Genomic DNA, 57,671 nt, shown 5'->3' with positions numbered 1-57,671 from the left:
AAACTCAGGCAATAAATGATGAAACTGGAAAACAAATCCAATATTTGAATTGCGAAATGCAGACAAATCCTTTTCGTTTAATGTAGCCACATTGGTACCGTCGTAAACAATGGCTCCACTATCAGGTCGATCAAGAGTACCCAGAATTTGAAGCAGAGTGGTTTTTCCAGCACCACTGGCTCCCACAACTGATACAATCTCTCCTTTTCCAATGGTAAGGTCAACTCCCTTAAGAACATTTACTTCGCCAAAACTCTTTTTGATTTGTTCTGCACTAATCATACTCATCAATTATTTCATAAAAACCAAATATACATAAAATAGGTAAGATGAAAGCAATAAAACACCCTTCCATCTGTGCAGTTTTCCTTTTTTCAAAGGCAAAATCAACAAGAACAATAGCACCGATACTGCGAGCATAAACAATGCATCAAAAGAAATAATTTCAGCACTTACTCGTATATTCTTAATGATAGATGTTACTCCAAGTACGCCAAGAACATTAAAGATATTTGATCCAATAATATTCCCTATGGAAATGTCCATTTCTTTTTTATAAGCAGCAACAGCCGAGGTCGCCAATTCGGGAACCGATGTTCCAAAGGCAACTATGGTCAATCCAATTACACGTTCGCTCACACCAAAATCAAAGGCAATATTTTTTGCGCTTCCTACCAACAGGCTGGCTCCAAAATACAATCCAAGCGATGATGCTGCAATTAATAATACTGCAACCGGAATAGATTGTTTAGCTGTTTTTGCTTCCTCCGAAAGGTTTCTGTTTTCTCTTCTCGAATTCCAAATGGTCCATACCATAAAGAAAATCAACAATACAACAAATGCAATTCCTTCTATGGTTTGAAGTTTACCATTTAGAGCAAAAATATAGAACAAAAGCGATGCTCCCATCATAACCGGCCAATCGTATTTAATGGAATTACTACGAACCGGCAAGGGCAATAAAATAGCTGTAAAACCAAGTACTAAGGCAATGTTGGAGATATTCGACCCCACCACATTTCCAATAGAAATATCCGGACTACCGCTAAGAGCTGCATCTAAACTAACAAAGAGTTCGGGAGCCGAAGTACCAAAAGATACAACGGTAACTCCAACCACCAAGGTTGAAATTTTAAAATGCGATGCAAGGGCAACTCCTCCTTTTACAAGCAGATCGCCACTATACAATAGGATTATAAATCCCAATAGTAAATAAATATAGTCCATTGATATGATAAAATTTATCCGGGAAGGATAAGAAAGGCATTTTCCTGTTTAAAGAAACTGATTAAAATTTATCCTTCATTCTTTTTATATGAACAAATGAAGCCTAACTTCCTTAAATTCCATTTAATAGAAGCACTATTCGTATGAAATTTGCCTTATTACTCTTCATTTGTTCATTGATAAAAAACTCTAAAAACAAATCTACTCGTTTCTATAGCTTCTTATTGATATCATCCTTAAAATCCTTGATATTATCAATAATATCGGTTTCATCTTTTATTTCCTTTTTGATATCGTCGGCCGCTCGTTTGAATTCTTTCATTCCTTTGCCAAGACCTTGGGCCAATTCTGGAATTTTTTTCGATCCAAAAAGTAGGAGAATTACAACCAGAACAATAACAATTTCCGCTCCACTAATAAATAAAAGTATGCTTTCCATCTGATGAATATTTTTCACAAATATACCTAAGAAATTTCAAATTAATACGATAGTTGTTCATACTTGTATGCGAACGAACCAGAAAATTTTAAATGCCATATTTGGTGAGGATGTGAACCTTGCAAAAATCGCACAAACATGCGATGTACCGTAATATTTACAGTGGAATTCAATCGCAAACAACCAAATCCTCCAAATCACCAATCTCTGTGTAATTTGTGGTTTAAAAAAAAATGCATATGAAAAATATTGAACCACAGAATGCGAAGAGGAGCATAGGGCAAATTTAACCAAAGCAGAAACAGAGCACCGCGGCAATAGTTGATATTGGTTTCCTTACGGAATTAAAATTTGCAGTTTGGAATTCCGACTGGCCTTCGGATTCCCAATTGCAGGAAAACAGGTTATCATTATGGGCTCGTACTTACAGCCCTAATTGGTACAGCTGGAGATTTACTGCCTTTTGCGTTAGGGATTGGAGTGGATACCCCACAGCGAGGAACGAGCGAGGAGTAGCAACGAAAAGCCCGACCGACGAAGGAGGGAACGCCCTAAAATAAAAATCCCCCGAACCAATAGGCCGGGGGATGAAATTTATTGAAAGTTCAATTATTTCTTTCTTTTGTCTACTACTTTTTGAACACGTAAGCTTGTGTCGTAAGCAATAGGAGATGCAATGAATAGTGATGAGTATGTACCTACCATAACACCAACTAGCAATGCAAATGTAAATCCTTGAATTGAAGTACCACCGAACAAGAAGATTGCCAATAATACTACCATTGTAGAAAGCGATGTACTAAATGTACGACGCATTGTACTGTTCAAGGCTTTGTTTACAACCTCTTCGCGATCGCGCTTAGGATATAATCCCAAGTACTCACGAATACGGTCGAATACTACCACGGTATCGTTAATAGAGTAACCAACTACTGTAAGGATGGCTGCAATAAATGCCTGATCGATCTCTAATGAGAATGGCAATAATCCATATCCAACAGAGAAGATACCCAATACGATGATCGAGTCGTGAGCCAATGCAGCAACCGCACCTAAACCATACTGCCAGTTCGAGAAACGAACCATGATGTATAGGAAGATCACAATTAATGCACCCAAGATAGACCACAATGCAGAAGTACGAATATCATCAGCAATGGTAGGACCTACTTTCTGAGACATTTTTCGGTTGTCTTCCAAGAAATCAGCTTTGCTTGTTCCATCAGCAAGATATGGTTTTAATCCTTGGTAAAGCAGATTTTCTACTTCATCATCTACTTCTGTTCCTGATTCTTCAATCTTGTATTTGGTAGAAATTTTAACCTGGTTAGCACCACCAAAAGTTTTTACTTCCGGAGCGTGACCATATACAGTTTCCAATGATTTAGCAACATCTTCAACACCTACTGCCTTATCGAAAGCTACAACGTAAGTTCTACCTCCAGTAAAATCGATACCTTGGTTCAAACCTTTTGTAGAAAGTGATACAACACTTAATACAATAGCAGCACCAGAAATTACGTAGAATACTTTTCTTTTCTGTAAGAAAGTAACAGCAGAGTTTCTCAACCAGTTATCGGTAAATTTAGTTGCGAAAGTAACGTTACGATTACGTGCAGTTTGTGCTTCAAAAATTAATCTTGTAATAAAGATTGCAGCAAACAATGATGAGAAAATACCGATTACCAATGTAGTTGCAAAACCTTTAATTGGACCTTCACCGAATAAGTAAAGAATGATACCAGTTAATAAGGTAGTGATGTTACCATCGATAATTGCAGAGTAAGCATTCTTATAACCATCAGAGATTGCAAGACCTAATCCTTTGCCTGATTTCAACTCTTCCTGAATACGCTCATAAATCAGTACGTTCGCATCAACCGACATACCGATTGTTAATACAATACCCGCAATACCTGGTAAAGTAAGAACAGCTCCCAATGAAGCCAACACCCCAAAGATGAATAACAAGTTTGTAATCAATGCAATGTTAGCTGCTAAACCTGCACCTTTACTGTAGAAGAAGAACATGTAAACCAATACCAACACGAAAGCAATGATAAATGAGTACATACCTTTTTGGATTGACTCTTTACCTAGAGATGGACCAACAACTTCGTCGGCAATAATATGAGCCGGAGCAGGAAGTTTACCTGACTTCAAGATGTTTGCCAAGTCTTTTGCTTCAGCAACAGTAAAGTCACCACTAATGCTTGACTGACCACCTTTAATTTCTCCTAATACATTTGGTGCAGAATATACATATCCGTCCAATACAATTGCAATTGCACGGTTTACATTGTCTTTGGTTAAACGGGCCCAAGTTTTAGCACCTTCACCACTCATACTCATCGAAACTTCGTATTTCGCAGTTTGTTGGTCAACTTGCTCGCGTGCTGAAGTAACGGCATCACCATCCAATGGAGCTTTACCATCGCGGCTTGTTACTTTAATAGCAAATAATTCGAATACATTACCTGCTTCGTCAATAGGCTTAACACCCCAGAAGAATTTCAAGTTACGAGGTAGTACTGATTTAATGGCAGGCATTGCCATTACACCATTCACCTCAGCAGTATCCTTAACGTGAGCCATACCCACAACTGCTTTTGAAGATCCACCTTGTTGAGTTGGGTTCAGGATTGAGAACAATGGATACATTTTAGCCATTGCTTTTGCATCTTGCGATGTAGCCAATGAATCCTGAGCACCTTCTTCTTCAATTTTATCTAAAAGAGCAACATCTTCATCTTTTGCTTCTTTTTTTACCTCTTCGGTAGCAGCTTCTTCTTCAACATCGCCTGCATTGTTAATTTCGGCAAGTTTTGTATTTGCTGCATTTAAGTACTGCATTACTTCAGGAGCACTGTAAGTTTCCCAGAACTCAAGACTTGCAGTTCCTTGAAGAAGCTTACGTACACGAGCAGCATCTTTAATACCTGGAAGTTCGATGATGATACGACCCGACACATCCGCTTTTTGGATGTTTGGCTGAGCAACACCGAAACGGTCGATACGAGAGCGAAGAATATTGTAAGTATTATCAATCGCGCCGTCAGTTTCTTCCTTGATCACCTTTAACACCTCTGCGTTTGAAGCTCCAAAAGGAATCTTGTCTTTCATCTCAAGGGTACCGAAGATATCAGGAGATGATAACTGAGCGTTAGGATCGATTTGCTCGAATGCTTGTCCGAACAACTCAACGAATCCTTTACCACTGTTTGCCTGCATTTGTTTTGCTTTGGCAATGGCAGCATTAAAAGTTTCATCCTTGCTGTTGTTAGCCATCGCTCTGATGATATCAACAACAGAAACTTCCATTGTAACGTTCATACCTCCCTTAAGGTCTAGCCCTAAGTTCATTTCCAACTCCTTACACTCTTTGTAAGTGTAATTCTTCAACCATAAGAAATTGTAAACCCCTTCTCCTCTAATAGAGTCAAGGTAGTTTTGTTCTTTCTTAATGTCGCCAGCTCCAAACTCTCGAGCTTCCTTTTCAACTTTTTTCGTTACGTAAGTAAAAGTCAATTGATACAAACTCACTAACGCAAAGACAATAGCGAGTAGACGAATCGCTCCTTTATTTCGCATGTGTTTAGGTTTATTAAATTCTTATTTTATGTGGTATTTTATACTTTCAACCGCAAATTAACGCACAAATATATTAATTTTTTTCTAATTCCTTTGTTCAATAATTACTAGCATTTTATGGATTTTCAGTCCTTTGTAAATCCTGCATGCTTACTCTTTGTTTAATTGCAAAACTCTCCTTCTGTAATCAATAATTCCATTGTACTTTAAAAGGAAGTCGCTACCCAGCAATCCACAAATCTCTCGATTGCAATATTGGCGGTACATTTCATTAATTCCCGATAGGTCAATCAAGGCACAAGAAAAGTGGTTTATGCATAGAGTTCCAATCTGAAAACGATCGATTTTAGCCATCTCTGTTTCTATGCTACCCTCGCCTAATCCTCTTGATTTTACTTCAGATTCTTCTTGAGTTGCTTTTTGATAATCGTCAACAAAATTTTTGTCAAGAACCGTTTTAGAGGCACCGGTATCGATCACCATTTCACCTTTCTGACCAGAGTTAATTTCACACTCAATCATCAGATGAAAACTATTCTCTTCTAATTCTACAATCTCTATCGGTATCTCTATCATGTTCTTCAATTTCAACAAAGGATAGCAAATATACCAAAAGGAAAGCTATTTTACCACATGAATACTGAACAAAAGTGATTGAGAGTTAATCTACAAACAGATTCTTGAGTAAATGAGTATCCATTTGATTAAAGAGGGTTTGAGAATTGGAAAAAAAAAGGTCATCTCAAATGAGATGACCTCTTCCCTTTAATAAAATGAACCGATTAGGCCATAATGTTCATTTCATCTAAAACTTTCATTACAGACTTAACAGCTTCTGCTGAATCTTTCAACAATGCCATTTCGTCTTCATTCAATTTAACTTCAATAATTTCTTCGATACCGTTTTTACCCAATTTAACAGGTACACCCAGGTAAATATCTTTCATTCCGTATTCGCCATTCAACAATGCACAAACAGGGAAAATTCTTTTTTGGTCACGAACGATAGCTTCAACCATTTGAGCAGCAGCAGCACCTGGAGCATACCAAGCAGAAGTACCCATTAGGTTTACAAGCTCACCACCACCGAATTTAGTTCTTTCGATAATAGCGTTCAATTTTTCTTCTTCGATCAACTCAGTAACAGGAATACCTGCTACAGTTGTGTAACGTGGAAGTGGTACCATAGTATCACCGTGTCCACCCATCAACAATGCTTGAATATCTTTTGGATTAACATCTAATTCTTCAGCAAGGAAAGCACGGTAACGAGCTGTATCCAATACACCTGCCATACCAAATACTTTGTTTGATGCCTTTTTAGCAGTTAAGAAAGCTGCATAAGTCATTACATCAAGTGGATTTGATACGATAATGATGATTGCATCAGGAGAATGAGCAATTACATTTTCAGTAACTGATTTTACAATACCGGCGTTAGTAGCGATTAAGTCATCACGACTCATACCCGGTTTACGAGGAAGACCAGAAGTAATCACAACAACTTCAGATCCTGCTGTTGCAGTATAATCATTAGTTACACCTTTAACTCTTGTGTCGTAGTAGTTAATAGGAGCAGTTTGCCACATATCTAATGCTTTACCTTCTGCCAATCCTTCTTTAATATCAACAACAATAACTTCGTTTGCCAACTCTTTCTGAGCGATACAATTTGCACAGGTTGCCCCCACGTTACCTGCACCAACTACGGTAATTTTCATATCAGTAAGTTTTTAGTAAGGCGCTTTACAATTTACTTTAGATAACATTAGTCTTGCAGTAAATTGCGTAAGCAATATTCATTGATTTATTAATTATTTCTCTATCTTAATGTAGAATTTTTTCTCTATTCTGAGAACAAATATAAGTACATTGCCATATTTGCAAGTATAAAAACAACTGCTTTCCAACAGCTATTTCTAAATATATAAAAAATCCTCAACAAATATCGAACTTATCACATATTTAGAGATTTTAAAATTGGGTAAAAACACCCATACAGCAGGTTTCAAGAATAAACGATAATCGGGTCTTCTAGTATTATCAGTAATTTCAGCATAAAATGCGGAGCCTTTTTTTTTATTTTTGGTTCATTGATATTAATGAAAATTGTAAGTCTACAGTCAGAATTCACAATACGCAAACGATTACGGATTTTTTTCTGTTATAAATAAAAAAAGTGCATTGATTAACACCAATGCACTTTACTTAAAAAATATGAGATTTTATTATTTAATGATCTCTTTAATCTCTGAAATGATTTTTTCCGCTAATTGATTTGCAGTTTCCTCATTCTCACTTTCCGAATAAATTCGAATAATTGGTTCGGTATTAGATTTTCTTAAATGAACCCATTCGTTTGCAAAATCAATCTTCACACCATCAATATCATTCACCTGCTCGTGTTGATATTTCTCTTTCATCGCTATAAGAACCGCATCAACATCAATTTCCGGAGTCAATTCAATCTTGTTTTTAGAAATAAAATAGTTTGGATAAGAAGCTCTCATTTCAGAAGCTTTCATTCCTGTTTTTGCAAGGTGGCTCAAAAATAAACCTACACCAACCAAAGCATCGCGACCATAATGACTGGCAGGGTAAATAATTCCACCGTTTCCTTCACCACCAATTACAGCATTTTTTGCTTTCATTTTAGTTACAACGTTTACTTCACCTACAGCTGAAGCTTCGTAGGTTCCATTGTGCTTTTCGGTAACATCACGAAGAGCGCGTGTAGAAGATAGGTTTGAAACCGTATTTCCTGGAGTATTTGCCAAAACATAGTCAGCACAAGCTACAAGAGTATACTCTTCACCAAACATGCTTCCGTCCTCGTTCACAATCGCAAGTCTGTCAACATCTGGATCGACAACAAAACCCAAATCAGCTTTGCCATCTTTCATTACATCAGCAATAGCAGTTAAGTTTTCAGGAAGTGGTTCCGGATTGTGTGGGAAGTGACCATTTGGTTCGCAGTACAATTCTACTACATTTTTAACTCCCAATGCACGAAGCATACCTGGAATTGCAATACCACCAACCGAATTAACAGCATCAACAGCTACTGAGAAATTTGCTTTTTTGATGGCTTCCACATCTACCAAATCCAAAGACAGAACATGGTCAATATGCTTTTGAGTATAATCATCTACATTAGTAATACTTCCTAAATCATCAACATCTGCGAAAAGAAAATCTTCTTGCTCTGCAATGCTTAGCACTAACTTTCCATCCTCATCATTAAGGAATTCACCTTTTTCATTTAATAATTTAAGAGCGTTCCATTGTTTTGGATTGTGACTTGCAGTTAAAATGATACCCCCATCAGCTTTTTCTTCTGTTACTGCAAATTCGGTTGTTGGCGTAGAAGCCAAACCGATTTCCACAACATCAATCCCTAAGCCAATTAATGTACCAACTACAAGCTTATCAACCATTTCACCTGAAATTCGAGCGTCGCGACCTACAACCACTTTAATTTTTTTGCCATCATGTCTTCTGATTGCCCAAGTTCCATATGCAGCTGAAAACTTTACCACATCTAAAGGACTAAGACCTTCGCCTACTTTTCCTCCAATTGTTCCGCGTATCCCGGAAATTGATTTAATTAATGCCATTTTTTAATTTTTGTTAAATGTTTACAGTCACACACACAAATTTAGTGTCGAAAAAAAACAATGAATTAATTTTCGAATGTACAAATGTAAAAAATCTATCAGGTATATTTTACAATCAAAATGAACTTTTTGAAATCTTACTCAAATATATTCTTTGATAATTAATACCTTTGCAAGTTCAAAACATTGATCATACTGTCAGAAAATGGAAGAAAAGACTTACGGTAAGCCTAGAAGAGGAAAGACAAACTACCGATCAAAAAAATATAGTGGAAACAGATCAGAAGAATCAAAATCCGATTTTAGAAAAGATTCTAAAAGCAGAGAAGAAAAAAAAGATTTTTCTGAAAATCCAGAGAAAAAGAAGCGATTTTCCAAGCAATCGGATCAAAAAAGACCTTTTAAATCAAAAAAACGATTTAACGAAAATGGTCCTGACAAGGAATCGTTGCGCAAAAGACACTACAGCAAGAAAAAGCAGCTTGAACATGCTCGAATGGTAGGCCCAAAAGATGGTATCCTGAGATTGAATAAATTCATTGCCAATTCTGGCGAATGTTCCAGACGCGAAGCTGATTCAAGGATAGCAGAAGGTCGTGTTACTGTAAACGGTGAGGTTGTAACAGAAGTTGGAACCAAAGTGAATCTGAAAGATAAAGTTTGTATGGATGGAGTTTTACTTCAGCCAGAATCGAAAGTTTATCTTGTTTTGAACAAACCAAAGGATTTTGTAACCACTTTGGATGACCCAATGGGGCGAAAAACTGTAATCGACTTGATTAAAAACGCTTGCAATGAAAGAGTTTATCCTGTTGGAAGATTAGATAGAATGACAACAGGAGTTTTGTTGTTTACCAATGATGGCGATCTTACCAAACGCTTAACACACCCAAGCTACAACAAGAAGAAAATCTATCATGTATTCTTGGATCGTGAAATTTCACAGGAAGAACTTGACATGATTGACAAAGGCCTGGAGTTGGAAGATGGTTTCATCAAATCGGATGCCATTAGCTTTGCCGATCCTAAAGACAAAAAGCAAGTTGGAATTGAAATCCACTCTGGAAAAAACAGAATTGTTCGTAGAATTTTCGAACATTTAGGATATACGGTAGAGAAACTTGATCGTGTTTTCTTTGCAGGAATTACCAAGAAAAATATCCCAAGAGGAAAATGGAGATTCTTAACTGCTGAAGAAGTTAGAATGCTAAAGTTATTCTAAGAGAATATACCAATAAAAAAACGGCTCCCAAATTAAGAGCCGTTTTTTTTATATGAATATGTGTAATAACTTTTACAAAGTTCTTCCTGGATAAACCTTTAATGCTTCGGCTAAAGTTTCCATTGCATTTGCAAGATCTTCTTTCTTCAATACGTATGCAATACGAACCTCGTTTTTACCTAAACCTGGAGTTGCATAGAATCCGGTAGCAGGAGCAACCATAACTGTTTGGTTTTTGTGCTCGAACTCTTCCAAAATCCACTGAGCAAATTTATCAGCATCATCAATCGGAAGTTTTACTACTGTGTAAAACGCACCTTTAGGTATTGGGCAATAAACACCTTCCATTTCATTTAGGGCAGCAACCATGAAATCGCGACGAGCAATATACTCATCGTAAACTTCAGTAAAATATTCCTGTGGAGTATCCAAAGAAGCTTCCGCTGCAATCTGACCAAATGCAGGTGGGCATAAACGAGCTTGAGCGAATTTTAATGCAGTAGTAATTACCTCTTTGTTTTTGGTAATCATAGCACCAATACGAACACCACATTCCGAATAACGCTTCGATACCGAATCCATCATTACTACGTTTTGCTCTAATCCTTCAAGGTTCATAGCTGAGAAGTGCTCTTCGCCACCATAACAGAATTCACGGTACACTTCATCAGAGAATAAGAACAAATCGTGCTTCAAAATCAATTCACGCAATTGGTTCAATTCCTCTTTAGAATACAAGTAACCCGTTGGGTTGTTTGGATTACAAATCACAATCGCCTTGGTTTTTGGAGTCATCAATTTTTCAAACTCTTCGATTGAAGGCAAAGCAAAATCATTCTCGATACTTGAAGTAATAGGTACAACCTTAACACCAGCTGAAATCGCAAAACCATTGTAGTTAGCATAGAATGGCTCTGGAATCAAAACTTCATCACCAGGATTTAAACATGTCATCAATGCAAAAGTAATTGCCTCTGATCCACCAGTTGTAATCAACATCTCTTCTTCGTTAACATCAATACCAATATTTTGGTACATTTTAGCCAACTTCTTACGGTAAGATACATTACCTGCAGAGTGAGAATACTCAATAACTTTCTCCGTACAATTTCTAATTGCATCCATTGCAACTTCCGGAGTTTTAATATCAGGCTGACCAATGTTCAAGTGATAAACTGTTCTGCCTTTAGCTTTTGCGCCTTCTGCATAAGGAACCAATTTACGAATTGGTGATTCAGGCATCAATCTTCCTTTATCTGATATCTGTGGCATTTGTTATAAATATGTTTAAGTGTTTGATTTAATTTGTTAACAAGTGCCTAAAATACTTAAAATGCCTAAAGTACTTAAAGTTGTATAATCCAATATAAAGGTGGATTCCTTTTCGATCATTTTTAACTTTAAGTACTCATAAATACTCTAAGTACTTAGAAACTTAGTTTGCCAAAAGTATATAAAAAAGCAGGTAAAAAAAATGATTTTTAATGCTTTTCAGCATCGATTTAAAAAACTGACCATTAGGAAGTAGCAGACGATTGGTTTCAATGATAAAACGATTGCGGACTCTTATTTACTATTTCCCTCATTTTATTGTCATTCAGTGAAGTAATATCCCATAGAATTTCTTAATTTTGACCCAAATTTTTTTGAAAATATAGAATTATTAAATTATAGTTAAACAAATGGAAATCCCAACTAAGTACAATCCTGCAGAATCGGAGGACAAGTGGTATAAGTATTGGATGGATAAAGGATTCTTCCACTCAGTACCAGACGAGAGAGAGGCGTATACAATTGTAATTCCGCCACCAAACGTCACCGGTGTGTTACACATGGGGCATATGCTAAACAATACAATTCAAGATGTATTGGTCCGCAGAGCCAGATTGCAGGGTAAAAATGTCTGTTGGGTACCAGGAACCGACCACGCGTCGATTGCTACCGAAGCTAAAGTTGTAAATAAACTAAAGCAAGAAGGCATTGCCAAGGCAGATATCACTCGCGACGAGTTCATGAAACACGCTTGGGAGTGGAAAGAAAAGCATGGTGGAATCATTTTGGAGCAGTTGAAAAAATTAGGTGCTTCATGTGATTGGGAACGTACTGCTTTTACCATGGATGAATCTTTGTACGAATCAGTAATTGATGTATTCATCGATTTGTATAAGAAGGATAAGATTTACCGTGGTGTTCGTATGGTAAACTGGGATCCTGCAGCACAAACTGCTGTATCCGACGAAGAGGTAATCTACAAAGAGCTACAATCAAAGCTTTACTATTTAAGATATCAGATTGAAGGAACAGAAGATGAGTATGTAACTATTGCTACTACTCGTCCGGAAACCATTTTAGGTGATACCGCTGTTTGTGTGAATCCAAACGATGAACGTTTTACTCACCTAAAAGGCAAGCGTGTAATTGTTCCTTTGGTAAACCGTTCTGTACCTATTATTCAGGATGAATATGTAGATATGGAATTTGGTACTGGTGCATTGAAAATTACACCAGCTCACGATTTGAATGACTACGAAATTGGTGATCGCCATAATTTGGAGTCTATCGATATCTTTAACGACAATGGTACCATGAGCGAAGCTGCTCAAATGTACATTGGCAAAGATCGTTTCGAAGTTCGTGATTTGATTATTCCTGATTTGGAAGCTGCCGGTAACCTGGTAAAAATGGAAGATTACGTGAACAAAGTTGGTTTCTCAGAGAGAACTGATGCCGTAATCGAGCCTAAGCTAAGTATGCAGTGGTTCTTGAAAATGAAAGAACTTTCGGCACCAGCATTGGAGCATGTAATGAATGATGACATTCAATTACACCCTGCTAAATTCAAGAACACATACCGTCACTGGATGGAGAATGTGAAAGACTGGTGTATTTCTCGTCAGTTGTGGTGGGGACAACGTATTCCTGTATACTATTTGCCTGAAGGCGGATATGTAGTTGCCAAAACGATTGAGGAAGCTATTGAAGAAGCAAAAGCGAAAACAGGTAAAGAATACAAAGCTGAAGACTTGCGTCAGGATGAAGATGTATTGGATACCTGGTTCTCTTCTTGGTTGTGGCCAATTTCGGTTTTCGATGGAATTCGCAAGCCTGGTAACGAAGAAATTAAATACTATTACCCAACCAATGACCTTGTGTCTGGTCCGGATATTCTATTCTTCTGGATTGCACGTATGGTGATTGCGGGTTATGAATATATCGGCGAAAAGCCATTTAGCAATGTTTACCTAACAGGTATCGTTCGCGATAGCCAGCGTCGTAAGATGTCTAAATCATTAGGTAACTCACCAGATCCATTGGATTTAATTGCCAAGTATGGTGCTGATGGTGTTCGTGTAGGCATGTTGCTTTGTTCTCCTGCAGGTGGTGACTTGTTGTTCGACGAAAACTTGCCAGAGCAGGGACGTAACTTTACTACCAAGATCTGGAACGCATTCCGTTTGGTTAAAGGTTGGGAAGTTGCAGACATAGACCAACCTGAATCAGCAAGAATTGCAACAGAAGTATTCCATGCACGTTTGAACAAAACCATGGAAACACTGGATGAGCAGTTCAAGCAATACCGTATCAGCGAAGCATTGATGACTGTTTATACCTTGTTCCGCGATGAATTCTCATCATGGTATTTGGAAATGGTAAAACCAGGATATCAGCAGCCAATCGACAAGAAAACTTACGAAGCTACAGTTGGCTTGTTCGAGAAATTGATGCAGTTGCTGCACCCATTCATGCCATTCCTAACTGAAGAAATTTACCAGTTATTGGCTGATAGAAATGAAGAGGATAGCATCATGATTTCTGTTATGCCTAAGCCTGAAGCTTACAATGCTGCATTGTTGGAGAAATTCGAACAAGTGAAGGAAGTGATTGTTGCGGTTCGTAACATCCGTAAGCAGAAAAACATTGCATTTAAAGATGCTTTGGCAATGAACTACATGGTGAAAGAAGGCAACTACGATACAGCTTTCGACACTGTAATTGCTAAAATGTGTAACCTTAACGAGATTTCTGCTGCCAATGGCGAAATGGCTGGAGCAATGTCTTTCATTGTAAAAGCTGTTGAGTATTTCATTCCTCTTGGTGACTTGGTTGACGTTGAAGAAGAGTTGAAGAAAATGGAAGAAGAGTTGAAATACACTCAAGGATTCCTTGCTTCTGTTCAGAAGAAAATGAGCAACGAACGCTTCGTAAACAACGCACCTGCCAAAGTGGTTGAAATGGAGAAAAAGAAAATGGCAGATGCCGAAGCCAAAATCAAAGTTTTGGAAGAGCGTATTGCAAGCATGAAGTAATAGACGCAGATGATCATGATTTATTTATGATCCTCGCAGATTAAATATTTAGATGCCGTTTCATTCATTTGAAACGGCATTTTTTGATTACTTTCTTAAAAAGATTATTTTGACTGAAACAGTTATCTCTGATTCAGAGCTAATGTTCTCATTAAATAATTTTTCAAATTCAGAAAAACTCATCATTCCTTCTTCTGGATATTCATCGGAATTATCTATATCAAAATCATTGTCTACAAATATCATTTCATTACCTGATAGTGTAAATGGCAAAACTTGCGTGTCAACATCGGGTTTACCTTCTTCTTTGTCTTCCTCTTCGATAGGAAAATACAATTCGATTGCAGTTTCGTTGTTGGTATACTTCCAATCAACAACATCGCCATATATTAATTTACAGGTACCGTTCTCATAGAATTCCATACTGCCATTTATATCTATCAAATCAGTAATGTCGTAGTTTACAGACTTATTATTGATTTTTGTGACAATGGTTTTGGTATACTCCCAATTTCCAATAACACTTGTGTCAGAATCGTCATCACTGCAGGAAATGAATGTAAATATTGACAATACTGCCACAAGGAAAAGTTTGATTAATTTGTTCATTTGATAAAATTTAAAAATTAGAACTCAAGTGTGGGAATGGAATATAAAAATGAATGCATTTGTGTGCAAATATATCTATTATGCTAATTTGGATGAATTAATTCATTGTAAAAAGCATTAAGTATCCTGTTTTTTTTATTTTCGCTCTCAAAATAACTTAAACATTTACCAAAAATGACAATCAAAAGAATCGATTCAACTCCAAGAATGAGCCGTATTGTAGAGCACGGCAACACCATTTATTTGTGTGGACAAACTGCAAAAGATGCGAATGCAGATATTAAAGAACAAACAGTAACTACACTTGAAAAAGTAGAAGAGTTATTGGAAAAAGCTGGTTCTGATAAGAAGCACATTCTATCTGTAACCATTTACGTTCGCGATATGAAAGATTTCGCTGCTATGAACGAAGTGTGGGATGCATGGGTAGTTGATGGATATCAACCAGCACGAGCTTGCGTTGAAGCACGCATGGCTCGTCCTGAACTATTGGTTGAAATGTCTGTTGTTGCAGCTAAGAAAGAAGCTTAATCACAGTAAAATCATAATACAAATCCGAAATACCATATTGGTGTTTCGGATTTTTTTTACGCTTGCAACTTCTCTCTCTTTTTGTTTCCAATTAGTTCATAAATGTACCTTCCCAGAAAAAAGATTAGCAACACAAGTAAGAATTGGTCAAGTAAAGACCAATACTCCATTTGAGATGGAGAAAAATACGCTTCCATCTGCAAATCTTCTGATCCACTAATTGCTTGCAGAATAAATCCCATTCCAAAAAGAACTGAGAATACCATACGAGGCCAGCTAATGCGTTTCTGATACAACTTGTAAATGGTATTAGCCATTAAGAAGAGACCGATAATTAATCTTCCAAAATCCATATACTTTATTTTACTGTAGAGATTGACAAATATATCTACCCTGGCCGGTGTAAACGAATAATATGCTATATTCTTTGGCAATATACATGTCCGGACTGAACAATGAACCAAAGTTAAAATGAAGAATCTGTCGGGAAACAATTGGCAGCAACCACTCTAAAATGAGGTTGATCTTAAATGCTTTAAAAATAAATTTTCTCATGCAATCGGTTGAATAATAATATCGATTAGAATATTAAAGAATAATTTCTTTAATTTGTAAAAGACAAAAGAGTCTTTAATCCGAATAATGAAAAACAGACGGATAATATGGCAAATTTTCTTAATACAAATTCTAATATGGATACCATAAAACACATACCCGAAAACGGGAAAACCAGAGTAGTAATTATTGGCGGTGGATTTGCAGGACTAAAACTGGCAAGACAATTGGCCAACACAAAATACCAGGTAGTACTAATCGATCGAAACAACTTTCACCAGTTTCAACCCCTATTTTATCAAGTAGCAACTTCGGGACTCGAGCCAAGTTCTATATCATTTCCTTTGCGCAAGATATTCCAAAAGAAAAGCAATGTACATTTCCAAATGGCTGATTTATTGGAGGTTAATTCAAAAGATAATGAAATCTACACCTCTTTGGGAAAATTGAAATATGATTACCTGGTTTTGGCAACCGGAGTAGGTACGAATTACTTTGGAAATAAAAATATCGAAGAATTTTCCATACCGATGAAATCTGTTTCGGAAGCCATTTTTCTTCGAAACTCCATTTTAAGGAATTATGAGAAGGCTTTGAACGAATCGGATCCGGAAAAAGCAGCCAACTACATGAACATTGTGCTTGTAGGAGGTGGGCCAACTGGTGTAGAGTTGGCAGGGGCTTTGGCCGAAATGAAATCTGAAATTCTTCCGAAAGATTATCCTGAGCTTGATTTTAGTCTGATGAATGTCTACCTATTCGAAGCGTCGGATAAATTATTGAATGGCATGTCGGAAAAAGCATCAGCCAAAGCTCAGAAATTCCTTGAAAAACTTGGCGTGATTGTTAGAACCAATGCAAGGGTTGCCGATTATGATGGCTTAACCATTCGTTTGGATGATGATGAAGAATTTAAATCATACACCATGGTTTGGGCAGCTGGTGTTGCAGCACGTCCTATTAAAGGAATCAGTGAAAATGCGAGCGTGCGTGCAGGAAGGCTTCAGGTAGATCAATACAATAAAATAGCAGGCCTAGATAATGTGTTTGCAATTGGAGATCTTGCCTACCAAACCGAAGGTAAATTTGAAAATGGACATCCACAAGTTGCTCAAGTTGGATTACAGCAAGCTGGAAACCTGGCAAGCAATTTTAAAAGGTTGCTACAAAATAAAGAAATCAAAGCATTTCATTATACAGACAGAGGATCGATGGCTACTATTGGAAAGAACTTGGCAGTGGCTGATATTCCTGGAATTAAAATGCAGGGATTTTTTGCCTGGCTATTATGGTTGTTTGTGCACCTGATGGCAATTGTTGGTGTAAAGAATCGCTTTTTTATTCTTATCAATTGGGTATGGAATTATTTTACTTCCGATCAATCCTTAAGAGTTTTAATTCGACCTAAAAAAAGAAGTTTTACAGATAAGGCCAGTCTAAAAGTGAAAGCTGATAATATGATAGCTTAAAAAATTGAATATATCACATCCACAAAAGTGCCGAATGCAGAGCGATTCGGCACTTTTTTATTTTTTGGCACAAGCTTTGCAAAGATCTAGTTAAAGTATACCGGTTATTTACTTTACGGATTCATCCCTACCAAAGGATGACGATATTTTGCCAGAAACATTTGCAAACTGTTACAGTTTGCTACTGCCACTCAACGGAGAGCAGAATGGCTTTCACCTTTAAATACCAAAACTATGAAAACGACAAAATATTACAAGTTGCTTGCCAGTATAGTATTGGTTTCAACACTTGCTACATATACCACTAGTTTATTTGCTCAAAGAAGATCATACAATGAAGAGGCTACCCGTTACGATGAAAGAAAAAGAAACAAGTCTTTTCAAGAGAACCAAAACAGAGACAGGTCTAAACGAAGCAGTTATAACTATAAAGATGATCGCAGATCGCAAAGACATGATCACAAATACAAAAAAAATCACTCACATAACCAAAATCATTATTCACATAAAAAACACAAGGGACATAAATATCACAAAAACCATAAACATGGGCATATAGAACACAGATATTATCATGGAGATCATTATAGAGCTCATCATGGATATCACCATAAACATCATGGGCAATATCATAGACACAAGTACTACAATAATAAACATGGACACAGTTGTTACAATCACTCAAAATATGGTCAAGTAATTTGGAGATTTTCTTGTGCCCCCAGAGTAATTCATCACCACAGTGGTGATTATTACTATACCAATGGACATTATTACAAATACTATCCTGAATATGGTTATATTCATGTAGAGGCACCTAGAACAGTTTACTTCTCACACCTACCCAATGATTGTCACAGGGTTAAAGTTCATGGAGGAGTTTATTATACCGATGGAGATTTGTGTTTTGTAAGACATAGAAAAGGATTTAGATTGGTCACCAGACCTGAAGGCATTCACTTTTCTATACGATTTTAACACATACTTAACAGTATTGTTTTGCGATAAAAAGCATAAAAGCAAAAATAAGGGGGTTTACTTTTTAAATGCATCTATTTTTCAGATTTTTTTTACAAAAACACCACCCTCGTGTGATAAAAATGACGTTTTGAAGATAGGTTGACTAAAAATAGGGCATTTTAAAAATCAAAATATCATCTTTCAAATGCTACCTCAACAAAAAAGAGGATTCATCGAATAAAAAATGATGATTTTGAATTAGGATCACCTTTGAAAAGGGGGTAGTGGAAAAAAATAAAAATTTGACCGTCGAAAACGGTTTCGAAAAGCTGTTGCAAAACAGCTTTTTTTAGGCTTTGCAAAAACAACAAATCACCTCTAAACACCTGATTTCATTGATGGTTTGATGGATTTTTAATCATTATTCTAAAAACGCAAAACTTTTTGGAAAATAAATGGGTTCAGATCTATTTTTATCACAAGAATTAAAACACAACAACAAATATTTATAAAACGCGGTATTATGACTAGGGAAGATTATAGATTAGATCCTAACAAACTGGTTCAGTTTCTTAAAAAACCAAGTGCAGAGTTTACAAAGGAAGATTTGATTGAATATGTAGTGGAGAATGATATTAAAATGATCAACTTCCGCTATGTTGCTGAGGATGGAAAATTAAAAACACTAAACTTTATTATAACTGGTTTAGATCATCTGGACAGTATCCTATCAACAGGTGAACGTGTTGATGGATCAAGTTTGTTCTCATACATTGGAGCAGGATCAAGTGATTTATATGTAATTCCAAGATTTAAAACTGCATTCGTTAACCCTTTCTCTGAAATTCCAAGTTTGGATATTCTTTGTTCTTTCTACACTGCAGAAGGAAAACCTCTTGAAAGTGCTCCTGAGTACATTCTTAAAAAGGCGAACAGAGAATTTGAGAAAACCACAGGTCTTAAATTTAAGGCAATGGGTGAATTGGAGTACTATATTAAAAGTGCAAACCATACACTTTACCCTGATGTTGATCAAAAAGGGTATCATAGCTCACAACCATTTACAAAATGGGAAAACTTACGTCGCGAAGCAATGATATTAATTGCTCAGTGCGGTGGTAAAATTAAATATGGTCACTCTGAGGTAGGTAGCTTTACCTCTGGTGAAGATGGATATGAGCAACACGAAATTGAATTCTTGCCTGTAGAAGCTGAAGATGCAGTAGAACAATTACTAATTGCGAAATGGATTGTTAGAATGCTTGCTGCAAGAGAAGGTGCTTTGGTAAGCTGGGCTCCAAAAATTACAGTAGGTAAAGCAGGTAGCGGTCTTCACATTCACATGTTGGTTGAAAAAGATGGCAAAAACATCTGTATTGAAAATGGCCAATTAAGTGATACTGCTAAGAAAATGATTGCTGGTATCATGGATCTTTCGGGTGCATTAACTGCATTTGGTAACACCATTCCAACATCTTATTTAAGATTGGTTCCTCATCAAGAAGCTCCTACTTATGTATGTTGGGGAGATAGAAACAGATCGGTATTGGTACGTGTTCCTCTTGGCTGGGTTGGCGCAACTGATATGATTAAGGATGTGAATCCACAACAGGATGCTGATCCAAGAGATTTCTCAAACAAACAAACATTCGAGTTTAGAGTTCCTGATGGATCTGCAGATATGTATCAATTAATGGCAGGTTTGATTGTTGCAGGACAGCATGGATTGCAAATGGAAAACAGCTTGGAAAAAGCTGAAGAATTGTATGCTGATGTTGATATTTTCGCTCCGCATTACAAAGAAAAATTAGAGAAATTGGAACAATTACCAACTTGCTGTTGGGAAAGTGCTGATTGCCTATTGGAGAAGAGAGAAGTTTTCGAGAAGAATGGAGTTTTCCCTCAAGGAACAATCGATTCTGTTGCTAAGAATTTAAAACTTTATGAAGACAATGGCTTAAATGATAGAATTCTAGGCAAAGTAGATAAGATTATGGAAATCGTTGAAAAATATATGCACTGCATGTAATAGAATTATATTAGAAATTAAAAGTCCCGTAAACAATGTTTACGGGACTTTTTTATTATTGAAGATTTGGATAGACTTAATCCTTGTATGCAAAAGAATATGATTCATTGTGTTGCGATGCGTCCAGCCCTTTTTTCTCGGAATATTCAGAAACTCTTAACGGAACCATCAAATCGGTTAACCAATATAGAAGATAAGAACCTCCAAATGTAAATACTCCTACAACAAGCAAAGCCAACATGTGCATTAAGAAAGTTCTAAGTTCACCATGAATTAATCCAACTTCTTGTGCAAAAACAGAGGTTAAAATCATACCTGTGATTCCTCCCATTCCGTGAGCAGGGAATACATCTAAAGTATCGTCCAATGAAGTTTTTCCCTGCAGAGTAATGGCATAATTACTAATAATTGATGCTACTACCCCAATTGTTATTGAAGCTCCAACGGTAACAAATCCTGCAGCAGGTGTTATGGCTACCAATCCAACTACCAACCCGATTGCAGCTCCTAATCCCGAAGGTTTATGGCCTCTAGCTCCGTCTAGGAAAATCCATGTTAACATGGCAGCTGCAGATGCGGTGTTGGTATTAAGAAGAGCTAGTACAGCAGTTGAAGAGGCCTCCAATGCTGAACCTGCATTAAAACCGAACCAACCAAACCATAACATTCCTGCACCAAGCAGAACGAATGGAATGTTTGATCGTTTCTCGTTGTATTTTGATTTGGTTCTTTTTCCTAGAAACATTGCTCCTGCCAATGCTGCAAATCCTGCCGACATATGAACAACCGTTCCTCCTGCAAAATCCAGCACTCCCAAATTACGAAGGAATCCATTAGGATGCCACGTCCAGTGTGCCAATGGTGCGTAAATAAATAATGTAAATAGGCTAATAAATATCATATAGGAGCGGAATCGCACCCTACCTGCAAATGATCCCGTAATAAGAGCTGGAGTTATAATGGCAAACTTCAACTGAAACAAAGCAAATAATGCGAACGGAATGGTAGGTGCCATTTCAGGATGTGTTAGTCCGCCAACATTTTTAAACATCCAAAAGGTTAATGGATTCCCTACCAGGCCAAAGCCTTCGTTTCCTATACTGTCGCCAAAAGCCAGACTAAATCCACATATGATCCAAATGATACTTACAATTCCCATTGATACAAAACTCTGTAGTATCGTTGATATAATGTTTCTTGGATCTACCATTCCTCCATAGAAGAATGCAAGACCTGGAGTCATTAAGAACACTAGAGCAGTAGAAGTAAGCATCCATGCCACATCTCCAGCTACAATGTTAGGATCGCCTGATCCAAATTCAATTCCAGGGACAAAGATTCCCACAATCGACACCAGTACTAATAATAGTAAGGCGTAAAACCACTTTTTACTGTTTTTCATCTGTAATAGATTTAAGGGTAAAATAAACAGAAAGGTGTGATTATGAATTGTGGTCCGTCAAATTTTACACTTGCGATTCAAAAATATATATTTTTCCGCAATCAAACAACCATTTCGAGGGGGTTCTTTTGATTTTTATATATTTTTAAAAATCCACACCCCATATCCAGATAGGTAGAATTTCATTTATATGCAATTTATCGAGATTTGTGTATGATTTTTATGGATGTTATCTTCGAAAGAAAATTATTCTCATGAATGTGCAAATTGAGGAATCCTGGAAGGAAAAACTAATTGGTGAGTTTTCGAAAGAATATTTTCAACACCTGGTTCATTTTGTAAAAACAGAATATCAGAGCAAAAAAATCTATCCGCCAGGTAAATTAATTTTTAATGCCTTTAACAAGTGTGCATTCGATGATGTAAAATTGGTGATCATTGGACAAGATCCTTACCATGGGTTTGGACAAGCCAATGGCTTATGCTTTTCAGTGAATAATGGCGTTGTCCTTCCTCCTAGCCTGCAGAATATCTTTAAGGAAATAAATTCTGATCTAGGATTAAACATACCCAAATGTGGTAACCTTGAAAAGTGGAGTGAACAAGGTGTAATGTTATTAAATGCCACGCTAACCGTTAGGGCCAACCAAGCAGGCTCACATCAAAACAAAGGATGGGAACAATTTACCGATGCAGTTATAATATGCCTTTCGGAAGAAAAGGAGAACCTGGTTTTTCTATTATGGGGAGCATATGCACAAAGAAAGGGAGAACAAATTAACCGATCGAAGCATTTGGTATTGAAATCGCCTCATCCATCTCCTTATTCGGCTGACAGAGGATTTTTTGGAAACAAACATTTTAGCAAAGCCAACACATATTTGGAGAAAAAAGGAAAGGCTCCAATTGATTGGAGCCTTTAGTTAATCTTTTTCTATATGGAGCTGATGAATAATGAATTTTCCGTTTTGTTTCTTCGAAAGAAAACTTAGTCGGAAATTTCCCTTTTTGGTGATCAATTCTCCAGTTGCATATCTGGCACCGGTTTTGCCCCCGGCATGCTTCTTTTTAAAATCGGTTGGCGGATAGTCTCTAAAAAACTTATCAAGAATCTGTTTTGCTTGAGATTTGCTGTAGTTGCCTTCTTTGTCTTGAATTGAAAGTTGGATTCTATCGCTAAAATAATTGGACAAACTGGCACAATTTCCTTGCTTGAAAGCAAGTGTTAAGTTTTTCGGCAAATCATTCTGAGTTTGCGAACTTACATTCGAAGCAGAAAACAGAACAAATAGAATTCCAACAAATATGTATTTAATAATTTTCATCTGTTATAATTTTTCTTGCATTTGCCAGATGGAAGCCGCAAGATTAAAATAATTATTATCGCAATGTGATAATTATTTTAATTATCCTCGTTTCATCTGAATAAATTTAATTCATTATCATTTACCTTTACACAAATTCTGTGCGAAAAACATACCGCAAGATAAAAAAAATCTAATCGAGAACCTGATTTCGAGCAGATAATTGGTTTTGCCCTATCGATTAAAGGCACGGTATAGCATGGAATTGAAAGAATTTAAGTTAATATTTTGGGAATACCATATCGTGAAAAATTAGACACTTATGAAAGCAACTCTCTTGGTAATTGGAAAAACAGATAAAGACTTTGTTAAAAAAGGCATTGACGAATACCAAAAACGTCTTGTGCATTATCTTCCGTTTGATTTTAAAATGATTCCCGATTTAAAGAACACAAAAAATCTTTCTGAAAATCAGCAAAAACAAAAAGAAGGTGAATTAATTCTGGAGAAGTTAAAACCTACAGACACACTAATTTTATTAGATGAAAATGGCAAAGAGTTCTCATCAGTAGGATTTTCGAAGTTTATGGAACAGAAAATGGTTAGTGGTACTCGAAATCTTGTATTTGTTATTGGCGGTCCTTATGGATTTTCAGAAGAAGTATACAAAAAGGCACAAGGCAAGGTCTCTTTATCGAAGATGACATTCTCGCACCAAATGATTCGTATGATTTTTATTGAACAACTTTATCGCGCTATGACCATTATAAAAGGAGAACCTTATCATCATGTTTGATGGTTTAATTGAATTATGCTAATTTGTGAGAGGTTTAGCATGAAATTTGTTAATCCAAACAAAAATTTCAAAACAGTCAGCATTGGAAAATAAACTTCTCAAATACATTCTAGGAATATCAGTACTGGTATTTTTCGGCTTGGCAATCACTTCTGATTATCTTTTTAATCGTGAAGACAGCTTGCTACAATCAGCAAAAAGAATACAACATGTTTTTAGCAAAAAAGAACCTTCTTTAAAAAAAGATCTAAATGAGTTACGCAATGCCATTGTCAATAAAAATGGCGGATTAAGTGAATACAATAATTTCACGGAATTTGAGCATGACTTAAAAAAAGATGGTTTTGTTTTATTGGCATTTAAAGAAGATAGTTTAGGATTTTGGAGTGATAACTCGTTTATAATTCCTAAAGTAGAAAGCCTAAAAGAATCACATGGAAGTGTTAAGAGATTCGAGAATGGCTGGTACTATATTCAAAGACAACAGTTAGACAGCATCGATTTGTATGGTTTACTTCTTATAAAAAAGATTTATCCATACCAGAATAAATACCTAAAGAATCATTTCGATCGTGAATTTGATATTCCCGTTGAGTTTGAAATATCATTAGACAAAGAAAAGGGAGTTCCAATTTTTGATAAGGATGATAACTTTTTGTTTTCATTACAATACAGTGATTATGGCTACAGTGCACCAAAAGCTCAACATCGTATTGGAGCCTTTTATGCTATCTTCATACTTCTGCTTTTAATCCTGATTAGCATTCAAATTCTTGAAATTAGAAATGTAAAATTTGGCTTAAGCGCACTTTTTATTTGGGGAATATCGTTATTATGTCTTCGATATTTAATGATACAATACTCATTTCCATCTGTCTTTTCCAATTTGGAAATATTCTCACCAACACTTTATGCACGCTCATTTTTCTTCCCATCATTAGGAGATTTTTTATTAAATGTGCTATTCCTTTATCTTTTCGTTTATACTTACTCATCATACGGATGTAAATATCACATTCTGAAAGGAGTATCAAAAACAGGAGCAAGCATACTATTTGTTTTGTACTTAGTATTGTATTGGGCATTTTTTTACTCAATCCAAGGATTGGTAAACAGTTTGGTACTAGATTCCAGCTTTAGTCTGCAAATGTTCGTTTTCCAGGATTACGGAATTTATGTATTCGTTGGGTTCCTGATTTTGCTTTTATTAATGTATTCTTTAGGACACTTTGCTTACCTCATTGCTGCCTTATCAAGATCAAGATGGAATTTATGGAAATACTTGATATTCGTGTTTATAGTTTCCATTCCAGCAATCGTTTACCTTTTTCTTTTTTCATTCGAACCCCAAAGCTATCTCTTTATAATCTTACCATTAATCATTTTATTACTTGTAGGATTTGCAAGTTATAAAGCTGCTAAAGGAAGCTACTACTCATTGATGATTGTTTTATTACTATTTGTAGCCATCGCTGTAACTGGTATAATTAATGTTCTATCCGAAAAAAAGGAAGCACAAAATCGATTGATAACTGCAATGAACCTTTCTACTGAATACGATCCTACATCTGAAAATTTGTTGGTTCACTTGCAAAAAGATCTCAATTCAGATAAAGTATTGAAACAAATGTGTCAACATCCATTTAGAAATGAAGTACGCATAATGGATCACATTCGAGATCGATACTTTTCCGGATATTGGGATCAATATTATCACCAGATCACTATTTGTAATGAATCTGATGATTTGAGCATTGAACCAGACAATCATGTCAGAAATTGTTTTGAGTTCTTCGAAGAAATGATTCTTCAATCAGGAGAAGAAATTCCAAATACAAAATTCTATTATCTGAACGATTTTGATGGAATGGTTTCCTATTTGGGAAAACTTGAATTTAAAACCAAAAGAATGGGCTTGGTTCGAATTTTTATTCGTCTCGACTCCAAACTTGGCAATGAAGGAATAGGATATCCAGACCTATTACTTGATGAAAAAGTTACTTTAAAACAAAGAGGAAATGAATATTCTTATGGAAAATATAGCGATAATAAATTGATTGCTTCCTCAGGAAAATTCAATTATTACATGAATGAAAAGGTGTTTGGAACCCACAATGAGAAATCATTTCATGTAAAACTTGACAATTACGACCATCTCGTCTATCGATTCGATAACAATGCAGTTGTGGTAAGCTATCCTCTTGTTAGCTGGTACAACAAAGTGATAACTGTCCCATACATTTTTGTATTTCTTTATTTGTTTGGCATGTTTATATGGCTTTTAAGCCGATATCCCTGGAAATTTAAATTCAACATGAGTTTTAAGTTTAGAATACAATACTCAATTGTAGCATTGTTAATGTTATTCTTTTTATTGTTGGGTGGAGGCACTGTTTATTATACAATTGAAAGATCAGAAGAACTTAACAATAGAAAATTAGAAGAGAAATTACAATTGGTAAAACAAGAAGTAATTTCGAGCTTAGGCGAAAATTTAAATGTAGACTTTCTAACAGATCGCTTGCGAAGGCTATCCAGTCTAATTTATGCTGATATTCATTTGTATAATTTATCTGGAGAACTAATCACCTCATCGCGTCGCGAAATATTTGACAAGAAGCTTCAGTATAAGAAGATGAACTTTGCGGCCTACTATCAATTGTTTTTTAAAGAAAAAACAAGCTTCATTCACAAAGAAGAAATTGGTAAAATGTCATATTTATCGGCCTACGAAACCATAGTTGACGAAAACAATAAGGTTATCGCTTTTGTAAATCTTCCTTATTTCACAAAAAGTCAGGAGTTGGAAAAAGAAATGTTCAATCTTATTTTGACAGGAGTTAATTTACACGTTTTCATGATCTTGTTGGCTATATTCCTTTCCGTTTTTATTTCCAATAAGATTACATACCCATTAAGAATTATTCAGAACAGGTTAAAAGCCACTCGATTTGGTTCATACGGCGAAAAAATTGAATATTCAAAAGATGATGAGATTGGAAGTCTGATTAATGAATATAACCAGATGCTAGTTGAGCTTTCCGATAGTGCAGAAAAGTTGGCTCGTTCAGAAAGAGAATCCGCATGGAGAGAAATGGCTCGTCAAATCGCTCACGAAATTAAAAATCCTTTAACTCCAATGAAGTTAAGCATTCAATTTTTGCAAAAACGTTTCGAGGAAAAATCTGAAAATAGAGAAGAGCATTTGCAACAAGTAAGCAAGACCTTAATCGAGCAGATTAATGCTTTGTCTTCAATAGCCACGGCCTTCTCAAATTTTGCAAAAATGCCAACTGCAAATAACGAAGCACTGAATCTTGTTGATATATTAAATCATGTTGTTTCCTTATTCAGAAATGATGAACTGGATTTAAAACTTCAGCTGAATGGTATTGAAACAGCTAATGTATTTGTTGATAAAGAGCAATTTATTCGAGTATTTGTAAATTTAATAAACAATGCCATTCAATCCATTCCTGAAAATAGAAATGGACAAGTAATTGTTGAGCTTGAGGAAGAAAAAGAATACTTTAAAGCTTGTGTAATTGACAATGGGAATGGGATTAGTGATGATGTAATGGAAAGGTTATTCTATCCTAATTTCACTACCAAATCGGGTGGAATGGGGTTAGGTTTGGCCATCGTTAAAAACATCGTTAAAAACGCAAAAGGTGAAATTTGGGTAGATTCAGAACAAGGAGTCGGTTCATGTTTTAACCTTAGAATTCCTAAAAGAAAAGATGAATAATGAAGCTGAAAATACTATTAGATAATACAGCAACAGAAGGTTTTGAATCGGTTCATGGATTTTCGGTACTTGTAGAATCCGATAAGAAAATTTTATTCGATGCAGGTCCAAACGAGTTGTTTGCAAAGAATGCCAAAAAGTTAGATGAAGATTTTTCCGATATTGATACTGTAATTCTGAGTCATGGTCATTGGGATCATGGAGATGGTTTAAAGTATTTATCAGGTAAGGAGCTGATTTTACACCCTGATTGTTTTATTACCAGGCATCGAAAACGCAACAATACCCACGTAGGTTTATCTATGAACAAAGAGGAGCTTTCGGAAAACCTTAAAATTAAGGAAAGCAAAAAGCCTTTGTGGATTTCTGAAAATATGGTATTCTTGGGACAAATCCCCAGGGTTAATGATTTTGAATCGAAAGAAAGTCCTTTTTTATTGCCCGATGGATCTCCCGATTTTGTTCCTGATGATTCAGCAGTTGCAGTAAGCAGTTCCAAAGGCTTAATTGTGATTAGCGGTTGTGCTCACTCAGGCATTTGCAATACTATTGAATATGCTAAGGAAGTATGTAAGACCAATACTGTTTATGCAGTAATTGGCGGTTTTCATTTGAAGGAGATAGACGAACTTACCATTAAAACAATTGAATATCTAAAAGCTGAAAACATTAAATTTCTTGGGCCAACTCATTGCACAAGTTTCAAAGTTCGCGATGAATTTGCAAAAAGCTTCAACTTGTTGAAATTGGCCGCGGGTGCAGTTATAGAGCTGTAATTACTTTACCTCATCCATGTTAATCAAATTGTTCAGAATTGCATATACCGTTAAGCCAGAAACAGATTTGATTCCAAGTTTTTGTGTTATGTTTTTACGATGGGTAACTACGGTATGTATGCTGATAAACAACTGATCTGCAATCTCTTTATTGGTTAATCCCAAAGCAATATGTTTCAATATATTTTGTTCTCTCGAACTTAAAGTTTCATTCGACTTATTAATTCGTTTTTTTTCTGCCTTTTGATTCACTATCTCCTCAATAATTTCGAGAATTTTAGATTGATTATCCTTATAGTGAATCAAAGCATCAGCATTGTATTTGCCCTCAATTGACTTGTCTTCCGATATCAATACCAAACTCATTTTATTGGCAGCAATAAAAGGCTTTTTCAAATCTTCACAACCTGAATCAAGCATATTCGTATTGGCAATTAAAACATCAGGCTTTAATCGGTTCACAATATCGCATAGCTCTACTTTATTCGAAACAGGCTGAAGAATTTCAACATTCCCAAGCTTTTGAATTACTGAGCCAAGTCCTTTTCGAATCAAACAAGTGCTTTCTGCAATTAGTATAGAAATTCTAGGCATAAACGATCATTAAAACAGGTTCTTAATTGATTTTTCCATTAAAACAATTTTCGGAATTAAAACCTTATCTTCAATTCTGGAATGATAATTCAAATCTTCCTCTAGCCTAAATAAGTCTTGAATAATACTATGATATAGGTTGGTATTGGCAGGTGGAGCAACATATTTAATCATGATGGTTCGCAAATCCATAAGTTTTTCCTCAACATCATCGTGCTCTTCCTCATATTCCTCAATCGAAAACGACTCAAAAACCTTTTTATTCTGATCAGTAATTTGTTCTGATTTTATGATTTCATCTACAGCCAACACATATGGGAACACAACATCTTCCTCACGCATAATGTGTTCTGTAAGCTCCGATTTATATCCTTCGAAAAAGTTTCTAATCAGGGCAATATACTTTTTATCCTCGCTCCCTTCTAATTCCAGACTTTTAATTTTTTGCTCAATTTCGGTTACAGTGTTATTTAAGTAACTGGCATGAGTCATTTTTAGATAAGCTATAATTTCACGTACCGGAATACTTTGCAGTTCCTCTTTGGGAAAATAATCCTGATCATGATAGGCATTTACCAACTGAAGAAAAAAGTTCAAATCAACTTCATTCTCTTCACAAACCTGATCAACTGTTTTATCTCCAAATCCCAATTCAATTCCAAAACGATGAATAACAGGTATTAGCATGTAATTCATTTGAATCACATCTGCCATTTTCATACTTTTCTTTATATGCATACTTGTATTTTAATTCAATCTAAATTAGTAATTTTTTGGAGATCTAATAAGACATGAAACAAAAAAAGCAATCGAAAACCGAAACCAAATGAGTAAAAACACTAAAAAGAAATATTATGGCAAAAGATTTCTCGAATTCATCTGGCCTCAGTTCCGGGAGCTCGTTTTTAAGTCAATACAAACTTAGTTTGCTTAACTTGCGTTCGCAATACCAACAATTAGGTATTCTTTTACTTTTCGAAGTGTATTTTCTCCTTTATGTGCAGGATTCTTGATTTGGCGTATTCATAACGTTCGCCGCCAACATCATCTGTTTCTCGAATGTATTGCGAATAATATTTCAGCGCTTTCTTTTTGTTATCGCCAAATTCCTCGTAAGTAGTAGCAATTTCGTATAAGACTTCCGGATTGGAATTATCCAGTTCAAAGTGTTTTTTATATTCTATCACCGCTTTTTCAAATTCACGAGTGGCACTGTATGCTTTTGCCAAATACAAATGTATTGATGATTTAATTGCAGGTGTAATATAAACCAAAGAGTTATTCAGATACTCTATCCCTTTTTTGTTATCATTTAAACGAGAGTGACAGACACCAAGATAAAAATTAAGCATTGGATCTTTTTCAAAAGTTTCACCACAAGCTAAAAATGATTTAATAGCATTTTCATATTGCCTGGTTTGCATATAACAAACTCCCAACTGTTTGTATCCGCTAAGATTTAGTTTTTTTCTCGTCTCCAGATCCTTGTAAATGTTTAACGCATTTTCGTACCATTCCAAACCAACCAAACACTGGGCTTTCTTTTTCTGTATCAGATGATTGTTAGGATAAGTTTCAAGCCCTTTATTACAAAAATCCAAAGCTTGTTCGTAGCCTTGCATTTCATAAAATTTCTGAATCACATGAAGAATCACCGATAAATCTTTTGGATTAAGTTCATATGCCTTTAAATACGATGCCAATGCACCAATAAAATTCTGCATTTTACCTTTCAAATTGGCAGCTTGTTTGTGCAAATATGGGTTTAAAGAATCACGCTCAATTAATTTCTCATAGATATCCAAACCCTTACGGTAATTGCTAAGGTTAGCATATGTCTTTGCCAACAATAAACTGCCTTGATAATGCATTGAATCAACGGCTTGAAGTTTTAAGAGTTGTTTTTGAGATTCAGGATAATTTCCCGATGAATAAAGGCAATTGCTGTAATTAAATAATGTAGCAGTTGAATTGGGATGTAACCTGTGTGCTTTCTGATAATTCTCGATTGCAGGAACATACTGATTTAAGTTTTGATATGCTTTCCCCAAACGAAAATACAGCTTACTATTTGTACTATCCTTTGCAATCATTTGCTTAAGAATTGGAATAGCACTTTCATATTCTCCATTAAAAAGCAATTGGTCTACCTTATTGGTACGTTGCGAGGATGCATTGGGGATAAAGAAAATACTTGTAAGTATTAGGGTAAAAATAAATTGTTTCATTGGGTTGTAATTTTATAATTATCATATAAATATAACTAAATCATTAGTTTTAGAAAACAATTATAAAATTTAGATCAAAAAAAACCGACTCAGAAATTCTGAATCGGTTGATATGATTGCTTTGTAGCAATTATTTTTTTCTCATAAAAATCTGAATCGGAACCCCTGTAAATGCCCAGTTTTTACGAATCTGGTTTTCAAGGTACCTTTTGTAAGGATCTTTAATGTACTGTGGCAAGTTACAATAGAATGCAAAAGTTGGAGCCAAAGTAGGCAATTGAGTTACGTACTTAATCTTAATGAATTTCCCCTTTACCGAAGGAGGAGTAAACGCAGCAATGGCATCCTGCATTACCTTATTTAATTCAGAAGTTTGAATCTTACGTACTCTATTTTCATATACTTCCAATGCAGATTCCAACACATTTAATAATCGTTGTTTGGAAAGTGCAGATGTAAAGATGATTGGTACATCATTAAAAGGAGCAATTTTATTTCTGATTTCTTGCTCGAACTCTTTCATGGTGTTGGTTTCTTTCTCAATCAAATCCCATTTGTTCACCATGATCACAACACCCTTTCTGTTTTTGATAATCAAATCAAAAATACTCAGATCCTGAGCTTCTACACCACGTGTTGCATCAAGAATCAGAACACAAACATCAGCAGTTTCAATGGTTCTAATCGAACGCATTACCGAATAGAATTCCAAATCTTCATTCACCTTAGGCTTTTTACGAACTCCGGCGGTATCTACCATCATAAAGTCGTGCCCAAATTTTTGGAATCTTGTATGAATTGAATCTCTGGTTGTACCGGCAACATCGGTAACAATATTTCTTTCGATACCAATTAAAGCATTTACTGTTGATGATTTTCCTACATTAGGACGACCAACAAATGCAAGTCTTGGTAATTCATTGTCTTCTTCTTCTGGCTTTTCTTCAAAATCACCTACTACAGCATCAAGCAAATCGCCGGTCCCCGAACCATTCACCGATGATATTGGATAAACAACATCGCCAATTCCCACTGAGTAAAACTCATTTGCCGCAAAAATTAAATCGCTGTTATCTGCCTTATTGGCTACCAGATAAACCTTTTTTGTAGTTCTGCGAAGAATTCGCGCAACAGCCTCATCCAAGTCTGTCATTCCATGCTGAACATCCAACACAAATAAAATGGCATCGGCCTCATCAATAGCCAGCATTACCTGCTTGCGGATTTCTTCATCAAAAACATCTTCCGAGTTGAATGAATATCCACCTGTATCAATTACTGAAAACTCTTTTCCATTCCAGTCTGCTTTCCCATAATTACGATCGCGGGTTACACCAGCAGTTTCATTCACGATTGCTTTTCGGCTTCCTATTAATCGATTAAAAAGTGTAGATTTTCCAACATTTGGACGACCTACTATTGCAACTATATTACTCATTGTTAATTATGAATTATAAGTTAAGAATAATGAATTTTACAAGATGCATAAATCATCATTCATAATTTATCATTAATTTATTGGTTGTACCCGAATCCTTTTAATTTATTCTCTTTATTTCTCCAGTCTTTGGCAACTTTAACGTAAATCTTTAAAAATACTTTCTTACCAAAGAATGCTTCCATGTCTTTTCTGGCTTCGGTTCCAACTTTTTTAAGTGCTTTACCTTGATGACCGATGATGATCCCTTTTTGTGACATTCTTTCAACATTAATCACCGCCATAATGTTGATAATCTTAGGCTCATCTTTAAACTCTTCTACTTCAACTTCCACAGCATAAGGAATTTCCTTATCGTAGTTCATTAATACTTTTTCTCTGATAATTTCATTCACAAAGAAACGGGCTGGCAAGTCAGTCATTTCGTCCTTAGCAAAGTAAGGAGGTCCTTCAGGCAATAGCTCTAAAATTCTATCAAATAAATTAGAGACATTAAAATTCTCTTTTGCCGACATAGGGAAAATTTCTGCTTTTGGCAGCTTTTCTTTCCACATGTCCATCATCTCAACAAGTTTATCCTGAGTTGTCAAGTCAATTTTATTCAAAATCAGGATTACCGGAGTGTCAGTGTTCTGAACCTTTTTTAAGAAATCTTCATTCTTGTCAATGGTTTCAACCACATCGGTAACATATAAAATAATGTCAGCATCAACCAATGCAGATGTTGAAAACTTCATCATCGATTCCTGAAGTTTGTAATTCGGCTTCAACACTCCTGGCGTATCAGAATATACAATTTGAAAATCTTCACCATTTACAATTCCCTTAATTCTGTGGCGTGTAGTTTGCGATTTCGATGTGATAATCGAAATGCGTTCACCAACCAAATTGTTCATTAAGGTTGATTTTCCAACGTTCGGATTTCCAATGATATTTACAAAACCTGACTTATGAGGCATACTTACTCCAATTTAGTGATTTAAAAATTTTTGCAAATATAGAACAATTAATGCCATTTACGAAAATGTCTAACAATCATTAAGCTTGATACTTGTATTTTTTTTAGATTAAAAATCTATAATGAACTGTTAATATTGTTTAAAGCATATCAGCTTCATTTGTTTTTAAAACTTAAAGATCTATATTTGTAGCAGAAACAGTGCTTAAAAACTCTGTTTCAACATATTTTATTGTTTCTTCAGGGCAGGGTGAAATTCCCGACCGGCGGTGATAGTCCGCGAATCTGTAAAAGGATTGAACTGGTGAGATTCCAGTACCGACAGTACAGTCTGGATGGGAGAAGAAAAAACAATTGATCGATTTGATTAATTCATGTCATTGGAAAAATTGATTCCAGTTGGCAGACCGTATAATAAATGCCCTGAATAGTAATGTACTGTTCAGGGCATTTTTTGTAATAAATATTAAATGAATTCAAATATGTGTGATTGATTTTAATGAAAAACAATACTCATTCACGCATTAACACATTCAGGAAATAAAATGAGCAAGAAATACGAATACATGCACAGAGCTTACGAGCTTGCCAAAAAAGGAGTTGGAAAAGTAAGTCCAAATCCTCTGGTTGGTGCTGTAATTGTAAAAGACGATAAAATAATTGGGGAAGGCTATCATGAATTTTATGGTGGTCCTCATGCCGAGGTAAATGCTTTCCGTTCGGCCAAAGAATCGGTTGAAGGAGCTACGATGTATGTAACGTTGGAACCTTGTTCTCATTACGGAAAAACACCTCCTTGTGCCGAAGCCATTGTGAAAAATAAAATTGGAAAAGTAATTATCGGCATGCTTGATCCCAACCCTTTGGTTGCTGGTCGTGGTGTAAAAATTTTAGAAGAAAATGGCATTGAAGTTGATTTCGGCTACTTGTGTGAGGAGTTGACCGAAATGAATAAAACCTTTCTAAAATTTATACAGTCGAAAACTCCTTACGTGATAATGAAAACTGCCATGACACTGGATGGGAAAATTGCCAGCAAAACAGGTGATTCGCGTTGGGTTTCGAACGAAAAATCAAGAGCTAAGGTTCATGAATTAAGAAATGAATTGGCAGGAATTATGGTTGGTGTTGATACCGTAATTGCTGATGATCCCATTCTTACCACCAGACTAGAGAATGGAAAAGGTCAGAATCCGATTCGAATTGTAGTAGATAGCAAAGCAAGAATTCCCCTGGATTCCAAGATTTTAAATACTCCGGAACAAGCAAAAACCATTTTGGCAGTTACAGAAGAAGCTGATCTCAATAAAATCAAGCAAATTGAAGCCAAAGGAAATCAAGTTATAAAAGTGGATGCTTTAAATGATAGAATCGATTTAAATAGTTTGATGCAAAAGCTCGGAGAACAAAATATTGATGGAGTATTATTGGAAGGTGGAGCTACTTTGAACTTTTCGGCATTACAATCAGGTGTTGTTGATGAAATAATTTCTTTTGTCGCACCGAAAATAATTGGGGGTAATGCTAAAAGTCCGGTAGGAGGAGAAGGCATTGAATTGATGAAGGATGCCATAGAATTAGAAGATATTAAGTTACAACAATTGGGAAATGACCTAATGTTGTCAGGAAAAATAAAGTAGAGACGTTTCATGAAACGACTGTACAAGCCAAAATAGAAAAATGTTTACAGGACTAGTAGAAGAAATAGGACAAATTAAAGCCATCGAGCGAGGAGCAAAATCGATTCGTTTGAGCATTTCTGCCAGTAAAATTATGGATGATGTAAAATTGGGCGATAGCATCGCAACCAATGGAATTTGTCTAACGGTAGTAAGTTTCGACTCTGCCGGTTTTACAGCTGATGTTATGCCGGAAACCATGAACAGAACCAGTTTTGGCACACTTGGTACAGGTAGCAAGGTGAACTTGGAAAGAGCTGTTCGTGTTGGCGATCGATTGGGTGGACACATGGTAAGTGGTCATGTAGATGGCTTAGGAGAAATTGTAGGGCAAGAAAAAGATGACAATGCCATTTGGGTGAGTATTGCTGCACCAAAAAACATCCTGAAATATGTAATTGAAAAAGGCTCAATTGCTATTGATGGTATTAGCTTGACAGTAGCCTATGTGGATGAGAAGATATTTAAAGTATCAATCATTCCTTTAACTCAATACGATACAACTTTAACATCTAAAAAAGCTGGTGAGAAAGTCAATTTGGAATGCGACATGACAGCTAAATATATAGAGAAATTCATGTTCCACAGAGAGGAAGAAGAAAAATCGGAGAAATCGGATATTTCAATGGATTTTTTAAAAGAAAACGGATTTGCATAAACAAGACAACAAACAAGATAAGTAATGGAATTTCATACTATTGAAGAGGCGATTGAAGACATCAGACAAGGTAAGATGATTGTAGTGGTGGATGATGAAGATCGCGAGAATGAAGGTGATTTATTAATGGCTGCCGAAATGGTAACCCCTGAGGCAATTAATTTTATGGCTCGTCAGGCCGGAGGATTAATTTGTATGCCAATAGTAAAAGAGCGTTTGGACGAATTGGATATCGATATGATGGTGTACAACAATACCGATGCCAAGCAAACTGCTTTTACTGTTAGTATAGATGCAGCTGATTGTACAACCGGAATTTCTGCTCATGAACGTGCTCATACCATTAAAAGAGTATTGGAAAATGATGCTAAACCTGAAGACTTTACTCGTCCGGGACACATTTTCCCATTGGTGGCTCGTAAAAATGGTGTATTGGTTCGTGCTGGTCATACCGAAGCAGCTGTAGATTTGGCTCGTATGGCAGGTTTGTATCCTGCAGGTGTGATTTGTGAAATCATGAACGAAGATGGTACAATGGCTCGTGTTCCTCAACTGAAGGAATATATCGAAAAGCACGACCTGAAAATGATCACCATTGCTGATTTAATAGAATATCGTCGCCAGACAGAAACCATGATTGAAAAGGTGACCGAAACTGCTATGCCAACACAGCATGGAGAATTCAGAGCTCATGGTTATGTGAATAAAATTACCGGCGAACATCATGTTGCCTTGGTAAAAGGGAATGTTGATACCGATGAGCCTATTCTTACACGTGTTCATTCTGAATGTTTAACTGGAGATGCTTTTGGTTCGCTTCGTTGCGATTGTGGAGAGCAATTACAGGAAGCACTAAAAAGAATTGAAAAAGCGGGTCGTGGTGTATTGTTGTACATGCGCCAAGAAGGTCGTGGAATTGGTTTGATCAACAAGCTTCGTGCCTACCAATTACAAGATATGGGAATGGATACTGTTGAAGCAAACCTTGCTCTTGGTTTTAAAGCTGACTTGCGTGATTATGGTATTGGAGCTGCAATTCTTGCTGATTTGGGAGTTAAGAATTTAAAACTAATGACCAACAATCCACTAAAAGTAGCAGGCTTAAAAGGTTACGGCATCAAGATTGTTGATCGTGAAGAAATTGAAATGACACATCATGAAAAAAATGAATTTTACATGATGACCAAAATGAAAAAAATGGGTCACATGTTACATCAGGATGTGAAGTGGAATCTTCAAAACGATGATAAAAAAATAGATTAAGTAAATTAGTGAATGTGAAGTGAGTAAATGACAAGGCACTCTAAGTACTTTAGGCACTTTTTCCACATTTACACGAATTAAAGAAGCGTTCACAGCTCGCAATAAAAAGAATATTTAAAAATTAGAAATATGAATACAATTGAAGGTAAATTAGTTGCTGAAGGTCTTAAGTTTGGTATCGTAACAGGTCGTTTTAACGAGTTTATTGGAAGCAAATTGTTAGGTGGTGCATTGGATGCAATCAAGCGTCATGGTGCATCAGAGGATGATGTTGATGTTGCTTGGGTTCCAGGTGCATTCGAAATTCCATTGGTTGCAAAGCGCATGGTAAAAAGTGGAAAGTATGATGCTGTAATCTGTTTAGGAGCAGTAATTAAAGGTTCCACTCCTCACTTCGACTATGTTTCAAACGAAGTAACTAAAGGTGTAGCACATGTATCATTAGATTCAGAAGTTCCTGTAATTTTCGGTGTTTTAACTGTTGATACAATTGAACAAGCTATTGAACGTGCGGGTACAAAAGCAGGTAACAAAGGTTACGAAGCTGCAGTTTCTGGTATTGAAATGGCTAACTTATTAAAGCAATTGTAATATACCATTTATACTAAAAGATTATATCTTGGTATAATTCTACATTACAGATAAAAAATACTTCATACCAAAAAGTATAAAAGCAAAGAGGCTATCTTTAAAAGATAGCCTCTTTTGTATAAAGCGTATTTTCTTCACACCAAATCACATGCATCTGCAGGCATCCAGTGTTTATCTTTCCCATCCCATTTTACATTGCAACCAATTGGATTGGTCACTGGAGTTGAAATTGTCTTTCCATCCAAATACTCAATAATTGCTCTTTCCAAATCACGAACAGTAACTTTAGAGGTATCTTTTGGATTGTCAACAGCTCTTCCCGTATAGATCAACTCTCTCTTCTCATTAAACAAATAAAAATGTGGTGTTCTTAAAGCACCATAACTAACGGCTACCTCTTGAGTTTCATCATGCAAGTACACCCATGGAAAATCATTCTCTTCCATACGGGTAAGCATGTGGTCATAATCATCTTCTTCGTATGTATTGGGAGAATTGGAATTAATTCCAACAAATTCAACTCCATGCGGTATATACTTGTCTGCAATGGCTCTGGTATCCTCATCCGATCCAACAACATAAGGACAATGATTACAAGTAAAGAAAACCACCAGCAATTTCGATGACTTAAAATCGTTTAACTTATATCGAATACCATCAGTTGCAATCAAATTAAATGCGGGAGCTTTATCTCCAATTTGTAGGGTAAATGCCATTTCTTTCTAGTTTAAGGTTGTTACTCCTTTAAATTTACCGATTATTTTGATAAGTTCTAAATTATCAAGACTGATTTTTAGCATTAACCTTCCATTAATTTAACATTATCTCCTCCCAATTTCTCCTTTAATATTAACACTCATTTAGTAGTAATTTTAGATACATAAGAGCTGTATTTTTTATACTTGCTATAATAATCATACTATCTCAAGCCTCATAAATTTTAAATAAAAAATCCCTTAGAAACAGGTCGTCGGGTTTATCAATTAAGTCGATACTACTTTCCATTTGTCACCGGCGATTCTGTTTCTGATTTTACTCCCAATCAGGATAAATCAGATATTTTTTACGGATATTTTTATAAGCTTTCAGATCTTCTTGCCAGCTTTCTCTAATTTCTTCCTCACTCATTCCCTTTTCTATTTGCAGTTTCAACTGATTGGTTCCCGCCAGGTTTCTAAAGAAAGTATTAAAGAATTTTTTATTAGCCTGAAGTTGTTGGTAAGCCTTGATTAGAAAAGACAAATCAAGCGCTTTTCTGTTTCTAAAATCTACCAAATTGTACCTACTCAGATCATATCCATAACATACTTTGCCTTTAAATTTGGGATATTTACTTGCCCCAGGAATACTTCGAGGCGTATAAGAATAACCGTCATTTTTCATATTCGGATGTCCAAAACATTGGAATGGATAATCAGTTCCTCGTCCTGCACTTACCGTGGTACCTTCGAAAAAACACAAAGATGGATACAAGGCAACCGAAAGGGCATTGGGCAAATTGGGTGATGGTTTAACTGGTAAATCGTAAATTTGATTTCGATTCCAATTTCTACAATGGATCACTGTAAGATCACACTTTACACTTCCCTTTAACCAAGCTTCACCATTAATCATTTTTGCATACTCTCCAATAGTTAATCCATAAACAACAGGTACCGGATGCATCCCAACGAATGAAGCGTATTTTTTTTCTAAAAGTGGTCCATCCACGTAATGAGCATTAGGGTTTGGTCGATCTAAAACGATAAGTGGTATATTTTGCTCGGCACATATTTCCATCACGTAATGCAATGTTGAAATGTAGGTGTAAAACCGAACCCCCACATCCTGAATATCAAACACCATTACATCAATGCCTTGTACTTCTTCTTTGCTTGGTTTAAAATGTTTGCCATACAGAGAAACTATGGAAATGCCAGTTTTTACATCTTTGCTGTTTTTAATTTTCTCTCCAGCATCGGCAACACCTCGAAATCCATGTTCAGGACTAAATATTCTTTGAATTTTAATGTTTTTTGCAAACAGAAAATCAACTAAATGCTGATTCCCAACCAAAGAGGATTGATTGCCCACAAACCCAACCGATTTGCCTTGAAGCAATGGCAGATAATCCTGAGTATTCTCAGCACCCGGTAATATTTTTAATTCATTCTGTTGTGCACAGGATGTACTCACAATAAACAAGCACATCAAAATTGTATATAAATAAGCTCTCATGATATGATTCTTTTCAATTTTAAACAAGATGTAACAATTATGTATTTCGATATTTTCAATTCGAGTTGTAAAATATAAAATTCACCAAACACCCAAAAACATTCGAAATCAATTGCAAATAAAAATAAATTTTAATCATATGAAATTACTACTTTTGTGTTAATCTTAACAAAAAGAATATCAATTTGAATCTGGAATTATTTATAGCTAAAAAAATTACTACGGGTAAAAAAGGCGAAAAGAAAATGTCGCGCCCGATTATTAAAATTGCCAAACTTAGCATTGCGCTTGGCATTAGTGTTATGATTTTAGCTGTAGCCATTGTAACTGGCTTTAAATCTGAAATTACCAACAAAGTAACTGGTTTTGGTTCACATATTCAGATTACCAACTACGATAATAATTCTTCTTTTGAAACCCAACCCATTGATAAAAGCATTATCGATACGAATCTGATAAAGCAGATTCATGGGATTCGACACATACAAGCTTTTGCAACAAAACCAGGTATTCTAAAAACAAAATCAGAGATTCAAGGTATTGTATTAAATGGCATTGGAAAAGATTACGACTGGAGTTTTTTTAGTAAAAACTTGGTTGAAGGTGAAATATTCAAACTAGAAGAAAAGAACAGTAATCAAATTCTAATCTCAGAAAAATTATCGAAGCTACTGCAAGTTAAAATTGGCGATAAAATATCAGTTTACTTTATCCAACAACCTCCTCGCGAAAGACGCTTTGTTATTTCAGGTATCTACAATACTGGAATGGAAGAGTTCGACAAACTGTTCTTGGTTTGCGATATGCGTCATATCCAAAAACTAAACGACTGGGAACAAAATCAAGTTAGTGGGTATGAAATTTTCATCGATGATTTTGATAAAATATCAGATCTTACTTACCTGGTAAAACAAAGTACCGCAAGTTCTTTCACCCAAGAGGGAGGCAGTGTAAAAGTTCGAAATATTCTTAGAAAATATCCTCAAATTTTCAGTTGGCTCGATATGCTGGATCTTAATGTTTGGATTATCCTTTCGCTAATGATTCTGGTAGCAGGTATCAATATGGTTTCTGGATTACTGATCATCATTCTGGAAAAAACCAATATGATTGGGATTTTAAAAGCACTGGGAACACAAAACTGGTCAATACGAAAAGTATTCCTTTACCAATCGAGCATGATCATTGGCAAAGGAATGTTATGGGGTAATGTTATTGGTATAGGCTTGTGTCTTTTGCAATATTATTTTGAGATCATCCCGTTAGATCCTACCAACTATTACGTTGACACCGTACCGGTTAATCTAAAACTTAGTCATTTACTTTTATTAAATGTTGGAAGTTTAATTGCTACAGTTGCCATGTTGCTAATTCCATCCTATTTAATTACAAAAATTAGTCCGGCTAAAGCCATTAAATTCGATTAAACTATTTCTGCCAACTGGCAACTGCCAATCTCTTTTTACCATCCATTTTAATACTTAATGGCTTGGCAAAACGTACATGCTTAACCGCACCATATTCAGCTATCAAATCCTGTTTTCCGAGCAGTTCATAATCCACAAATGAAGTTTCTGAATGATGATGAACAGAACAATAGCCAATATTCATTGATGTTACATTATGGAAAAAGTGTGAACCTGATGAAGCCTCCAAAGGGTAATCTGCAAAGCTGGTTTCTACAATCAGTTTTGCATTTGATATATCGTTCCATTTCACAGGTATTCCAATCCATTTGTCTCTTGTTCCCCATCTTCCCGGACCAACCAGCACATAGTTCTTATTTTGCAATCGCATTTTCTCATTCACCGAAGAAATAATTGATGCAATTTCAGGGGTCATTTCCTTTTTAAATAATTCAGGAGCCACATAAATTACATCGCATACCGTATCAATCAGACCATTTCCCATACTCATTTCAGAAAGTAACATCAACCTGTTTCGATCAATCTCTTCCAAATCAACATTATAATCATCAACATTTCCGATTAAAGGTTTTATTTGCAGTAAATAAAAAGATGCCTTTCCTTTTTTATCTTTGGTCAAATCAACTGCAAATTCAATTTCTATTGGCGACCCCATTGCCTCTTTCACGATATCCAAAACCAATTCTATTGTCTTTGCCAATGGAATGTAGTCGTACTTCAGAATATTGGCAAAATTTACAATTCGCGGTCCATAAGCATCTAGTCCTGGACTAATGGTATCATTAACCGAATTGTAAACCGATGCACAATGGGTAAGATTACCGTGTTCTTCTGCATCATCAATTTCCAGTCGAATTAAACCTGCTGTTTCTCCCTCCAGTAAGTCCACATCTTTCTTCTTCAGGTCAACTGCATAAAATTCAACCTGCGAATTTTTGAACTGATCTTTAGGCGAATTGTTCTCGATAGTTGGAAAAACCGGAGAAAACCTGCAGGCCTTTTCTCCATCCACTACATATTTTCCCAAACCTACAGCAATTACAGCATAGCCTTCTTCAGGTTTCATGTGTCCGTAAGGATAATAATTGTAGGATTGTGCTACGCCTGAAATATGTGGATAAAAAGTATCTTCATAACGATTACCTACTACTTCCTGAATAACAACAGCCATCTTCTCCTCTTCAAGTTTGTAATTTAAAGCCTGAACGTTAGCACGTGATTCCTCAGAAAAAATAGAAGCATAAACCAGTTTTATGGCATCGGTAACTTGTTTTACCCTTTCATTCAAATCCGGATGATTGTTAGGAACCAAATAGGTTTGAAAAACTCCGGCCACAGGCTGCAATAAAGAATCTTCAAATAAGCCAGAAGAACGAATGGCCAATGGTTGATCAAAATTCATCAACATGATCCTGATTTTCTGCACCAACCTTAAGGTAAGATCAGAAGCCAGGAACAAACGCTGTACCTCCTTATAATCAGGCAAATCTTTGGTTCTATCCAATAAATTATTTCTATCGATAAACGATTCATATTCGTCAACACCAATTACTGCAGTCATTGGAGCTTTTATATTGATATCCTTTATGTATCGACTCAAGTCAAGATTAAAAAGCATTGAATTAATAAAAGCCAATCCTCTTCCCTTTCCTCCCAATGAACCTGTTGAAAGGGTCACGATATTATTGGCATTAAGCACTTGATCGGAATTGAACTCAACCACTTTACCCTTGTTCTTCTCATTCCTATAATTCTGAATCACATTAATCAGGTAGTCGCGCACATCTTCGGCCGATTTAAAATCACCTATATTGTAGGGAGCAATCATTTTTGCAACACGTATCTCACCTCGCGCCATCAACCAAAGTGAGAAATGATTTTTATTGGCATGATAAACCAAAGACTCTGCAGGAATATGATACAAGTACTCTTCAAATTCCCTTAAAGATTTTGCCGTAGCAATTTCATTACCATCAGCATCTTTGTATACAAAATCGCCAAAACCCAAAAACTGTCGGATAAACAAGCGAATATCATGACGCAATGTTTCGGAATTTTTGTTGATAAAACTGCACTTTAAATTAAATGCATGAGCTGCATTGGTAACATCCGAAGATTGTAGGATTACAGGTAAATTTGGATATTCATCCTTAATTTCTTTAACCAATTGTATTCCGGCATCTTCTTCGAATACTCCTTCTTTTGGAAACTTTACATCAGAAATTAAGCACAACAAAAAATCTTTAAACTTGTAATAAATATTCATGGCCTCTTCGTAATTCGAAGCCAGCAAGATTTTCGGACGAGCTCTCAATCGAAGAATCTTGTATTGAGCATCAGTACTTACATCATCAATAATTCTTTGGGTTTGCGCCAATACACTCTGGTATAGCATTGGCATATAACGTGAATAGTATTTGGCGGAATCTTCCACCAGAAGAATTACACGCGAAAGCCCAATTTTGGTATCATTTTCTACATTTACTTTATCTTCCAATGATTTGATCATTGCAAAAAACACCTGCGATTCTCCGTTCCAAACGAAAATTTTATCTACCGTTTTAAGTTCGGTTCTTTGCTCTTCAAAAAGGGCAATATCCGCATCGTTGTTCAGCAGGAGGAAAATTGAGATGTATGGAAATTCACTTTTAATCTTTTCACTGTATTCTATTGGAGTTTTCTTATCCACCCCAACCATCAGAATAATCATATCGAAATGCTTGCTGTGCAATTGCTCCATGGTTTCCTCCAGGGTTGAAACTCCGGTTACACGAGGCATTGATGTCAAATTCAACTGTTGATATTCACCTGAAATCTGCTCAGCAAAACGCCCTTCTCTCTCAATACAATAAGCATCATACAAATTGGCCACCAGCAAAATCTCCTTCACCTTAAATGGCATTAAATCGTGATAAATATCCCGATCAGCATTATTCTTGTTTAGAAAATTTTGAAGCAGTTTCCTGTTGGTAACAGGTACGTATGGCCCAATAATTTCCTTTTTCGCTTCACTCTTATATTTTGCCTGTGATAAAAGCTGCTTTCCTGTTTCACTATTTATGTACCCAACAATAATGCTCGCAAGGTTCTCAACAAGATGCCTTTCCTCCTTTAAGAAAGGCCCTTCATCCAAACTTGGAAACTTTTTCACATAGCAAATCTCAATTCTTCCACTTTTGTTGTCTATGGTCATGAACTCCTGAGTCATGGTCCATTGCGATAATCGAAAACCAGAACTCAAATACTCTTGTCCATCGAAAATGATTCGTGCTACTGTAAATTCGGGATATTGCCATGCTTTAGGTAGAATAAAGCAGATCTGTTGCAGGGTATCTTCAATAGATTTTCCTTCCTTTATTATTCCTGTAGTTTGATTTATTGCGGCTAATTCTTTTAGTCTTTCAATATTCTCCGCAATAATTCTGTTAATTCCTTGATTTTTATCGGATTCTGAGTTCATAGGTTTAGGGCTTACGTAGATACAATAAAAATTAAGTGCCAAAATTCAATATTTAAGCACTAATAATGGGCTCTCTTAAATTTAATGAATTTAAACGAATTCTATCGACCTGTTATGTAACTAATTTAAACAGAATGAGGGGCTAACAAATATCCACCGCACTCAACGGGCATTGGAAGGTCAGGCTGCTTATGCGCAGAAAACTTTTAGAAAGAAGGGGAAGTTGAGAACTTTGTTCGAAAATCACCCCGCCGCACTTAAAGTTTTCAAGTAGAAGCAGTTTGAGCTTACACGCCCTAGATTTTTGGCCTACTTTTTCATCAATGGAACCGACCGAAGGGAGCTCATGAATACCTTTTAAAGAAATCATTTGATGAATAAAAAGTAGGAGCCCTCCGGCTTGAGGATTGCATGAATTTTCACCCCTTGATTCTAATTTAACCAACATCTTATTTATATAGAAAATTAAGATCTATAGCTGTCTAAGAGACTGAACTCAACTAAAAAATAAGCACACAACTTTTTAAATTTAATTCAAGATAACAGCTTGACCTTGAATGAATTCTTTCATACCTTTAATAGTGTAAGCGGTTATCCAAAAGGCTGTTTACGAATTGCACCAAGAATAAATCATGTCTAACTTAAACTTTTTGCATCATGACAACCATGTTCAAAGCCCCATCCAGCAAAGAATTTATGGATAATTTAATTGGTAGAACACCTGGTGAAGTTGAATTTCATCAAGCAGTTCACGAAGTTGTTGAATCCTTAATGCCATTTCTGGAAGAAAATCCTAAGTACAAAACAGCTAAAGTTCTTGAGCGTATTTCAGAACCCGAAAGAGTAATCATTTTTAGAGTTCCATGGGTTGACGATAAGGGAGAAATCCAGGTAAACAGAGGATATCGCATTGAGATGAATAGCGCAATTGGACCATACAAAGGAGGTCTGCGCTTTCACCCAACAGTAAATCTTGGAATTCTTAAATTTTTAGCTTTCGAACAAGTATTTAAGAACAGTTTAACTACACTGCCAATGGGTGGTGGTAAAGGAGGATCTGATTTTGATCCAAAACAAAAATCCGATGGTGAGGTAATGCGTTTCTGCCAAAGTTTTATGACAGAACTATCGAAACACATTGGACCAGACACCGACGTTCCTGCAGGAGATATTGGTGTTGGCGGACGTGAAATTGGATTCATGTTCGGTCAGTACAAAAGACTTCGCAACGAGTTTACCGGAGTTTTAACCGGAAAAGGTGCCGAATGGGGAGGAAGTTTAATTCGTCCTGAAGCTACTGGTTATGGTAATGTTTACTTTGCCGAAGAGATGCTTAATGCTAAAGGAGACAGTTTAAAAGGTAAAATTGTTACCGTTTCCGGATCTGGAAACGTAGCCCAGTTCACGGTTGAAAAAGTAAATGAACTAGGTGGTAAAGTTGTTACTCTTTCCGATTCTTCGGGATTTATTTATGATCCGGATGGAATTGATGAAGAAAAATTGACCTATGTAATGCGTTTGAAGAATGTTAAACGCGGAAGAATTGAAGAATATGCTAAAAAGTACAAGGTAGGTTATTTCCCAGGAGAAAGACCATGGGGAGTAAAATGTGATGTTGCCTTACCAAGTGCTACTCAAAATGAAATTAACGAGGAAGAAGCTAAAACTCTGATTGAAAATGGTTGTATTTGTGTTTCCGAAGGAGCTAATATGCCATCTACACCAGAAGCCATAGAGGTTTATTTGGAAAATGAAATTCTATTTGGACCGGGTAAAGCTGCCAATGCTGGTGGAGTTGCTGTTTCAGGACTGGAAATGTCGCAAAATGCAATGCGCATAAGTTGGACTCGTGATGAAGTTGACAATCATTTGAAACGCATCATGAAAGACATTCATTCAACTTGTACTAAGTATGGTAAAACTTCGAATGGATTTGTAAACTACGTAAATGGAGCAAATATTGGCGGATTCGTGAAAGTTGCGAATGCCATGATTGCACAAGGAATCGTATAATTCGATTTGTAACATTAAAAATTAAGCTTGCTTCATATACGAAGCAGGCTTTTTTTTTGAAAGCCTTAAAAAGTTTAAATATTGAAAAAAGTAAAAAATTGTGAAATTCAAAGACCAATGTAGTTAAGCACAATACAGGTAGATCTAATTCCCCATTCACACTCCTGATAACTATCGGGATACTAAAAACTTTCATTTCTGTTGATGATTCTCATTACAAACATTGATAATATCCTTATCAAATAATAAAGGTATAAGAAAACGAATGACATTTAGGAATTATCGCATTTCAAATTTTACCTGATTATTGTTTCAGATCCAAATGTATTTCTTAAGTATAAACTGATATGTTTAGAATTATTCTGTTAATTTTAAACAGCTTAATTAAATCACATACAAAATGAACCAAATCAATTCAAAACCAGCGATCAAACAAGGGTGGCTACGTGCAATTCTAATAATAATTCCATTCATAATATTTACAATTACATTCCTAATATTAGGAAAAGTTATAAGCAACTTAATTATTGAGTCACTTATAAATAAATCCATTGCGGATGAATCAGTTCTTTCCCAATGTAAAAAATTATTCACTCAACTTTTTGGTTTTATTGGCACATTGCTTATTGTTTGGATATTCACAAAGTTCATTGATCGAAAAAAAATTGTTGATCTGGGATTTTCAATACAGAATAGAGCAAAAGACATAATTTACGGTCTCCTAGCAGGTTCATTGTTAATAGGAATAGGATTTGGAGTATTATGGATAAATGGTAATCTAAGTATCACAAATATTAATTTTAATCTCTTCAATTTATTTCAAAGTGTTCTTATTTACTGTCTTGTTTCTCTAAACGAAGAAATCATTGTTCGTGGCTATATTCTTCAAAACTTTATGGATTCGATGAACAGATATCTGGCCCTGGTTCTATCATCATTAATTTTTACGGCATTGCACTTATTGAATCCTAACGTATCGTTTTTAGGAGTGACAAATATCTTTCTTGCCGGAATTCTCTTGGGAATTGGGTACATTTTCACCAAAAACTTATGGTTTCCACTTGCCTTGCATTTTAGCTGGAACTTTTTCCAAGGACCAATTTTTGGTTTCGAAGTAAGTGGAACAAAAAGCGATACTTTAATTTCTCAAACCATTACAGGCAATGAAATTCTTACCGGAGGTAATTTCGGTTTTGAGGGTTCCTTACTTGCCAGCATACTTTGTACAGCATGTATTGTTTTATTCTGGTTTACCTATAAAAAGCAGGATTATAAACTGTTAAAAGCTTAAGGCTATGAAAAAGGTTCTATTCTTATTCCTATCAGTTATACTCTTTTCTTGTACAAAGCAACAAGAATCCATTCTTGATGCATACAAAGCAAATGCCCTACAAGAAATATTCGAACAGGCAAACGTGAATGGTTGTTTTATTATTCATGATTTTAAAAATAATAAATCACTGGCATACAATCCTGCACGATTGGATTCTGCCTTCCTTCCCGCATCCACCTTTAAAATCATTAATTCGATGATTGCACTGGAAACAGAAGTAATTAAAGACGAAAATGAGATAATTAAATGGGATGGAAAAAAACGTTTTATTGAATCGTGGAATCAGGATCATAACCTGGCATCCGGAATAAAAAATTCTGTTGTTTGGTTTTACCAGGATTTGGCAAGACAAATTGGTGAAAAGCGAATGAAATATTGGGTTGAAAAAGCTGATTACGGAAACAAAAACATTGGAGGAAAAATTGATCTTTTCTGGTTGAATGGAGATATCCGAATCACGCCTAATCAACAAATTGATTTCCTAAAAAGATTGTATTTAAACCAATTGCCCTTTCAAAAGAAAAATCAGGAAACTGTAAAGAAGATTTTACTTGTAGAACAAACAGATGAGTATTCAATTAGAGCCAAAACAGGATGGGCGGCACGCATCGAACAAGAAATTGGTTGGTATGTCGGTTATCTTGAAAACAAGGAAAATGTCTACTTTTTTGCCTTAAATATGGATATCAATTCATCAGATGAAGCCAAATATCGGAAACAAATAACAACAGATATTCTAAAAGTTTTAAATTTGACAAGGGAATAACCTACTAAACCAAAATACAAAGCAATGAAAATCATAGGGACCAAGGTACTTTTATTGATGCTACTCTTTACAGCGAGCACTTGTTTTGCCAATCAAGGTGCAAATGACGATGAATATGCAAAAGATGTAAAACATCTTTTTCAGGTAAATGGATCGGCAAATAGCTTCAAACAATCAATCAAAACCATGATTGAACATTTTAAATCGCAAGAATCAAATATTCCGGCAAGTTATTGGGAAAAAACAGAAGCTGAATTTTTAAAAACTTCTTTTGATGATTTATATGATATGATTGTTCCCATTTACCGAAAAAATCTAACACACGAAGATGTAAAAGCAATGATTGCTTTTTTTGAATCGGATGCTGGCAGAAGAATTGCTCAAAAAATTCCTGCTATTACAGCAGAAAGTATGCAGGTCGGAATGATCTGGGGGCAAGAAGTCGGAAGAAGAATTCATGAAGACATACAAAGCAAGGGATTTAAAATAAGATTACCATTTACGCCATAATTTTATATGAGTTTTAGATTGTAAACCTGTCATTTATCATTTCTTGTACCATGAATAATATGTACTTTTTAGGGTTACTAATTTAACCCGAAATGAGTACTAAAATTACACCCAAACAAAACTATGAACTCACCCGACAACAAATTGGCTATGTAGACAGAAGGCTCGCCACGCCTGAAGACTATCGTAGAATTGGATTTAAGTCGGGTTTAGAAGTTCATCAACAACTTGCCACAAAAGAGAAGTTGTTTTGCCATTGCCCTTGCGGCGTATTTCAAAAAAACGGAGATTACGATGCCGAAGTAATTCGCCACATGCGTCCTGCCATGAGCGAATTAGGTGGATACGATGGAACAGCTCTTATGGAATTTAAAACCCGTAAGAACATCATTTATCGAATCAACAACGAAACTGCATGTACCTACGAAGTTGATGATACTCCTCCATTTAAAATTAACCCGGAAGCTTTAGAAATTGCTCTAAAAATATCTTTGCTTAGCAAACTAAATGTGGTTGGCGAAGTTCACATCACCCGAAAGCAATATTTGGATGGAAGTATTCCTACAGGATTTCAACGTACGGCAATTCTTGGCGTAAATGGCCATATTCAACTCCGAAATAAAAAGGTAAACCTGATACAACTTAGTATAGAAGAGGATTCTTGCCGAGAGATTGCGGATATTGGCCACGAAAGATGGTACAAAACCGATCGTTTGGGAATGCCTCTAATCGAAACCGTTACTGCTCCGGAACTAGTAAGCCCAGATGAATTAAGAGAAGCTGCTGAATACATTCGTTTCTTAAACAGAAGCACCGGTTTGGTTCGGACAGGAATGGGTGCCGGACGCGAAGATGTAAATGTAAGTTGCCGAGGTGGTTCCAGAGTAGAAATAAAAGGAGTCGCTCACAACAAATGGATTCCAGAACTTTCTCACAACGAAGCATTCCGTCAATGGGCTTTGTTACATATCCGAAAACTATTATTAGAGAGAATCAAAAAGGAAAAGTGGCAAGTGAATCATATGGAATTGGATCCACATGAATTTCAATTTACTTACCTGCCATTGGTTGAATGCAAAGAGAAAAAGCATAAAATTATCGCCATCAATATCCCTGAATTCAAAGGTTTCTTTTCTCATTTCACGCAACCAGATCAAGTTTTTGCTGATGAAATCTCTCAAAGATTAAAAGTGATTGCTTGTATCGAAAAACCTAATATGCTTCATTCGGAGCAAGAAAATCTAAGCATTTCTGATCAGGATTTTGCTACGATTCGCACACATCTTAATGCAAAAAGTAATGATGCACAAATCATTATTTGGGGTCCGGAAGAGGACATGGAAACAGCTATAGAAACAGTGGTTGAACGTTGTGAAATGATTTTTGATGGAGTACCTAATGAAACCAGAAAATCACTTCCAAACGGTACAAGCATTTTCGAAAGAGTACTTCCTGGCGCCGATAGAATGTATCCTGATACTGATTCCTGTCCAATTCCATTATCAGATGAATATATTGAAAAATTAGGGAAAGATTTACCTCAAGATATTTCTGAAAGAATAGAATTACTTAGCAAATGGGGAGTACCTGCCGATGCTTACCATTTCATTTTAAGTAAGAATATCTTCCCCATAATTGAAGAGGTTTGCGAACGCTTTAAATTCGATCCTAAACGTGTTGCAATCTTCTTTGGCCATACCTACAAAAATATTATTGGAAAACAAAAGGCACATAATGATTTCAATTACCGAAAATTGATAGGACTATTTAAGTTCATACGAGAAAAAGGTCTGCACATTAATATTGCAAAATACCTACTTCCAATATTGTTCCAACATCCAAGCATGGAATTTAACTCTATGCTAACCGCTTTAAAATTTAAAAAGCGAAGCTTGGATGAATTGGCTGCTCCAATAGATTTCTTAGCAGAGAAATACCGTGATATCAGAAAAACAGATGATAAAGAAGAAGCTGCAAACTGGATTATGGGTCAACTTCACAAGCAAGCTATTGGCAATATTGAGTTAAGAGATTTAAGAGAAATCATCGATAAACGATTACAATAATGGAAGATCTTTTTCAAGGATATAAGGGTGATGCTCTGGAAACCCTCAAAAAGTATAATGTAAGAGTATGGGGAAAAACTCATATTGTAACAACCAGAGGTGAGTTTGATGGCACAATTTTACCACGTGCCGAAAATGATGACGATCAACATATCGTTTTAAAAATTGATACTGGCTATAACATTGGTATCAATATTACTACCATTAAGAAAATGAAGGAAACAGGCTATAAAAAAGCCAATTACAAAGTTCCTGAAAAAGAATTTCCTTACACCGAAGGACAGCCAAAGGTAAAATTATTTGGTACTGGCGGAACCATTGCTTCTCGCCTTGACTATAGAACCGGTGCGGTTATTCCAGCCTTTTCGCCAGGTGAATTGTATGGTTCTGTTCCCGAATTGGCAGACATCTGTAACTTAACTACCGAGAAAGTTTTTGCCGTATTCAGTGAGAACATGGGACCACAGCAATACATCTCTTTAGCCATTGCCATTGGCAAGGAAATAGAAAATGGAGTTGATGGAATCATTATTGCCCACGGAACCGATACACTTCACCATACAGCAGCTGCACTTACCTATATGGTACAGAATTTACCTGTACCCGTGGTTTTGGTTGGATCACAACGATCATCAGACAGACCTTCTTCTGATGCTGCTTTAAATTTAATGCATTCAGCAATTGCAGCAGGTCACGGCGATATAGCAGAAGTGATGGTGTGTATGTTTGGTCCTACTTCGGATGAGTATGGATTCCTTCACAGAGGCACAAGAGTTCGAAAAATGCATTCGAGTTACCGTTCCACTTTTAGGACATTAGGAGACACACCATTGGCAACCGTTACGCGAAAAGGTGTTAAGGCAATTAAGAAAAAATACAATCATCGCCGAAAGGATAAGAATGTTAAGATTCTTCCCTATTTCGAAGAAAAAGTAACCATCGTTTACTATTATCCGAACATGCAACCCGATGTAATCGATGCATTGGTTGATTGCGGATACAAAGGAATTATTATTGCAGGAACCGGACTTGGGCACGTTAACAAGCCAGTTTATCCTGCTTTAAAAAGAGCAGTTGAAAAAGGTGTTCATATATTTATGACTGTACAAACACTTTGGGGTTATACTCATATGTTTGTATATGATACAGGTAGAGATTTAATGGCAATGGGCGTAGTACCATTGGATAATATGTTACCTGAAGCTGCATATATTAAATTGGGTTGGGCTCTTGGTCAAACTAACGATAGACAAGAGGTTATCGATATCATGGAAACACCAATTAATGATGAAACCACGAAACGCGAACCATACAATGGATATTTACTTTACCAGGGAGGTGTACCTGAGGTAGAACAATTTGTTAAGAATTTTAGAAAATAATTTGAACCCGGCTAGTAGCCGGGTTTTTTAATGAATTTCCTTAAAGTTTAATCTTTTTTTTTCAGCTTGGGGAAACTTTATTTCTATCTTTAAGTAAGATTTGAAAAAGGATTATATGAGTTTATTAGATACAACATTTGATTTAGAACAATTCACACAACAATTAAATAATGAGCTAAATAATGGTCTTCCAGGATTTGGTGCTCAAAAAATAATGTCGCCTTCAATTCGTGAACATGCTCTAAAAACAAGTGATCCTTCTATTGCCAGAGACAGTAGTGTTCTATTACTCTTCTATCCGAAAGATGGTCAATTGTACCTTCCATTTATCAAGAGAACTTCGGGAAACACCAGTCATAGTGGCCAAATTAGTTTACCTGGTGGAAAGTATGAAGAGAGCGATTCCAACAGAACCGTTACTGCAATTCGTGAAACGAACGAAGAACTGGGTGTTGATTGCAAAAAAATTAAAATATTGGGATTCTTAACTGAATTGTATATTCCTGTAAGCAATTTTATGGTACTTCCTGTTTTAGGCTATTGCAAGCAACGACCTGATTTCAAAATGAACCCTTTTGAAGTGGAAGAAGTTATCGAAATGCCTGTACAGCAACTTCTATCTAAAGAAAATATTTCAAAATTTAGTTTTACCAAAAATGGTCTCACAATAAACGCCCCATATTTCAATGCCAAGGGACACAAAGTATGGGGAGCTACTGCAATGATTTTATCTGAATTACGAGAGGTATTCTTAAGAGCTGCTTTGATCCGTTAAAGCCATATTTTTGTAGTGCTTGTAGCGATCTAAGATCTTAATTACATACCAATAAGGTTCTTGTCCACGACAGTATCCATACTTTACCACCGGATCATTAAAGAATTCAGGCTTTGATTTATTCAATAAATAATAATCAACACTACCTTTCCATTGATCTGGGTTCTTACCATTCTTTTGCGCTAATCTTCGTGCATCAAGAATATGTCCCAAACCAACATTATACGAAGCCAATAAAAATTCTAACTTATCAGTTTTGTCTTCCAATGTTTTATCGAGTTTAGCCTCTAAATATTTTAAGTGCTTCACACCAGCCTCCACATTTTCCTGAGGAGTTGATAAAGAATCAACATCGTATCGATATGCTGTTTCAGGCATTAATTGCATCAAACCAAAAGCTCCAACCCACGAACGTGCTTTAGGATTAAAGTTTGATTCTTGATAAACCAAGGCCGATAACAATCTCCAATCCCAATCAATCAGTTTTGCATTTTTCTTTAGCAAATCATCATATTCAGATATCTTACCACTTTTTAAAGTAAAGTATTCACTTTGAAGCATCTCTTCAATTCTGCTACTTTTAAAATATTTTCTATAAATGATTCTGTATTCCCTTGTTTTCTGGAAATCAATCAACCACATATTAATATCTTTGGTAAGCTCATCGGTTCCTTTTCGCAAAGCCCATGCTAAATTTTGTGGCTCACTCAAATGTGTTCGAATATCAATATTTGGATAATAAGTCTGGTTCACCATTGCAACATTCTCGTCGGCAATCGTATAGGAAATTTCTCTATTTGCTACTTTAGAAATTAATTCCTCTACCTCCATTTGATCCACAGGAACAATCTGAATCTCATCATTTCCAGTATTCGATATTCTATTCAACCTTTCCTCAAACGAAGATCCTTTCGGGACGTGAATTTGCTTGCCAAATAATTGTGATTTTTCACTCACATATCCAACAGGACGAGTAGAATCATTAATTTGTATTAATACTTGACGTGATTGACTATGAGGTACAGTAAAGTTAAACCTCTCTACCCTATCTCCTGTCACTGCCAAATTCATACCTAGTAAATCAACATCACCACGTTCCAAAGCTTCAAAAGAAGAAACCAAATCATTACTTACCGTCAAATCAAGCTTAACATTTAAATGCTTAGCTAAAGCTCTCAGCATTTCATACTGAAAACCCATAGTTCTACCTTTGTAAATAAAATAGTTAGTAGAATTATAATCGGTAATCACTCTTAGTTTTCCACGCAGCTTTACATGCTTCAATTCTACGATGGGTTTCTCTTGCATTTGTAACTTCGCAAGCTTTCGTTGCTGGTTACAAGTTTGCAAAAACACCATGAAAATCAAAGGTATAAGTAGCTTTATGTATTTAAATTGCGACATAAAATTCTCCCTTCCTAATATTAAATTAGAAATAAACAGGTCTTAAACCAAGAATTATTTGATTTATCTTCTTGGTTCCTTTTAAGAATTCTTAATTGTAAAAAGTCCAAATTAATCCGTATTTCAGCATAGACGGATTGATTGGATAATGAAGTGCTGAAAAATAGTTTTTACTTCCAATAGAAGCGTTTGCATGCTCATACATGACAAATAAACGTGTCCTTTTTATTCTAAAATTAAAGTACACATTTACCTTAGGATAATCCCCCAGTTCCTTTTGATCCTGCAAAAAGAACTGCCCGGTAGCAGGCATATAATCCGGAGCGTAAAAACTTGTATTATAATGTATCGATACACCAGTTTGTATGCCTAATGCACCATTAAAGAATTCATTTTTATAATAGTTATTACTATAGATTGATAAAGTTGGAAGTGGCAAGACCTTCTCATTTGAACTATTTTGACCAACCAAGCTTTGGTTTAGATAAAAGTTCCCTAACTTGAAATTTTTCTGCAAATATCCTGTTAAAACAGAAATTCCACTACTGGCTTGTTCAGGTGTTGCCTGCAAACCAAAATAAGTGTAATTATCTATCTGACTGAAATTTGCACCAATTTTAAACCTATATTTCTTATTAAAATATTCTACACCAGCACGTAATTCAGTTTGTTTGTCAAGCTTTAAATCCCATTGCTGATGATTTCCGTAGTACTTCTCCATAATGTAATTTGGAGTAGTCGATTCCAATCTACCAGAAAGCTTAAAACCATGCCCGGAATTCTTTTCACCAAACCATTTTGTTAATTGATAATCCAAATCAAAATCATTTTGGCGATAGCCTTCGAACACAAATTTACCAACTGCTTTCCAGTTTACAGATTTTCCAGATAAACTAAATAAACTTGCAACAAGTTGATTATTGTGGATATTTTCATCCTTTTGCTGCCAAGCGTATTGAGATACATTTCTTCTAAGATTATATTTCAAGAACTCACTTTCGATACCAAATCTTGCTCCTAAGCGAATCCATTTGTTTTCATTCTCATTAAAAACAATTTGAAAAGTATTCTTAACCATTGCTTGTTCAACCTTATCAAAAGTTGAATTTTGATTCAAGAAAAAGTTAGGATAAAATTCTTTATTCAGATTTTCATCCTTAAACTGCCAACTATTTTTCCCGTAATTCAAAGTATATAATAAATCAATAGCATACGAATAAGTTGTATCTTTTTCGATTACTATTTCTCTTTCCTTACCAATACCATAGGAATGATTCATAAACAAATTAAAATTTGTCAATTTCGATTTCCCTTCGGTTAAATTTATTTGGATATTTTCAGGTTCTTCATCACCATCGGTAACTAAATCGTCGTTAACAACACCACCATTTTCATTTGCACTGATGCGGTTCATATTTAAAACCAGATTCATTCCATAATTTCTCTTCTTGTAACTCGAGAAAACAGTTAGGTCGTATAATTTAGTCCTCTGATTCTGATACTGACCATCACTTGAAATTAAATCGTATTTAATACCAAAGTTCCAATTAGGTGAAATATTTTGTGTTTGCAGAACCTTTAATAAGTTTTCCGATTGTCCTTTTGGTCCACCAGTTTCATAAAATAACCTGGTGTATGGAGTGGTTGTATTAAAATAAACAATATCCTCAGGTTTGTCCATATAAGCTCTATACGCATCGAAAAATAAAAACTCATCTTTTTCCCTATCGATGTAAATATTGCTTTGATAAGCCGCTCCTAAATTTCCCAAATATGAATTAGAAATACTTCTTCGATAGATCGGATTGTAATTTTGGATTTCTCCGAGTACTGTATCCAATTTGAATTCTTTCACCGAAGAATTCATATCTGTAAGTTTCCAGGTTTTGATTACAGATTCAACATTGTAACCCAGACTATCCAACATCTTAGAATCATCGTTCTTTGATTTTTGAGACATTGATTTTCCATCAGGTCCAATGCTAGCACCAGATAATTTTCTTTGTGCAAAAGAAATGGTGCTTAGTCCAAATACAAGAGCTAATATTATGAAATATTGTTTCATAGCGTACAAAGATATACAAACTGAGACGAACTTAAACAGAATGTTTGAAAATATAGGTTAAAAAACCTTAAGCGTGAGTTAATGAATCTAAATTCAAGGTAAGCGGAAGCTTGTTAAAACTTCAAGTATTGTTATTTAGATATTGATTTATAAAAATCAGAGCATATAAAAAAGAGTCTCACTCCTCTTGGAATAAGACTCTTTTAAAGGTTGGCGTCGACCTACTCTCCCACATTTCTGCAGTACCATCGGCGCTAACGGG

General features: G+C 35.7%; 44 protein-coding genes and 1 riboswitch (1 of these 45 running past the window's edge). Of the genes, 22 read left to right on the top strand and 22 right to left on the bottom strand.

Annotation, left to right across the window (positions count from 1 at the left end):
* The 7 genes from NQ163_RS09155 to glmM form a co-directional block, all read right to left on the bottom strand.
* A protein-coding gene (locus NQ163_RS09155; protein WP_268190046.1) for an ABC transporter ATP-binding protein crosses the window boundary here: on the bottom strand, window positions 1-288 show its 5' end (the start). The gene continues 372 nt to the left of window position 1, outside the view; 288 of the gene's 660 nt are visible here — the first part of the coding sequence; it begins with the start codon at window positions 286-288; its stop codon lies off the left edge, out of view.
* Window positions 289-291: 3 nt separating this feature from the next.
* Window positions 292-1,227: a calcium/sodium antiporter gene (locus NQ163_RS09150; protein WP_268190045.1), complete on the bottom strand. Its 936-nt coding sequence runs from the start codon at window positions 1,225-1,227 to the stop codon at window positions 292-294.
* A 211-nt stretch (window positions 1,228-1,438) separates the two neighbouring features.
* Window positions 1,439-1,666 (bottom strand): twin-arginine translocase TatA/TatE family subunit, encoded by a 228-nt coding sequence (tatA, locus tag NQ163_RS09145; protein WP_268190044.1) that lies wholly within the window; start codon window positions 1,664-1,666, stop codon window positions 1,439-1,441.
* Window positions 1,667-2,275: 609 nt separating this feature from the next.
* The gene (gene secDF / locus NQ163_RS09140; protein ID WP_268190043.1) at window positions 2,276-5,257 is read right to left on the bottom strand and encodes a protein translocase subunit SecDF; all 2,982 of its coding nucleotides are present in this window, start codon (window positions 5,255-5,257) and stop codon (window positions 2,276-2,278) included.
* A 150-nt stretch (window positions 5,258-5,407) separates the two neighbouring features.
* Window positions 5,408-5,833 carry a retropepsin-like aspartic protease gene (locus NQ163_RS09135; RefSeq protein ID WP_268190042.1) on the bottom strand — a complete coding sequence of 142 codons (426 nt, stop codon included), beginning with the start codon at window positions 5,831-5,833 and terminating at the stop codon, window positions 5,408-5,410.
* Between the two features lie 206 nt (window positions 5,834-6,039).
* A complete protein-coding gene (gene mdh, locus NQ163_RS09130; protein ID WP_110363366.1) occupies window positions 6,040-6,978 on the bottom strand; it encodes a malate dehydrogenase in 939 nt (312 codons plus the stop codon).
* Window positions 6,979-7,485: 507 nt separating this feature from the next.
* Window positions 7,486-8,874: a phosphoglucosamine mutase gene (gene glmM / locus NQ163_RS09125; protein WP_268190041.1), complete on the bottom strand. Its 1,389-nt coding sequence runs from the start codon at window positions 8,872-8,874 to the stop codon at window positions 7,486-7,488.
* A gap of 205 nt (window positions 8,875-9,079) precedes the next feature.
* On the opposite strand from glmM, the gene NQ163_RS09120 reads away from it, so the two are divergent.
* Window positions 9,080-10,096, top strand: coding sequence for a pseudouridine synthase (locus NQ163_RS09120; protein WP_268190040.1), 1,017 nt, complete (start codon window positions 9,080-9,082; stop codon window positions 10,094-10,096).
* Between the two features lie 72 nt (window positions 10,097-10,168).
* On the opposite strand, the gene NQ163_RS09115 is transcribed toward NQ163_RS09120, so the two are convergent.
* Complete coding sequence (locus NQ163_RS09115; RefSeq protein WP_268190039.1) at window positions 10,169-11,368, bottom strand: pyridoxal phosphate-dependent aminotransferase; 1,200 nt, start codon at window positions 11,366-11,368, stop codon at window positions 10,169-10,171.
* 410 nt (window positions 11,369-11,778) lie between these two features.
* Between NQ163_RS09115 and NQ163_RS09110 the strand changes: the two genes are divergently transcribed.
* A complete protein-coding gene (locus NQ163_RS09110) occupies window positions 11,779-14,403 on the top strand; it encodes a valine--tRNA ligase (RefSeq protein WP_268190038.1) in 2,625 nt (874 codons plus the stop codon).
* Window positions 14,404-14,490: 87 nt separating this feature from the next.
* On the opposite strand, the gene NQ163_RS09105 is transcribed toward NQ163_RS09110, so the two are convergent.
* Window positions 14,491-15,012, bottom strand: a complete 522-nt coding sequence (locus NQ163_RS09105) for a hypothetical protein (protein ID WP_268190037.1) — start codon at window positions 15,010-15,012, stop codon at window positions 14,491-14,493.
* A 174-nt stretch (window positions 15,013-15,186) separates the two neighbouring features.
* On the opposite strand from NQ163_RS09105, the gene NQ163_RS09100 reads away from it, so the two are divergent.
* Entirely contained in the window at window positions 15,187-15,543 is a 357-nt protein-coding gene (locus NQ163_RS09100) for a RidA family protein (protein WP_268190036.1), read from the top strand.
* 56 nt (window positions 15,544-15,599) lie between these two features.
* Here NQ163_RS09100 and NQ163_RS09095 read toward each other — a convergent pair whose 3' ends face one another.
* Window positions 15,600-15,896 carry a hypothetical protein gene (locus tag NQ163_RS09095; RefSeq protein ID WP_268190035.1) on the bottom strand — a complete coding sequence of 99 codons (297 nt, stop codon included), beginning with the start codon at window positions 15,894-15,896 and terminating at the stop codon, window positions 15,600-15,602.
* A 309-nt stretch (window positions 15,897-16,205) separates the two neighbouring features.
* Here NQ163_RS09095 and NQ163_RS09090 point away from each other — a divergent pair, with 309 nt between their 5' ends.
* The 3 genes from NQ163_RS09090 (at window position 16,206) to NQ163_RS09080 (ending at window position 20,556) form a co-directional block, all read left to right on the top strand.
* Window positions 16,206-17,567 (top strand): NAD(P)/FAD-dependent oxidoreductase, encoded by a 1,362-nt coding sequence (locus tag NQ163_RS09090; RefSeq protein WP_268190034.1) that lies wholly within the window; start codon window positions 16,206-16,208, stop codon window positions 17,565-17,567.
* Between the two features lie 234 nt (window positions 17,568-17,801).
* Window positions 17,802-18,545 carry a hypothetical protein gene (locus NQ163_RS09085; RefSeq protein WP_268190033.1) on the top strand — a complete coding sequence of 248 codons (744 nt, stop codon included), beginning with the start codon at window positions 17,802-17,804 and terminating at the stop codon, window positions 18,543-18,545.
* Window positions 18,546-19,050: 505 nt separating this feature from the next.
* Window positions 19,051-20,556 (top strand): glutamine synthetase family protein, encoded by a 1,506-nt coding sequence (locus NQ163_RS09080; protein WP_268190032.1) that lies wholly within the window; start codon window positions 19,051-19,053, stop codon window positions 20,554-20,556.
* Window positions 20,557-20,632: 76 nt separating this feature from the next.
* Here the strand turns inward: NQ163_RS09080 and NQ163_RS09075 are convergent, their stop codons facing one another.
* Window positions 20,633-21,958, bottom strand: coding sequence for an ammonium transporter (locus NQ163_RS09075; RefSeq protein ID WP_268190031.1), 1,326 nt, complete (start codon window positions 21,956-21,958; stop codon window positions 20,633-20,635).
* 254 nt (window positions 21,959-22,212) lie between these two features.
* Here NQ163_RS09075 and ung point away from each other — a divergent pair, with 254 nt between their 5' ends.
* Entirely contained in the window at window positions 22,213-22,881 is a 669-nt protein-coding gene (gene ung, locus NQ163_RS09070) for a uracil-DNA glycosylase (protein ID WP_268190030.1), read from the top strand.
* Here ung and NQ163_RS09065 read toward each other — a convergent pair whose 3' ends face one another.
* Window positions 22,882-23,283: a DUF4783 domain-containing protein gene (locus NQ163_RS09065; RefSeq protein WP_268190029.1), complete on the bottom strand. Its 402-nt coding sequence runs from the start codon at window positions 23,281-23,283 to the stop codon at window positions 22,882-22,884.
* A gap of 301 nt (window positions 23,284-23,584) precedes the next feature.
* Between NQ163_RS09065 and rlmH the strand changes: the two genes are divergently transcribed.
* The 3 genes from rlmH to NQ163_RS09050 all read left to right on the top strand — a co-directional run bounded on the left by rlmH (window position 23,585) and on the right by NQ163_RS09050 (window position 28,582).
* Window positions 23,585-24,058, top strand: a complete 474-nt coding sequence (rlmH, locus tag NQ163_RS09060) for a 23S rRNA (pseudouridine(1915)-N(3))-methyltransferase RlmH (protein ID WP_268190028.1) — start codon at window positions 23,585-23,587, stop codon at window positions 24,056-24,058.
* An 82-nt stretch (window positions 24,059-24,140) separates the two neighbouring features.
* The gene (locus NQ163_RS09055) at window positions 24,141-27,806 is read left to right on the top strand and encodes a sensor histidine kinase (protein ID WP_268190027.1); all 3,666 of its coding nucleotides are present in this window, start codon (window positions 24,141-24,143) and stop codon (window positions 27,804-27,806) included.
* On the top strand, window positions 27,806-28,582 hold the full coding sequence (locus tag NQ163_RS09050) for an MBL fold metallo-hydrolase (RefSeq protein WP_268190026.1): 777 nt from the start codon (window positions 27,806-27,808) through the stop codon (window positions 28,580-28,582). Before NQ163_RS09055 ends, NQ163_RS09050 begins: the two co-directional genes overlap by 1 nt.
* Here NQ163_RS09050 and NQ163_RS09045 read toward each other — a convergent pair whose 3' ends face one another.
* The 5 genes from NQ163_RS09045 to era form a co-directional block, all read right to left on the bottom strand.
* On the bottom strand, window positions 28,583-29,176 hold the full coding sequence (locus tag NQ163_RS09045) for a response regulator transcription factor (protein WP_268190025.1): 594 nt from the start codon (window positions 29,174-29,176) through the stop codon (window positions 28,583-28,585).
* Window positions 29,177-29,185: 9 nt separating this feature from the next.
* Window positions 29,186-29,914: a hemerythrin domain-containing protein gene (locus tag NQ163_RS09040; protein ID WP_268190024.1), complete on the bottom strand. Its 729-nt coding sequence runs from the start codon at window positions 29,912-29,914 to the stop codon at window positions 29,186-29,188.
* 230 nt (window positions 29,915-30,144) lie between these two features.
* On the bottom strand, window positions 30,145-31,404 hold the full coding sequence (locus NQ163_RS09035) for a tetratricopeptide repeat protein (RefSeq protein WP_268190023.1): 1,260 nt from the start codon (window positions 31,402-31,404) through the stop codon (window positions 30,145-30,147).
* A gap of 130 nt (window positions 31,405-31,534) precedes the next feature.
* Window positions 31,535-32,842 (bottom strand): ribosome biogenesis GTPase Der, encoded by a 1,308-nt coding sequence (gene der / locus NQ163_RS09030; RefSeq protein WP_268190022.1) that lies wholly within the window; start codon window positions 32,840-32,842, stop codon window positions 31,535-31,537.
* A 77-nt stretch (window positions 32,843-32,919) separates the two neighbouring features.
* Window positions 32,920-33,801, bottom strand: coding sequence for a GTPase Era (gene era, locus NQ163_RS09025; RefSeq protein ID WP_120240837.1), 882 nt, complete (start codon window positions 33,799-33,801; stop codon window positions 32,920-32,922).
* A 231-nt stretch (window positions 33,802-34,032) separates the two neighbouring features.
* Window positions 34,033-34,151: riboswitch (FMN riboswitch) on the top strand.
* Between the two features lie 194 nt (window positions 34,152-34,345).
* On the opposite strand from era, the gene ribD reads away from it, so the two are divergent.
* The 4 genes from ribD to ribH all read left to right on the top strand — a co-directional run bounded on the left by ribD (window position 34,346) and on the right by ribH (window position 37,991).
* Complete coding sequence (gene ribD / locus NQ163_RS09020) at window positions 34,346-35,440, top strand: bifunctional diaminohydroxyphosphoribosylaminopyrimidine deaminase/5-amino-6-(5-phosphoribosylamino)uracil reductase RibD (protein ID WP_268190021.1); 1,095 nt, start codon at window positions 34,346-34,348, stop codon at window positions 35,438-35,440.
* A gap of 40 nt (window positions 35,441-35,480) precedes the next feature.
* Window positions 35,481-36,137 carry a riboflavin synthase gene (locus NQ163_RS09015; protein WP_268190020.1) on the top strand — a complete coding sequence of 219 codons (657 nt, stop codon included), beginning with the start codon at window positions 35,481-35,483 and terminating at the stop codon, window positions 36,135-36,137.
* A 24-nt stretch (window positions 36,138-36,161) separates the two neighbouring features.
* Window positions 36,162-37,400 carry a bifunctional 3,4-dihydroxy-2-butanone-4-phosphate synthase/GTP cyclohydrolase II gene (locus tag NQ163_RS09010; RefSeq protein WP_268190019.1) on the top strand — a complete coding sequence of 413 codons (1,239 nt, stop codon included), beginning with the start codon at window positions 36,162-36,164 and terminating at the stop codon, window positions 37,398-37,400.
* Window positions 37,401-37,529: 129 nt separating this feature from the next.
* Window positions 37,530-37,991, top strand: a complete 462-nt coding sequence (gene ribH / locus NQ163_RS09005) for a 6,7-dimethyl-8-ribityllumazine synthase (RefSeq protein WP_268190018.1) — start codon at window positions 37,530-37,532, stop codon at window positions 37,989-37,991.
* 134 nt (window positions 37,992-38,125) lie between these two features.
* Here the strand turns inward: ribH and NQ163_RS09000 are convergent, their stop codons facing one another.
* Together NQ163_RS09000 and NQ163_RS08995 are read right to left on the bottom strand one after the other, a co-directional pair.
* On the bottom strand, window positions 38,126-38,707 hold the full coding sequence (locus NQ163_RS09000) for a thioredoxin family protein (RefSeq protein ID WP_268190017.1): 582 nt from the start codon (window positions 38,705-38,707) through the stop codon (window positions 38,126-38,128).
* Between the two features lie 316 nt (window positions 38,708-39,023).
* Window positions 39,024-40,208 (bottom strand): exo-beta-N-acetylmuramidase NamZ family protein, encoded by a 1,185-nt coding sequence (locus NQ163_RS08995; protein WP_268190016.1) that lies wholly within the window; start codon window positions 40,206-40,208, stop codon window positions 39,024-39,026.
* Between the two features lie 185 nt (window positions 40,209-40,393).
* Between NQ163_RS08995 and NQ163_RS08990 the strand changes: the two genes are divergently transcribed.
* Window positions 40,394-41,635, top strand: a complete 1,242-nt coding sequence (locus tag NQ163_RS08990; RefSeq protein WP_268190015.1) for an ABC transporter permease — start codon at window positions 40,394-40,396, stop codon at window positions 41,633-41,635.
* Window position 41,636: 1 nt separating this feature from the next.
* On the opposite strand, the gene NQ163_RS08985 is transcribed toward NQ163_RS08990, so the two are convergent.
* On the bottom strand, window positions 41,637-45,095 hold the full coding sequence (locus NQ163_RS08985) for a PEP/pyruvate-binding domain-containing protein (protein WP_268190014.1): 3,459 nt from the start codon (window positions 45,093-45,095) through the stop codon (window positions 41,637-41,639).
* Window positions 45,096-45,752: 657 nt separating this feature from the next.
* On the opposite strand from NQ163_RS08985, the gene gdhA reads away from it, so the two are divergent.
* From gdhA to NQ163_RS08950, 7 genes are all read left to right on the top strand, one after another.
* A complete protein-coding gene (gene gdhA, locus NQ163_RS08980; protein ID WP_326493321.1) occupies window positions 45,753-47,108 on the top strand; it encodes an NADP-specific glutamate dehydrogenase in 1,356 nt (451 codons plus the stop codon).
* Window positions 47,109-47,508: 400 nt separating this feature from the next.
* Window positions 47,509-48,399 (top strand): CPBP family intramembrane glutamic endopeptidase, encoded by an 891-nt coding sequence (locus NQ163_RS08975; RefSeq protein WP_268190013.1) that lies wholly within the window; start codon window positions 47,509-47,511, stop codon window positions 48,397-48,399.
* A 4-nt stretch (window positions 48,400-48,403) separates the two neighbouring features.
* Window positions 48,404-49,207: a class D beta-lactamase gene (gene blaOXA, locus NQ163_RS08970; RefSeq protein ID WP_268190012.1), complete on the top strand. Its 804-nt coding sequence runs from the start codon at window positions 48,404-48,406 to the stop codon at window positions 49,205-49,207.
* Between the two features lie 24 nt (window positions 49,208-49,231).
* The gene (locus tag NQ163_RS08965; protein WP_268190011.1) at window positions 49,232-49,717 is read left to right on the top strand and encodes a DUF2059 domain-containing protein; all 486 of its coding nucleotides are present in this window, start codon (window positions 49,232-49,234) and stop codon (window positions 49,715-49,717) included.
* Between the two features lie 92 nt (window positions 49,718-49,809).
* Entirely contained in the window at window positions 49,810-51,783 is a 1,974-nt protein-coding gene (gene gatE / locus NQ163_RS08960) for a Glu-tRNA(Gln) amidotransferase subunit GatE (protein WP_268190010.1), read from the top strand.
* On the top strand, window positions 51,783-53,165 hold the full coding sequence (gene gatD, locus NQ163_RS08955) for a Glu-tRNA(Gln) amidotransferase subunit GatD (RefSeq protein ID WP_268190009.1): 1,383 nt from the start codon (window positions 51,783-51,785) through the stop codon (window positions 53,163-53,165). The genes gatE and gatD overlap by 1 nt, the downstream gene beginning before the upstream one ends.
* Before the next feature lie 115 nt (window positions 53,166-53,280).
* Window positions 53,281-53,940, top strand: coding sequence for an NUDIX hydrolase (locus NQ163_RS08950; RefSeq protein WP_268190008.1), 660 nt, complete (start codon window positions 53,281-53,283; stop codon window positions 53,938-53,940).
* Here NQ163_RS08950 and NQ163_RS08945 read toward each other — a convergent pair.
* Both NQ163_RS08945 and NQ163_RS08940 read right to left on the bottom strand, forming a co-directional pair.
* Complete coding sequence (locus NQ163_RS08945; RefSeq protein ID WP_268190007.1) at window positions 53,917-55,248, bottom strand: transglycosylase SLT domain-containing protein; 1,332 nt, start codon at window positions 55,246-55,248, stop codon at window positions 53,917-53,919. The two genes, NQ163_RS08950 and NQ163_RS08945, sit on opposite strands and share 24 nt — an antisense overlap.
* 187 nt (window positions 55,249-55,435) lie before the next feature.
* Entirely contained in the window at window positions 55,436-57,409 is a 1,974-nt protein-coding gene (locus NQ163_RS08940) for a putative porin (protein WP_268190006.1), read from the bottom strand.
* Window positions 57,410-57,671 lie beyond the last annotated feature (262 nt).

Source organism: Marinifilum sp. D737 (assembly GCF_026672275.1).
GTDB lineage: Bacteria > Bacteroidota > Bacteroidia > Bacteroidales > Marinifilaceae > Marinifilum.
The sequence above is the reverse complement of the archived record's forward strand: the minus strand, read 5'-3'. Positions and strand labels throughout refer to the sequence as shown.

Bases quoted from the DNA above. Each gene is read 5' to 3' on its own strand.
- NQ163_RS09000 (WP_268190017.1), bottom strand. From the start codon at position 38,707: ATGGCATTTACCCTACAAATTGGAGATAAAGCTCCCGCATTTAATTTG.
- NQ163_RS09110 (WP_268190038.1), top strand. From the start codon at position 11,779: ATGGAAATCCCAACTAAGTACAATCCTGCAGAATCGGAGGACAAGTGG.
- NQ163_RS09100 (WP_268190036.1), top strand. From the start codon at position 15,187: ATGACAATCAAAAGAATCGATTCAACTCCAAGAATGAGCCGTATTGTA.
- NQ163_RS09040 (WP_268190024.1), bottom strand. From the start codon at position 29,914: ATGCATATAAAGAAAAGTATGAAAATGGCAGATGTGATTCAAATGAAT.
- NQ163_RS09095 (WP_268190035.1), bottom strand. From the start codon at position 15,896: ATGGATTTTGGAAGATTAATTATCGGTCTCTTCTTAATGGCTAATACC.
- mdh (WP_110363366.1), bottom strand. From the start codon at position 6,978: ATGAAAATTACCGTAGTTGGTGCAGGTAACGTGGGGGCAACCTGTGCA.
- gdhA (WP_326493321.1), top strand. From the start codon at position 45,753: ATGACAACCATGTTCAAAGCCCCATCCAGCAAAGAATTTATGGATAAT.
- NQ163_RS08950 (WP_268190008.1), top strand. From the start codon at position 53,281: ATGAGTTTATTAGATACAACATTTGATTTAGAACAATTCACACAACAA.
- secDF (WP_268190043.1), bottom strand. From the start codon at position 5,257: ATGCGAAATAAAGGAGCGATTCGTCTACTCGCTATTGTCTTTGCGTTA.
- gatD (WP_268190009.1), top strand. From the start codon at position 51,783: ATGGAAGATCTTTTTCAAGGATATAAGGGTGATGCTCTGGAAACCCTC.
- gatE (WP_268190010.1), top strand. From the start codon at position 49,810: ATGAGTACTAAAATTACACCCAAACAAAACTATGAACTCACCCGACAA.
- tatA (WP_268190044.1), bottom strand. From the start codon at position 1,666: ATGGAAAGCATACTTTTATTTATTAGTGGAGCGGAAATTGTTATTGTT.
- NQ163_RS09090 (WP_268190034.1), top strand. From the start codon at position 16,206: ATGGCAAATTTTCTTAATACAAATTCTAATATGGATACCATAAAACAC.
- NQ163_RS09150 (WP_268190045.1), bottom strand. From the start codon at position 1,227: ATGGACTATATTTATTTACTATTGGGATTTATAATCCTATTGTATAGT.
- NQ163_RS09065 (WP_268190029.1), bottom strand. From the start codon at position 23,283: ATGAAAATTATTAAATACATATTTGTTGGAATTCTATTTGTTCTGTTT.
- NQ163_RS08945 (WP_268190007.1), bottom strand. From the start codon at position 55,248: ATGCAAGAGAAACCCATCGTAGAATTGAAGCATGTAAAGCTGCGTGGA.
- blaOXA (WP_268190012.1), top strand. From the start codon at position 48,404: ATGAAAAAGGTTCTATTCTTATTCCTATCAGTTATACTCTTTTCTTGT.
- glmM (WP_268190041.1), bottom strand. From the start codon at position 8,874: ATGGCATTAATTAAATCAATTTCCGGGATACGCGGAACAATTGGAGGA.
- NQ163_RS09050 (WP_268190026.1), top strand. From the start codon at position 27,806: ATGAAGCTGAAAATACTATTAGATAATACAGCAACAGAAGGTTTTGAA.
- der (WP_268190022.1), bottom strand. From the start codon at position 32,842: ATGAGTAATATAGTTGCAATAGTAGGTCGTCCAAATGTTGGAAAATCT.
- ribH (WP_268190018.1), top strand. From the start codon at position 37,530: ATGAATACAATTGAAGGTAAATTAGTTGCTGAAGGTCTTAAGTTTGGT.
- ribD (WP_268190021.1), top strand. From the start codon at position 34,346: ATGAGCAAGAAATACGAATACATGCACAGAGCTTACGAGCTTGCCAAA.
- NQ163_RS08985 (WP_268190014.1), bottom strand. From the start codon at position 45,095: ATGAACTCAGAATCCGATAAAAATCAAGGAATTAACAGAATTATTGCG.
- NQ163_RS09135 (WP_268190042.1), bottom strand. From the start codon at position 5,833: ATGATAGAGATACCGATAGAGATTGTAGAATTAGAAGAGAATAGTTTT.
- rlmH (WP_268190028.1), top strand. From the start codon at position 23,585: ATGAAAGCAACTCTCTTGGTAATTGGAAAAACAGATAAAGACTTTGTT.
- NQ163_RS09045 (WP_268190025.1), bottom strand. From the start codon at position 29,176: ATGCCTAGAATTTCTATACTAATTGCAGAAAGCACTTGTTTGATTCGA.
- NQ163_RS08995 (WP_268190016.1), bottom strand. From the start codon at position 40,208: ATGAGAGCTTATTTATATACAATTTTGATGTGCTTGTTTATTGTGAGT.
- NQ163_RS09115 (WP_268190039.1), bottom strand. From the start codon at position 11,368: ATGCCACAGATATCAGATAAAGGAAGATTGATGCCTGAATCACCAATT.
- NQ163_RS08975 (WP_268190013.1), top strand. From the start codon at position 47,509: ATGAACCAAATCAATTCAAAACCAGCGATCAAACAAGGGTGGCTACGT.
- NQ163_RS08965 (WP_268190011.1), top strand. From the start codon at position 49,232: ATGAAAATCATAGGGACCAAGGTACTTTTATTGATGCTACTCTTTACA.
- NQ163_RS08940 (WP_268190006.1), bottom strand. From the start codon at position 57,409: ATGAAACAATATTTCATAATATTAGCTCTTGTATTTGGACTAAGCACC.
- NQ163_RS09120 (WP_268190040.1), top strand. From the start codon at position 9,080: ATGGAAGAAAAGACTTACGGTAAGCCTAGAAGAGGAAAGACAAACTAC.
- era (WP_120240837.1), bottom strand. From the start codon at position 33,801: ATGCCTCATAAGTCAGGTTTTGTAAATATCATTGGAAATCCGAACGTT.
- NQ163_RS09075 (WP_268190031.1), bottom strand. From the start codon at position 21,958: ATGAAAAACAGTAAAAAGTGGTTTTACGCCTTACTATTATTAGTACTG.
- NQ163_RS09010 (WP_268190019.1), top strand. From the start codon at position 36,162: ATGGAATTTCATACTATTGAAGAGGCGATTGAAGACATCAGACAAGGT.
- NQ163_RS09035 (WP_268190023.1), bottom strand. From the start codon at position 31,404: ATGAAACAATTTATTTTTACCCTAATACTTACAAGTATTTTCTTTATC.
- NQ163_RS09105 (WP_268190037.1), bottom strand. From the start codon at position 15,012: ATGAACAAATTAATCAAACTTTTCCTTGTGGCAGTATTGTCAATATTT.
- ung (WP_268190030.1), top strand. From the start codon at position 22,213: ATGAATGTGCAAATTGAGGAATCCTGGAAGGAAAAACTAATTGGTGAG.
- NQ163_RS09015 (WP_268190020.1), top strand. From the start codon at position 35,481: ATGTTTACAGGACTAGTAGAAGAAATAGGACAAATTAAAGCCATCGAG.
- NQ163_RS09085 (WP_268190033.1), top strand. From the start codon at position 17,802: ATGAAAACGACAAAATATTACAAGTTGCTTGCCAGTATAGTATTGGTT.
- NQ163_RS09080 (WP_268190032.1), top strand. From the start codon at position 19,051: ATGACTAGGGAAGATTATAGATTAGATCCTAACAAACTGGTTCAGTTT.